The following is a 57,671-nucleotide window of genomic DNA, read 5'->3' as shown; positions in this document are numbered from 1 at the left end:
AGTGCCGTTGTCATAGTCCTCATCTAATGCAATGTTTCCATTGAGCGCTTGTGTGACTAAGTTATAGACTAAGTGCATACCCAGGCCACTACCGCCCTCGCCGCGTTTAGTGGTTACAAAAGGGTCAAAAATTCGTTTGCGAATAGAGGTTGGTACTCCACTGCCATTATCAGTGTATAAAATGGATAGTTGGTTGCTCGAGCGTGAAATATTTATATCGATGTTATTATTTTCTACCCCTTTAAATGCATGGAGTAAAGAGTTTGAAATGAGTTGCTCGAACACTTGTTGTAGGGGGCCTGCTTTACTACTAACAGTTAACCCTTCGGCGCATTGGACGTCAATTTCAGGTTGTTTTACAGCAATGTCAGCTTTCATCGCTGTGATGATGTTTTCTAACAAATTAGTGATATTTACATCTGAACTAAGCTCTAAATCTTGACTGACGGCGACTCGTTTGAAGCTCGATATGAGATCTGCAGCGCGATTAAGGTTACGATATATTAAATCTAGATTTTCGATGCCGTCGCCAATAAATCGCTCCAGCTGCTTGGAGGTTAGACTTTTTTGCTCGAATGCTGTTTTAATATCTGAGAGTTTGTCACGCAATAACGTGGAGCCTGTTACGCCTAGGCCTATTGGGGTGTTAACTTCATGAGCCACACCAGCAACCATCTGGCCTAGTGAGGCCATTTTTTCGTTTTCTACAATCTGATTCTGGTACTGATGCATACGTTCAAGTGTATTGAGTAGCTCTTGGTTGGCTTCTCTGAGGGCAATAGTGCGTTGATTAACCTTTTCTTCTAAGCTTTGATTAAGTTGTTTTATTTCTTGTTTATCAGCCTTATGGCGCTCTAACTGATTTTGAGTTCGGGCCAGCATAAGGTTTAAATTAGTGGCAAGTATATTTATTTCTTCAATATTACTTCTGTCTGCTCTAGCGTTATAATTATGATTTTTAGAAACATCCTGTAATAATAGAGATAACGCTTCAATTGGTGTGGCAATTCTCTTTTGTATACCTCGGGCAACTAATAAAACCAACACCAAAACAAATAAGGTTAACATTATATCAACTATTATTTTTGTATTAATATACTTATTTAACCTTTCTAGCCCGCCTCTAATATATACGTAACCTTCTATTTTTCCTTCATAAACAACTGGTTTAACCAATTCAATATAATCTGCAGTGATTTTAGGTACTTTTAATTCATCTACACTATTAACTTTTAATGGTACAGGCGGAGTTTTACTGGCGTTATAACTGGTGAAAAAGACTGGTTTATTTGTCACATCATCAATATCATAAATGTGAATGTTTTTGACTAATCCAACTTTATTGAAGGATTTGAGGCGCTTTTCTTCTGTTTTTCTATCTTCAAAAATTAGCGTAATTTGTGCATTAAATGCGATGATCTCTGCGATCATATCTAACTTATTAATAATTAGTTGTTTTTGCTCTTTGACATCCAGGTAAGTAGAAATAGAGATAGACAACGACAAACATAGTGCAGTAACAAGCATTACTGCACTAACTAGAACCTTTCTTATACTTGTTTTTGGCGTCTGTTTAGCCATTACGGACCTTTATTCAACGTTTTAGAAGTTTGATCCAAATGTGTTGTGATGAGTGTACTGCGCTCGTAATTCGAACCTTAGGAACTAACCGTTCTCTAAATTAATACCACATCAATATTTGATTCAATGACTGTAAACTATTCTCAAGTGTAGCAAAGAGAACGGATAAAATAACAAAAAAAATCCCTGATCATTCAGTTATTTTATCCGTGAAGAAAAGCGGTAGAAACGCAGATTTAGCTTTTTTCAGCTTGATAGACAGTAAATTTGGTGTTTCTAGCAAGAGTAGTGTAAGTACCAAATTGTTGTTCAAGAATAGGGGGGTATTTCAAAAAGTTATTGGCAACGATTTGAACCTTTCCTTTCGATTTCAAAAAGGGTCTGCAATCACTCAAAAATCGGTCTGCTATACCATAGTCGGTGGCAATACCGGTATGAAAGGGCGGGTTACTAATTAGCAAGTTATATTGTCCTGCTAAATTATTAAGGCCATCACTGAGAGTAAGCTCCGCAGATAAACCATTTAGTTGTAGTGTTTGTTCTGTTGCGTATAAGGCAAGCGCACTGACATCTAAGCAATATAATTTCAAAGCCGCTTGTTTAGAACCCATGAAAGTAGCTATTAAACCCGCGCCACAGCCAAAGTCGAGCACCGAGCCTTTATAGGGCACCTCTATATTTTCTAATAGTAGCTTGGTTCCAACATCAAGCTTACCGTGATTGAATACACCAGGGACACTAATCGCGGTAAACTCAAGATCACCTATCTGTACATTAAATTCAGACTTGTATTGGCTTATATCAAACTCATCTACTAGATGTAGATCTGAAAACTCATAAAGTACACAGTGTTTCGCACTGTCTAGTTTACAAAAGCCTTCTGCATGAGGTTTGAGCTGCTTTTCAACTGATTTAACGCCACCTTTATTGTGTCCAACAACTAGCAAGCGAGTGTTACTTGTCGCAACCGCTCTAATATTGTCGAGCATCATCATCGCTTCAGGCTTAGACTTTGGATAAAAATAGATGATGAGATCTAAATTGTCTATGGTAGGTAGGCTATGATCAACCGAGCTTAAAACGCCGGTATGCTTTTCGGCTGCTTGATGGTCGGCAATATTATAGCTGAACGCGTGAATATCACTATTTGGATTTAATTGCTTTAGCTGCGATAGGAAACCGTCCCTATTTGCGTTAATTACTAAAACATTGTTTGCTTGTAATTCTTCATCATTGCGCATTAGCAATAAACTAGGGTTCGATAACTGACTCATAAGATCTCTAAAGTTAGAAAGGGCATATGCCCTTTGTTAATTGCTGCGCTTAAACATTAAATCCCAAACACCATGTCCTAGGCGGTGGCCACGTTGCTCAAACTTGGTAAGCGGGCGGTTATCTGGACGAGGCATGTAATCAGCGGTTGTTGATAAGTTTTCATAACCAGGTGCCGCGTTCATTACTTCAAGCATATGCTCAGCATAATTTTCCCAATCGGTTGCCATGTGAAATACACCACCAATTTTTAGTTTACTGCGCAAGCTTTCAACAAACTCGAGTTGTACTATACGGCGTTTATGATGACGCTTTTTGTGCCAAGGGTCTGGGAAAAACAGCTGCATGGTGGTTAAGCTTGCGTCTTTGATACAATCGTCCAGTACTTCTACGGCATCGTGCTCAAATACACGTAAGTTAGTAATGCCTGCTTCATCGGCTTCCATAAGACATGCCCCTACGCCAGGTTTATGTACTTCAATACCAATAAAATTGAGGTGAGGTGCATTTTTTGCCATCTCAACTAAAGACTTACCCATGCCAAAGCCAATTTCTAGTACGACATCATTGTCGTTGCCAAAGACTTCTGATAAATCAAGTAAACCTTGGCTATGCTCTAGGCCCATGGTTGGCCAGCATTTTTCAATTGCAGCAGCTTGGCCCTTCGTTAAGCGACCTTCGCGCTTTACAAAGCTGCGTATTCTACGGATATATTTGCCTTCTTGCTGAGCTTGCTCAAGCCTAGTTTTACTCGAATCGTTCATAGTCATTCTGCACAGTGAAAAGTGGGCGCATATTATCCCTGTTCGACAGCATAAGTACAATAGCTTGACTGTTTTTAAAAGCACCTTACACTGGCGGCCAAGTAGAATTAGTAAAGTTGCACCGTCAATGCAAGTATCAAATAGTCAGGCAGCATGGTTTGCTGAGCAAGTTGTTAGTTGGTATCACCTTCATGGTAGAAAAACACTCCCTTGGCAATTAGAGAAAACGCCATATAAAGTATGGGTATCAGAAGTGATGTTGCAACAAACTCAGGTAGTGACGGTGATCCCTTATTTTAATCGTTTTATGCAACGCTTTCCGACCATTCTTGATTTAGCTGATGCACCAGAAGATGAGGTGCTGCACCATTGGACTGGGCTAGGGTATTATGCGAGAGCTCGAAACTTACATAAAACGGCTAAAATTGTCCGTGATGAATATAATGGTCTGTTTCCTCAGACAATGGAGAAAGTTGTTGCTTTACCCGGAATAGGCCGCTCTACAGCAGGCGCAATTTTGTCACTTGCGTTAGGTCAACATCACCCTATTCTTGATGGTAATGTAAAGCGAGTGCTGGCGAGGTTTTTTATGGTAGAGGGCTGGTATGGCGTGAAGAAGGTAGAAAATACGCTTTGGGCCTTGAGTGAAAAAATTACACCTCAAGGTAATGTAACTGAGTTTAACCAAGCTATGATGGACTTAGGTGCTAGTTTGTGCTCTCGGGCCAACTTCGATTGTGAGGCGTGTCCACTAGTGACTGACTGCTTAGCGTACCAACATGACCAAGTTAAAGCTTTCCCTAACTCAAAGCCAAAAAAAGATAAGCCTAAAAAGTCAGCATATCATTTGATCATGAAAGCAGAAAATAAACTATTGATGGAGAAAAGGCCTAGCTCAGGTATTTGGGGGGGGTTATTTGGTTTTTTTGAATTCGAAACTTTAGAGCAAGCGGAACAATTTATAGCGCAGCAGGGGATTGACGGTAAGGTGCAATCTTTGACGCCTTTTGTGCATATATTCACGCACTTTGAGCTGACAATTACTCCAATAATACTTCACATAGATAAAGTACCAGATTGTGTACATGAGCTGCCATTGTTATGGTATGACTTGAATGATCATGCGCAAGTTGGCTTAGCTGCACCGACTAAAAAGTTAGTTAAAGTCATAAGCGCAATGAGTTAAACTATAACCATCTTCCTAAATTAGGCAATGAATTATGGCTCGTACAGTATTTTGTCAAAAGTTACAAAAAGATGCACCAGGTTTAGACTTTCAATTTTATCCAGGTGAGTTAGGTGAAAAAATATTTAATAACATTTCCAAAGAAGTTTGGCAGCAATGGCAACACAAACAAACTATGCTGATTAATGAAAAGCATTTAAATATGATGGATCCAGCACATAGAGAGTTGCTTGAAGAGCAAATGGTCGGCTTTTTGTTTGAGAATAAAGAAGTAGAAATTGAAGGGTATAGACCTCCAGAGCAAAAGTAGTTACCTCGCATTAAAAAAGCCGCTATTAGCGGCTTTTTCGAAATAGATTATGTCTTGTCCTGAAATGTGTTCACACTGCCGTATTTAGTGATCTCGTGATACCGATAGCTCAGCGAGTGCAACCAGCGCTTTTTTATAGTCTGATTCAGGTAGGATTTGCAACATTTCAATGGCTTTATTAGCTTCACCCTTTGCTTTTTCCATAGCAAAGTCTAATGCTTTTGTTTCGCGCAATGTAACAAGTATATCATCTAAATACTCCATCCCATTACCTTGCTCTATTGCGGCGCGGATCTGAGTTACTTGTTCAGCTTTACCATGGCGCATTGCGTATATAAGGGGGAGTGTTGGTTTACCTTCAGCTAAATCATCACCTAAATTTTTGCCCATTTGCTCAGCATTTGCACTGTAATCTAGCACATCGTCAACAAGCTGAAATGCAGTACCAAGGTGCATGCCATAATACTTTAACGCGTCTTGTATTTCCTTTGGTTGTTCAAGAACAACAGCGGGAAGCAATGTAGCCGCTTCGAATAGCTTAGCCGTTTTACTATATATAACCTGCATATAGCTTTCTTCAGTCGTGTCTGGGTCATTGCAGTTCATGAGCTGCAACACTTCGCCTTCGGCGATGATGTTGGTTGCATCAGCTAAAATTTGCATTACTTGCATATTTTGTAAACCAACCATCAACTGAAATGAGCGGGTGTATATAAAGTCACCCACCAAAACGCTTGCCGCATTACCAAACTCAGCATTGGCTGTTGGTTCGCCACGACGTAATGCTGATTCATCTACTACATCATCGTGTAGTAAAGTTGCAGTATGAATAAACTCAACAATTGTCGCCAAAGTAACATGTTTATCACCTTGATGTGCGAGCGCCTTTGCTGCCAGTAACGTCAGCATAGGTCTAATGCGTTTGCCACCACTGTTAACAATGTACAGACCAAGCTGGTTAACTAGTGCAACGTCAGATTGCATTTGTTCGTGTATTAGTTCATTGACGTTTTGCATATCGGTTTCGATCAACGTCTGGATCGTTTTGATATCCATTGTACTCCAAGCCAGGTTAAAATAGATAAACGTGGCGAGTGTACTACACTTTTTCGCCAAGCTCGATATTTTGTCAAATAACAGTAAAAAAAAACACCATAGGTTGCCATGCTGTTGAATATATAGCCAAATAAAGGTGTTTTTTTGACTTGTTAGGCATAGTCGTAAAAGTGTAAAAAAGCGCTTTGGTTTATGCGCTTTTTTGGATAAACTAGCAAAAAATAATGATTCGCTCTCTTAGCCGCTATTTTTTATTCAGTTTAAATAAAATTGGGCTTGCACGTAGATTCGCATTAGCGTAAACTTCGCGCCCTATTGAAGAATATTAAGTTGCGTCGATTTGAGGGCGCACAAGCGGAGTTAATTATGTACGCGGTTTTCCAAAGTGGTGGTAAACAGCACCGTGTGACTGAAGGTCAAACGATTCGTCTAGAAAAACTAGACGTTGAGACTGGTGCAGCAGTTGAATTCGATTCAGTACTTCTAGTTGCTGATGGTGAGAAAATCGAGATCGGTGCCCCGTTCGTAAACGGTGGTAAAGTGACAGCTGAGGTTGTTTCACACGGTCGCGGTGAGAAGATTAAGGTCGTTAAATTTAGACGTCGTAAGCATTCTCGTAAGCAGATGGGCCATCGTCAATGGTTCACTGAAGTTAAAATCACTGGCATTAGCGCTTAATTTAGAGGTACAGAGAGATGGCACATAAGAAGGCAGCTGGTAGTACTCGTAACGGTCGCGATTCAGAAAGTAAACGCTTAGGTGTGAAACGTTTTGGTGGCGAATCAGTTTTAGCGGGTAACATCATCGTACGTCAACGTGGTACTCGTTTCCACGCTGGTTCTAACGCAGGTATCGGTAAAGACCATACAATTTTTGCAAAAGCAGACGGTAAAGTTGTTTTTGAACAAAAAGGTCCTTTAAACCGTAAATACGTTAGCATCGTTGCTGAGTAATCGGTAAAGATTAAAAAAAACCCCGCTACGGCGGGGTTTTTTGTTTTTATAGAACCCCCCAGCGAAGTAATTAGCAGTGTAAGTTAAGCAAACTGCAATAATGACTAAAGATTTTGTCTTATTAGTATTATACTTCGGGATCAGAACCCCCCAGTCAAAAGAGAGTAACCATGAAGTTTGTCGATGAAGTTGAAATTCGTGCAGAAGCGGGCGATGGCGGGAGTGGCATTGTGTCATTTCGTCGTGAGAAATATGTCCCTGATGGCGGCCCTGATGGCGGTGACGGTGGTGATGGCGCAAGTGTATACTTACTAGCAGACGAAAACTGGAATACGTTAGTTGATTATCAATTTGAACGTTTCCACCGTGCTGAACGTGGCACAAATGGTCAGTCGCGTAATTGTACAGGTAAGAAAGGGGTAGACCTTTACTTAAAAGTGCCAGTCGGTACACGTGTGAGTGATGTAGATACAGAAGAGTCACTAGGTGATCTAACGCAGCATGGACAAAAGCTACTTGTAGCGAAAGGGGGATTTCATGGTTTGGGGAACGCACGTTTTAAATCAAGTGTTAACCGTGCCCCTAGGCAAAAAACGTTAGGGACAAAAGGTGAGGTTCGTAATTTAAAACTAGAACTATTACTTCTTGCTGATGTGGGTTTACTTGGTTTGCCGAATGCCGGTAAGTCGACCTTTATCCGAAGCGTATCTGCGGCTAAGCCAAAAGTAGCCGATTACCCATTTACGACGCTTATCCCTAATTTGGGCGTTGTTCGCCCAGAAGCGAGTAAGTCATTTGTTATCGCCGATATTCCAGGTCTGATTGAAGGTGCATCAGATGGCGCAGGCTTAGGTATTCGCTTTTTGAAACACTTAGAGCGTTGTCGTGTGTTATTACATATTATCGATGTGATGCCAGTTGATGGCACAGATCCGGTTGATAATGCATTCTCTATCATTAATGAGCTACATCAGTATAGCCCTAAGCTTGCAGAGAAGCCTCGTTGGTTAGTGTTGAATAAGATTGACTTATTACCTGAAGATGAAGCTGAGGCTATTTGTGAGCGTATTGCACAGGAGCTTGATGCAGAAAAAGTGTATCAAGTCTCGGCGATTAACAAGCTAAACACACAGCCTCTATGCTACGATATTATGACACTGCTCGATAGTATGCCTAAAGATAAATTTGAGGTAGAACAAGAGCAAGAAGAAGTCGAATTTAAGTGGGATACATACCACCGTAAAGCAGCTCAAGAAGCACAAGATGATGACGACTGGGATGATGACTGGGACGAAGATGACTATGATGTAGAGGTTGTCTACGAGCGGTAGTAACAGTTAATGATAAAGGGCTTTCGGGCCCTTTTTTAATAAGAAAAAATGATAGGAGTACATGTGATAATTTCAATGATCGCAGCAATGGCACACAACCGTGTAATTGGGCAAGACAATAAAATGCCTTGGCACTTACCCGCTGATCTGCAGCACTTTAAGCGCGTTACTTTGAATAAACCTGTGATCATGGGTAGAAAAACTTTTGAATCAATTGGTCGGCCGTTACCTAGTAGGCGTAACATCATCATTAGTCGCAATGAAAGTTATCATGCTGATGGCATTGAAGTAGTAACTTCGGCTGATGCTGCACTAGAACTTGTTTCTGGTTCTGAAGAGGTAATGATTATTGGTGGAGGGTTAGTCTATGAGCAATTTCTTCCACTGTGCGATAGACTGTATTTAACTTTTATTGATTTACATGCTTTGGGCGACACATGCTTTCCTGATTATGAAAAAGTGGCTGATTGGACAGAAGTTGAAGTACAAAGCCATGAACCTAATGACAAAAATAAATATAGTCATAAATTCGTAACCTTGCAGAAAAAATTATGAGTTTGTTGCTAACAATTATATTGATTGCTACAATTATATAAGTATTTGTATACGAATAAAGTATTATTAAAGGGTTTAAAATGAAATTAACTACCGTGCTTGTATCAGCTTCTTTGTGTATAGCTTCTTTGTCTTTCAGTCACAATGCCAATGCTGATGCACAACTTGCCGCATCTTTGTGTGAATATGTTGCAGCAGACGACAAAGGTCGTTTACGTAAAAAATTAAAAAGCTCGCGAGTGAAAATTCGTAATATTTATGATGCAATTCAATGTAATGGAAATAACCTATTACGTCACGCAATTGCTAGTAATGCGGCAGGTGCAGGAGAGTACATCGTTAAAAACCTACCGAAAAGCGCGTTAAAAGACGGTGCTGACATTTCATGGGCTGAGGGCAATGGTCATAGTGGTTCACCATTGATTGCCGTTATTAAAGCGCGTGCAGGCCTTTAGCGTGTAGATATACATAAGGGCGCAATATAATCCCTATGTGTATATCTGATAAATAAAGCCTTGGTAAAACCGAGGTTTTTTTTGGAAAAGTTAGTTCCCTTTATTAATACTTTTGTTCCTGTAAAATTATCACTATGCCAAAGGATATTGGCTAGATGATAAGCTCTTCGACCTTTATCCATTGCTTTTACGCTAAATAATTTCAAGTTTACATTGCCACCCTGATATTTATACATCTCTTTAAATTGACTAAAAAAAGCTAATGTAGTCTGTGGTTGGTGCAGCGTGTTTTAATGCCTGCAGTGCATAATCATCAGTTCGAGTCACGTTTCACTAATTCAGCATGGTTTACTACTTTAGTAAGTAAGTAAGTAAGTAAGTAAGTAAGTAAGTAAGTAAGTAGTGGCAAGTGGCTAGATCTACTTCAGCCACCCGAACTGTTTAGTTGGTTTTAACTGCTGCAATGATAGAAACCTCAACGAGCAGCTCAGGCCTGGCCATTGCTGCCTGAACGCATGCTCTTGCTGGTGCATGACCTTCTGCTACCCAGGCATCCCATACATCATTCATTGCTTTAAAGTTTGCCATATCACTGATGTAAACGGTTGCACTTAGTACGTGCTCTTTATCACTGTTTGCTTCCAGTAGTAACCCATCAACCTTATCAAGCATAGTTTGAGTTTGCTCTGTAATATCTTTTGTTGCATCACTACATACTTGACCACACAAGTAGACGGTATTGTTATGCGTGACAATACGGCTCATTCTTTGGTTAGTATGCTTACGTTCGATACTCATAAGTGTTCCTTTCATTTTACTAAATATACTCTATTGCAATATTGTACCGTAAGGTATTTAGAAGGGGTAATAATTGTCATACCTTACGGTGAAAAATACATGTATAAAAATAGTTCGTCCTTTAACGAAGTACCATGCAAAACAATCCTGTACACTTTAGCAATGTAAATTTTATGAGTAAGTAAGGAAGTTAAGTGGACGTTGCTAGCAGAGAAAATGATACGACAGAGGCCACACTGGTTACCGTACTTATTTTGGCTATGCTGATATGGGGTACTAGCTGGGTTTCGGGGAAAATAATTTCAGATATGGCACCAGCCAAAGTGACCACCTTTTATCGCTTAGCCATTGCAACTATTAGCATGTTACCTATTTTATTTATCATGCATCTATTTAAATGGGTTCAATTGAGGATTACGCCTCGAGCGGTAATGTGGTCTTTGCCGGCTGGTTTGCTGCTGGCTGCATATAATCAGTTATTCTTTTTAGGGCTTAATGATGGATTACCAGGTAAAGGAGGGATGTTGGTGACGACGCTCAATCCCTTATTTACCTGTTTATTAACTGTCATCGTATTTAAACAGAAATTAAGCAAATTGCAGATAGCAGGCTTAACGCTTGGACTGATCGGTGGATTAATGATGATTGAAATATGGTACTTCGACCTTGATCAGCTAATGGTGTCGGGAAATCTGTATTTTATTTTAGCTGCACTGACTTGGGCTATTCTCACTTTGGTGAGTCAGGTTGGAGGCCGATATGCTGACTTTTTACTGTTTAGTACCTTGATGTATGGGAGCGCCAGTATGATTAGTTATGGGTTGGCATTTGAATATGCCCCGTTGACGTCAATAACGAGCTATCCAATTGAGTATTGGCAACATATGTTATTTTTATCAACTGTTGTAGTGAGTATCGCAACCAGTGTGTTTTTTTTAGCGACTCAAAAGTTAGGGTCAAGTCGTTCTAGTTCGTTTGTATTGATAGTACCTGTATCTGCAATGGGCCTGTCTGCTTGGTATTTCGGTGAATCGTTATCACTGATTGTGGGGAGCGGCGGAGTATTAGCATTGTCGGCGGTTTACCTTTTGAACTATAAAACTCAGAAGATAAAATAAGGATATTTTAGCAAAACTTGTACTATTTAAATAACCAAAAAAAGCGCTGCCAGTAGGCTGCGCTTTTTATTATTTGGTTCTGTACTAGATAACTTATAATCCAGCGGCAGCTCTTAAAGCCTCTGCTTTATCAGTTGCTTCCCACGGGAACTCTTCACGTCCGAAGTGTCCGTATGCCGCTGTAGGCTGGTAAATAGGACGTTCTAAATCGAGCATAGTAAGAAGGCCATATGGACGCAGATCAAAGTGCTCACGCACTAATTCAACTAAACGAGACTCTTCCAGTTTACCTGTGCCAAAAGTTTCGATGCTAATAGATGTTGGCTCTGCAACACCAATCGCATAAGATACCTGCAATTCACATTTATCAGCAAGACCAGCTGCTACAATGTTTTTAGCAACGTAACGTGCAGCATAGGCTGCTGAACGGTCAACTTTTGATGGATCTTTACCAGAGAATGCGCCACCACCGTGACGTGCCATGCCACCATAAGTATCTACGATGATCTTACGACCAGTTAAACCACAGTCACCCATTGGGCCACCAATCACAAAACGACCAGTCGGGTTGATGAAGAATTTAGTTGCTTTAGAAATAAGCTCCGCTGGTAATACTGGCTTGATGATCGTTTCCATCACGGCTTCAACTAAGTCATCTTGTGAAACAGAGTCGCAATGCTGAGTTGAAAGAACCACAGCATCAATACCCACTGCTTTACCATTTTGATAGGCAAATGTTACTTGTGACTTTGCATCTGGACGCAACCAACTAAGCTCTCCGCTTTTACGTACTTGCGCTTGGCGTTGTACTAAACGATGAGAGTAAGTGATTGGTGCAGGCATTAATACGTCTGTTTCATTACATGCATAACCAAACATTAAACCTTGGTCGCCAGCGCCTTGTTCTTCAGCTCTAGCACGGTCTACACCTTGGTTGATATCTGGAGATTGTTTACCTATGGTATTTAAAATCGCACATGAATCGGCGTCAAAGCCCATGTCAGAATGTGTATAACCGATATCACGTACAGTTTTACGTGTTAACTCTTCGATGTCTACCCAAGCGCTAGTGGTTACTTCACCACCAACCATAACCATACCTGTTTTAACATATGTTTCACATGCTACACGCGCTTTTGGATCTTGTTCTAGGATTGCATCAAGTACAGCATCTGAAATTTGATCCGCGATTTTATCCGGATGGCCTTCAGAAACAGACTCAGAAGTAAATAAATGTTTTGCCATTGTATGTATGCTCACAAATATGCGCTTCACAAACAAACAGGATAGCGCAGGAATGAAAAAAGTATAAGGAACATTCTAACCAAAACGAACAGCTCTGCATAGTTTTTTTACGCCTAGACGTCTAAATAGCTTTTATAATTTGAGCTGGAATATAAAATCCTGCTTGTACCTGTTTTTTCTATGGAATATCGTTGCAGTCAAGCATTGAAATGAGTAAGAATGGGGTACTTTAACTTACTATACGCGAATTTTAAGGTAGGAGAATTCATGCCATCTCGCAAAGAACTAGCAAATGCAATCCGCGCTCTGTCAATGGACGCTGTACAACAGGCAAAATCAGGTCACCCCGGTGCCCCTATGGGTATGGCGGATATCGCCGAGGTATTGTGGCGTGATTATTTAAAACATAATCCAAGCAACCCTGAATGGGCTGATCGTGACCGCTTTGTGCTGTCGAATGGTCATGGCTCAATGCTGATTTATTCTTTGCTACATTTAAGTGGTTATGAGTTATCAATTGACGATTTGAAAAATTTCCGTCAAATGCACTCTAAAACACCTGGGCACCCTGAATATGGCTATGCGCCTGGTATTGAAACGACCACAGGACCATTGGGCCAAGGTATTACTAATGCAGTTGGTATGGCGATAGCTGAAAAGTCACTTGCTGCTCAGTTTAACCGCGACGAGCATGATATTGTAAACCACTTTACTTATGCGTTCTTAGGTGATGGTTGCTTGATGGAAGGTATTTCTCATGAAGCATGTTCATTAGCTGGCACACTTGGCTTAGGCAAGTTGGTTGCATTTTGGGATGATAATGGCATTTCAATCGATGGTGAAGTAGAAGGGTGGTTCAGTGATGATACGCCTAAACGCTTTGAAGCATATGGTTGGCATGTCATTGCAGATGTCGATGGTCACGATAGTGAAGCGATTAAAGCTGCGATAGATGCTGCGCGTGCTGAAACGAATAAACCAACCTTAATTTGTTGTAAAACAGTGATTGGCTACGGCTCACCAAATAAATCAGGTAGTCATGATTGTCACGGTGCACCACTGGGTGATGAAGAGATTAAAGCGGCACGTGAGTTCCTTGGTTGGAAGCATGACGCGTTTGAAGTGCCAGACGAAATATATGCCAAGTGGGATGCGTCAGCACGCGGCCAACAAGCGCAAAGTCACTGGTTGATTAAGTTTACTGAGTATCAAATTGAATACCCAGAGCTGGCTGCTGAATTTGAGCGCCGTATGAAAGGTGAATTGCCAGATACATGGGCTGAGCAATCTGAAGCTTATATCGCGCAATTACAAGCAAACCCTGCGAGCCCAGCTACACGTAAAGCATCACAAAATGCATTAAATACTTATGGTCCTTTATTACCGGAATTTATGGGTGGCTCTGCTGATTTAGCAGGTTCAAACTTAACTATTTGGGATGGCTCAAAAGGGCTAACCGCAGATGACGCCTCTGGCAACTATATTTATTATGGTGTTCGCGAGTTTGGTATGTCAGCAATTATGAACGGCATTGTGTTGCACAAAGGCTTTATTCCTTACGGCGCCACATTTTTGATGTTCATGGAATATGCTCGTAATGCTGTGCGCATGGCTGCATTAATGAAGCAACCTAGTATTTTTGTTTATACGCATGACTCAATTGGCCTGGGCGAAGATGGCCCAACACACCAACCAGTAGAACAAATAGCAAGCATGCGTTTGACGCCTAATTTAGTTAATTGGCGTCCTTGTGACCAAGTTGAATCAGCTGTTGCATGGCAACAAGCGGTTGAGCGTAAAGATGGTCCTACTTCTCTTATCTTTACGCGTCAAGGTTTAGAGCAGCAAAGCCGTGATGATGTGCAAGTACAAGCAATCAAGCAAGGTGGCTACGTACTAAGCTGTGATGGCAATCCAGAGTTAATAATTATAGCAACTGGTTCTGAAGTACAGTTAGCCATTGATTCTGCGAAAGCATTGCGTTTAGACGGTAAGAAAGTACGCGTTGTCTCTATGCCATCAACCGACGTATTCGATGCCCAGTCAGCTGAATATAAAGAAAGCGTTTTACCAGCATCCGTGACTCGTCGTGTTGCAGTAGAGGCTGGAATTGCTGATTATTGGTATAAGTATGTTGGCTTAAATGGTGTTGTTGTAGGTATGACGACCTTTGGTGAGTCAGCGCCTGCAAGTGAACTGTTTGAGCACTTTGGTTTCACAGTTGACAATATTGTGAGCAAGGCAAAATCATTATTCTAAATGAATTAGTGTAAAACATAAAAAGCCTGCATTTGCAGGCTTTTTTTATGCTCAAATAGTCGTACTGGTCATGATATATCCCGATAGACCGGCTAACCTCTTAGCCGGTAATTTAAGAAACTATACCTTAAACTGTTCAACCGATAAACGAAGCTCTTCAGCCAACTTTGCAACCTCTGTACTTGAAATTGAGGTTTGATTTGCGCCTTCAGCTGTTTGCTCGGCGATAGACACAATTGACTCTAAACGTTCACTGATCTCTTGAGAAACTTGTTGTTGTTCATTTGCAGCAGTCGAAATCTCTTCACTCACATCATGTGCTTGCGATACAGCTTGGGTGATGCTATTTAGCGCCTCGTTAGCTAAATCACTTTTATCAACACATGATTCTGCTTGCTGCTTACCTTTTGACATAGCGGTTACGGCTTCTTCAGCACCCGCTTGCAAAGATTCAATCATAGACTGTATTTCTTGAGTTGACTCCTGAGTTTTACTTGCCAGTGATCTAACTTCATCTGCTACTACTGCAAAACCTCGACCTTGCTCACCCGCTCGGGCAGCCTCAATGGCTGCATTTAATGCGAGTAGATTCGTCTGTTCAGCAATACCACGAATAACATCTAATATTCCACCAATTGACGCACTGTCTTGATGTAACTTATTAATAACGCGAGATGCCTCATCAACCTCACGAGCAAGTTGCTCAATAGTGTGCTTATTATCATGAGAAATACCTTTCACACGTTCAGCTTCTTTATCCGCGTTTTTAATTTCAAGTAACGCTTGGTTTGCACTATTACTGACGCCATGAGAAGTACTACTCATTTCAGTGGTTGCCGTTGCGGCTTGTTCGACTTGTGCTTGCTGATTACGAATAGCTTGGCTTGACTCTGTCGTAATTGTAGATGTTTGCTCAGATGCTGCTGCAAGCTGTGTAGAGCGAGAAACAATGCCTGTGATCAGCTCACGTAAACTACTAATTAATGCGTTACAACTGCGAGACAGCTCACCGAATTCATCCTGTGCTGTATCATCCAAACGCTGCGTCATGTCGCCACGAGCAACGATTGTGAGTACACGATTAACTTCTGCAAGAGGTTTGGTAATTAGGTTTACGGTAACAAAAGCGACGACGATAGCAATAAGTGTGGCGATGACCATCCCAATCCACGTCCATAAGTTTGCTGCACTTACATCTTGGCTCACACCCTTTTGTAAGTCGAATGCAACTTTACTTGCTTCATCTAATAGCTGATCTAGCTGCTTTAAAGCGGCCTTGGTTGCTTGTTCGGCTTCTGCAAGTTCTGTTTTTGTCAGGTTAATCGCATTGATCAGGCGCTTTTTATTTTCTGATAAACTTTGAGTGCCAGTGGTATCTTGTTTTAATGCATCAAAATAAGACTCTAGATCAGCAAATAAGTCACTATCGAGTGCTATCACAGGACCTTTCATTAGCCCTATATTTCGCTCAAGCTCTTCAAGTAAATATATTTGATCTTTTTTTACGATATCGAGTGTATTTAAGTTTTCAACAGTCAGCATGTCGGCGCTGTTAGTCACTATACTGGAAAAATTGTTTTCCATACTATTTGCAGCTTGATACGCGCGATTACTCGACTCTTTTAGCCCATCTAAGTCAATAATATCGAGCACGACGGTTGTTGCATCTTCGGCATTTAGCTCAATATCTTCTAGCTGAGTCGCAGTTGTCTTTCTTAATTTTAACTCTAGCGCCTTATCCTTTAATAAGTTACTAACTGAATTTACGAAGTCTTTATATGTATTACCTACATCTTGTGCACTACGCGATAAACTTTGGTTACTGCTTACTACATTCTCGAGTGCAGCATGTGAATTGCTAAAAATATTTTGTCGCTGATTAAACTCAGCTTTAAGTGCATTTAGCTCCGCAGGGGTTTGTGCATAGAAGCTGCCTTGGGCAACTTTACTCATTAATGAAAACTCAACTTGTAGTTCTGAGCTTTTATCAAGCGCAGGAAGGGATAAGCTATTCACTTGTTGTGTCGAGCTATTTATATTTGCAATCCTTAGCAAAGAGTTTCCACCTATCATTAGGAGCAGTAAGGTGATAAGAATAAAACCACCCCAAATTCGTTGGCTTACAGTCAAGTTCATACAATTTCCATCAATTTTACTAGCAGGATTCAGTACTTATCGGTTTTATTGCGGATAAGTTAAGTATTTTATAGCAGATGTGACTAAAAAATTCAGTAAAAAGGGGCGAGAATAGATTATTTGCTTGAAAATTGTTCTTTCGTTGCAATATTCATCATAGTCATCGGTCCACCCCAGACACATCCTGTGTCTAATGCAATGACGTTTTGCATTTTTGTTACGCCTTTTAGCGCTGCCCAATGTCCAAATATAAAGGAAGCGTTTGACTTTTGAAAGCGTTCGCGATGAAACCAAGGTGTTAGTTCACAACCTTCACTTATGCCACTTTTATTGATTAAGTCTAGTTCATCGTTGGCTTTTAGATATCGCATCCGTGTAAAAACATTAACAATGGCTCTAAATTTCTCTAGGTCGTTAAGCTGTTTTATGTGACCTGTGGGGTGTGTTAAATACATTGCGTCGAAAAAATCTTTGGCATTTATACTACGATAACAGCGTTCGACAAACTGAGCATAGACGAGTGCTGCATCGATGCTCCATGTCGGGTAAATACCCGCATGAGAAATAAATGCATGATGTTCAGGTAGAGAAACGGCGAGCGGTTGTTGTTTTAATAACGCTAAAAACTTAGAGAAGTGTGGGCTTTGAAACACCGCTTCCAATTTATCTTTTGGGTTTGGTAAACGGTTTAATTCGGCACAGGCAAGTAAATGCAGATCGTGATTACCGAGCGTAATTGTAATTGCATCTTGATGCCTTAGTAACCAGTTTAAGCATGCAAGGGAGTCAGGCCCCCTTGCAACAACGTCACCGACTAAATAGAGGTGATCTTTACTCGGGTTAAAGTTCACCATATTTAATAATCGGTTTAAAGGCTTAAAGCACCCTTGTAAATCACCAACTGCGTACTGCGCCATATGTCTTTAATGTAAAGTGGTTAAGCTAGTCAAACTAAATACAGGGATAGGTGCTTCAAACTCAGTGCCAAACTCATTACGCATGATGTAATGGCCTTGCATTGTGCCTAACGGCGTATCTAGAACCGCCCCACTGGTATATTTGTAACTTTCACCCGGTGCTATTGATGGTTTTTCACCAATGACTCCCTCACCTTCGATTTCAGATTCTTTCCCATTTGCATCAGTGATGAGCCAATAACGGCTCTCTAACTTGGCGCTACATAAACTGTGGTTTTTAATTGTCACAGTGTAAGCAAATACATATTTGTCTTTTTCTGGCTGAGATTGCGCTTCTACATAAAAAGTTTCAACAGAGACTTTTATTGGAGAGCCAATATTACTGCTTATTGTCATAAATCCAGTTTGCTATATCAATGAATTGAGAAAGAGAAAGGTTTTCGGCACGTTTTGTCGCATCAATACCAATCTCAGCCATTTCCTCACTTGTTAACAAGTTAGAAAGACTATTACGGAGTGTTTTGCGGCGTTGATTAAAGGCCTCTAAACATACTGTGTTTAGTATTTTGGTACTTTTTGCAGAACGCTGTTCGGGCTTTTTTGGGATCAAGCGGATAACTGCTGAATCTACTTTTGGAGCGGGCTTAAAGCACTCGGGCGGTACATCAATCACTGGCATCGCATTACAATAGTATTGTGTCATTACACTTAAGCGACCAAATGCTTTTGAGTCAGGACTCGCGACCATGCGTTTTACAACTTCTTTTTGTAGCATAAAGTGCATGTGTTCAACATGATCAGCAAATTCAAAAAGGTGAAATAGCAGAGGTGTTGATACGTTATAGGGCAAATTTCCAAAGATTTTTAGTTTTTCGCCATCTTTGATTAAAGATGCGAAATCAAATTTCATTGCATCACCCTGATGCACTGTCAGCTTTGGACCCATAAAAGGGTGCTTGATCAGTCGTTCCGCTAAGTCTTTATCAAGCTCTACAACCGTTAATTTTTCACTTAGATCAACTACAGGTTCTGTGATAGCCCCTAAGCCTGGCCCAATTTCCACAAGGTTATCAGCTGGTTTTGGATCAATAGCAGTCACAATTTTATCGATGATCATGTCATCATTTAGAAAGTTTTGGCCAAAACGTTTTCGGGCACGGTGCCCTAAGTGTACTTTATCAGTCATTAATTCAGTGCTTTTTTGTTGGCGAGCTTTATTGCTTCGCGGATAGCTAAGTCAAAACTACCTACCTCAATATTTCCCGTAGCCGCTAAATCTAACGCAGTGCCATGGTCAACAGAGGTTCTTATAAAGGGTAGCCCAAGGGTAATATTTACCGAATTACCAAATCCTTTATATTTTAACACAGGTAGGCCTTGATCGTGATACATTGCAAGCACGGCATCTGCATTATCTAAATACTTTGCTTGAAATAAGGTATCTGCGGGCAATGGACCAACTAGGTTCATGCCTTGTGCATTTAATCTTTCAAGTGCTGGTGTGATGGTCTCAATCTCTTCTGTGCCTAGGTGACCGTCTTCACCTGCATGAGGATTCAATCCACAAACGAGTACGCGAGGCTTTTCAATCCCAAATTTACTTTTTAAGTCATCATGTAGAATATTTGCGACTTTAGTTAACCGTTCGGTAGTAACAGCTCGTGAAACATAGGCGAGGGGGATATGAGTGGTTACAAGTGCAACTCTCAGCCCCTCAGTCGCGAGCATCATAACCACATCTGAAGTATTAGATTGCAGCGCAAAATATTCAGTGTGACCACTGAATGAAATACCGGCACGGTTAATTATGCCCTTGTGTACAGGGCCTGTCACTACAGCGTCAAATGTGCCATCCATATTTTTTTCAGATGCGATACGCAGTGTCTCAAGTACATATTCACCATTTTTTTCATCAAGCTGTCCGGCCTTTACATTAGTGCCTTTATCAACTTGCATATAGTACAAGCATCCAGCTGGCGCTGGCTTTGCATCAATATGTGCATCAAATGGCAGTAAAGTGATGGACTCACCTAACTCGGCCGCGCGTTCTTCAATAATGGTGCGGTCAACCACTGCGACTAACTGTGAAGACCACACTTTTTGTGCCAATTTAATAACGAGATCTGGGCCGATGCCAGCAGGCTCACCCGGGGTAATTGCTATTCTTAGACACATGTTAGATCCATTTATTCTGTTGGGAAAATGTCAATATGGGCTTGTTCACGGATCTCACGTTGCCATTTGAAGCTTTCTTCTTTGAACTTACGGTTGAATAGGAGTCCGTGAGCACGGTTTATTTTTGCTTGATCCGTTTTGTCAGCTGTTCGCTTATCTAATAACTGCACAATATGCCAACCGAATGTACTTCTAAATGGTTCACTGATCTCATTTTGCTCTAAAGACAACAAGGTATTTTTAAACGCAGGTACATAGGTTGTTGGATCAGTCCAGTCATATTCTCCGCCTTTAAGTGCAGAGCCTGGGTCCTCTGAATGCTCTTTTGCCAACTCTGCAAAGTCAGCTTCTCCAGTACGCAGGTCTTTCGCGAAACCCGCTAACATATCTCGTGCTTTTTCTTCACTCAGAATGATTGAAGGTTTGATGAGAATATGGCGAGAACGTACCTCGGTCGTTTCTACTACTTGGCGGCCACGAATATCTTGTATTTTTAATATATGAAATCCGGCACCTGAACGAACTGGACCTACAATGTTGTCTTTTTTCTTACCTTTAACAGCTTCAGCAAATAATGACGGCATTTCATTGATACTCATCCAGCCTAATTGGCCGCCCTCTAAGGCTTTAGAGCCACTTGAAGAGGCAATAGCAATACGCTTAAACTCTTTGCCATCATTTAAAAAATCAATGACATTATCTGCGCGCTCTCTCGCATCTTGAATCTCTTGGGGTGATGCTTTGCTCGGGATCTTGATTAGGATATGACCAATATCATATTCTTCAGGATTGCCCGTTTGCTGTTCTAATATCTTTTGTAAATTAGCAACTTCTTGCGTACTAATATAAACGCGACGATCAACACTGGCACGTCGTACTTGGCTAATGGTGATTTCTTTACGGATCTCTTCGCGATAGGCTTGGTAACTTTCACCGCTAGATTCAACAGAACGCCTTAGATCGGCAATCGTCATGTTTTGATCTTTAGCAATATTAGCAATGGTTTGATCTAATTGAGAATCAGAAATCTCCATACCCATACGCTCGGCAAGTTGAAGTACTAAGGACTGATCCACTAAACGATCAATTGCTTGCACTCTGAGCGTTTTGTCTGACGGTAATTCGGTACTTTGTTGCTTTGCTTGCTCTTTAACACGTGTAATAATTTGTTCAACTTCACTTTGCAGAACCACACCTTCATTGACGGTGGCGACAATTTTATCTATCTGCACTCGTTCGGCGTGTACTACTTGACTAACACTTAATCCCAAAAGGGTGGCTAATAATAACTTTTTAAAATTCATAGTATTCTAATATTTATTAATTATTTAAAAAATAAGGTCGACGGTAGCCGAAGATACCTTGTTGCAATAGTTGGCTAGCACCATTGTTCGATTTACCACCTAACCCTTTAAATACAAAGTTAACACCAATACTGGTATCAAACTGTGCATTATCATGATTAATGGTTTGGTTTAAATCCGTTTCTATGTGTCTACCACCGGTTATTTGAACCGCCCAACAACAGCTGTCGTATTGAATACCGGCAAAAACTTCCACGCTTCGTGAGGTATTTAAATCTCTGTGGTATCTCGCAACAAGCTGCCAATTTTGGTTAATAGGTAGACTGCTAAAAATACCTATTTGGTCAATTTCATATCCTGAGACACTATTTGCGTAGCGATGGTTCAATTGCACGAGTTTATTATTGTCTCCTCTGTAATTCAGGGTGGTATGAGACTGTATCAACTCTTTTGAATCGGCATCATATTGCATTCCGGCAGAAAAGTACCAACGTCGATGCCAATGTACCATGGTTTCAGCCGCAAACAATGCATTGTAATTAGTTTCTACATTTGCTTCTTGTGCACTAGGCTTTACATCATCACTTAAGTAAATGATTTGCCCTATGCTAAAGTTAAAGCGCTCGGTGCTGTCATTATCAAAAACACGCGTTGTGGCACCTAGTGTAAATTGGTTTGCTTGTGCAATCCTATCTACACCAGAAAAACGTTGCTCTCTGAACAAGCCGGCAAAGTCATCTTGTAATCTTGTCGTATCATACAACCCAATGTTGTTTTGTTCTCTTTTAGGGGCATATAAATACTGTATTTGCGGCTCTAAAGTTTGGATGCCAGAGTGGTTAAATATTTTTGTTTCTCGTTCAAAATTAAGTTGTGAATGTATTCTTAATTTAGGCATTGTTCTTGAAACAGTTTTTTCGTACGACGTATTACTGAAGTCACCGTCTTGTTCGTAGTGGGTATGTAATAAGCTCGTTTCAGCAAGGAAAGACCAAGCATAATTCTCAATTGAAAAGTTAACACTTGGCTCAATGTGTAATCGGGACGCTTCTTTAATGATCAAGTTATCGTTACGGAAGTGACTTAAGTCGCCTAACACGGAGAAAGAAAGGTTTTGCCATTGATAGGGAGTACGATTGCGCCAAGTGATCTGTGGTAGCGCGGCATAAGACTCTGTATGGTCACCTAATACTTCAAAATTCTGTAGTTTTATGTCGGTGAGCCAATCATCACCAAGGTAACTTAATATGCCAGTTCTATTTAATTGAGTCTCAGTTTGATTGCCATACTTTGAATCTAAATCGGTTAAGTATGCATCATCACTGACATTGGTAACATCAATGCTTAAGCGCCATTGTTCGTTAAAGTAACTTTGCTGCTGCCAATGCACAAGATAGCGACTATCTAACTGCGGTTCAGCATCATCTTTATTCAAATATTCTACGCCAATGAGACCTTGGTGCTGCTCTGTTAGGTAGCGAAATTCAGAAACGAGCTGCAGTCCTTTTTTCGACATATACCTAGGGGTAATTGTTGCATCATAGTTTGGCGCAATATTCCAATAAAAAGGCAGGGCCATACCAAAGCCATATTTACTGCTTGAGCTTGAAAGAACCGGGGCTAGCAATCCTGACTTTCTTCTGTCATCTATGGGGAATGTAAAGTACGGAATATAAATAATAGGTGTATCAAGGACTTTGAGTACGGCATTGTACGACTCTCCCCAACCATCCTGTTTTGACAAGGTAATGGTACTGGCTTCAAGTTGCCAAAAAGGGGCTTCGACAGGACAGGTTGTAAAACTAGAGTTATACAAGCTAATTTCTTTTTCCGATGCATATAGCTTTTCTGCACCACCGCGACCAACTTGTTGGGTGAGTTGATAGTCAGCGCCGAGTAAGCTGATATCATTATTATTTAAATCAGCATACAGACCACTACTATTTACTAAGGTAAAGGCATCTTGGTATGTTAAGGGGCCTGTTGCATTGAGTAAACCTCTTTCCTTATCGATTAAGGCGGAGCTAGCAGAAAGGCGCATTTTCGTGGTGTTAATGTCGACATTACCAGAAAATTCAGCACTGGCTGTCCCTTGCATTTCAACGTCATCTGCTTGAATATCTATGGCGTTTTCTTGCAACGATCTGAGAGGTAGCCAGTTTTTCGGTTGAAAATACTGACTGCACTGCATTGGTGTAGACTCTGATGCGGCTAGTGCTGGTGCGCTACTGAGTGTCAGAAAGACGACCCCCCAAGTTTTACTCATTTAATAACCTTGTTAGCCTAGTATATTTATCTAAGCACGACATAATAAAGTAAAACTCAGTTAAATACAGTAATTAAGAATGGATTTTTGTGACAAATAATACAGAAAGGAAAACCTACATCGATAGGTTTTTAACACAGTTTTTTAGAGGGCGACCATATCAGGTCGAAGTTGTGACGGGGGATGCGAGTTTTCGTCGTTATTTGAGGGTCCACAAAGAGAGCGAGAGTTACATTTTAATGGACTCAGACCCGAGTAAAGTAAACAACGACCCTTTTGTTGAGCTTAATGCGAGTTTTAGTCAGGTCGGCTTGAGAGTACCTGAAATAATAGCAACAGATATGACGCATGGCTTGTTGCTATTAAATGACTTGGGTTGTGAGCACCTGGCTGATTTGTTGCAAAGTCCGGATAGGCTTAAATATTACAAATCAGTTTTAGCGCTGATCCCATCTATCGCAAAAGTTGCTTACTCACCCTATATGAAGCCATATGATAGTGCCTTCATACAACAAGAGATTGAAATATTTGAGCAGTGGTTACTGGCTGGTTGGCTGGACTATGAGCTGGACGACTATCAAAATGCACAGTGGCAACTTTGTAAACATCAGTTAGTAGAAAATATGCTGTCACAACCTCAAACTACCATGCATCGAGATTTTCATAGTCGTAATATTATGCGAGATGAATACCATTGGGTGTTAATTGATTATCAAGATGCGGTGCAAGGGCCAGTCACATATGATGTGGTGTCGCTACTACGAGATTGTTACTTTAGATTACCTGATGACGAATTCTCTCTTTTACACAATGAGAGTTATCACATACTCACAAGTGCAGGTTTACTTAACGGTATGTCTTATACCGATTACCAGCGGTATTTTGATTTAACCGGCTTGCAGCGGCATTTGAAAGCAGCAGGGATATTTATTCGATTGTTATTGCGAGATAATAAGGGCGGTTATTTAAATAACATTATACCGACTTTAGAATATGTAATTGAAGTTGCAGAACGTTATGAATGTTTCCAATGGCTTGCAACTTGGTTAGCGAATGAGATAATGCCATTAATTGATAACAAATTGAATACAGCAAAATGAAAGCAATGATCCTCGCTGCTGGACGTGGCAAACGCATGATGCCACTGACAGAAAAGTTACCAAAGCCGATGCTAAAAGTGAATGGTCAGCCCTTATTGACATATCATATTGAGCGCTTAAAGGCTGCGGGAATAACCGATATTGTGGTCAATTTGGCTTGGTGTGGAGATAAAATTGTCGAGTATTTTGCTGATGGCCAGGAATTTGGTGTTCATATTCAATATTGCCATGAACAAGAAGGTGGATTGGAAACGGCGGGTGGTATCATAAATGCACTGCCGTATTTAACTGAGCACCATGAAGATTTTATTGTGATCAATGGTGATATTTTTACTGATTACGATGTACATGCACTCAAGCAACTTCAGCTTAATGTTGGAGAGGCGCATATCGTGTTAGTTGAAAACCCCCCGCATAATGAAAATGGTGATTTTTGCCTTGCTCATCAAGTTGTGAACACTCAAAAATATACATTCTCGGGTATTGGTTTGTATAATAAAGCATTCTTCGATCAACAAAGTACTGGGTTTGCCGCCTTGGGGCCTTTATTGAGACAAGGGCTAAGTGCTGGTGATGTCTCCACAGAGTTATACCTAGGGCAGTGGTCAGATATTGGTACGCCGCAGCGGTTATTAGATGTCAATGCGCAGCAGGAGTTGAACAATGTGGGGTAAGTTACTAGGTGTATGCTTCGGGTTTATGTTTGGGCGATGGCTGGGGGCAATTTTTGGTTTTTGGTTAGGCCACTTATTTGATCGAAGCTTAAAGCAAGACTTTGATAAAGTGGGGGGGTTCCAGGGGTTTTTCAAAGGAGATGATTTACACCAGCGTCAAGCGTTATTCTTCTCGAGTTGTTTTGCGGTTATGGGCCATATTGCAAAATCTAATGGTCGAGTCAGTGAAACACATATTAAAGCAGCCTCATTATTTATGGATGAGATGGGACTGCATGCAGAGGATCGTCAAGAAGCCCAAAATGCATTTAGGGCCGGTAAAGAAAGCGACTTTGAATTAAAACAAGCAGTTCAGGATTTCAAAGAAGTTTTTTCTCGCCGTTATGATTTATTGCAGCTCTTTTTAGAAATTCAAATTCAGATGGCGTTTTCAGACGGTCATTTAGCACCCCAGGAAGTACAGCTGTTAAAAAAAGTAAGCCAGTTATTAGGCGTGTCTAATACACATTTTTCGTTTATTTTAAAACGCTACCAAGCGGAATTTAAGTTTCGTCAGCAACGGGCACAGCAAGGTGAGCAACAGCAGTATCGAGCTCCACAGCCTACTTCTGAAATATCACGGGGGCAAGCATTGGCGGTATTAGGATTATCTGAGCCGGCAAATGAGAAAGACGTAAAGCGGGCATATCGAAAATTAATGGCGCAGCATCACCCTGATAAGTTAGTTTCGCAAGGACTTCCACAGCATATGATGGAAGTGGCTAAAAAGAAAAGTCAGGATATTCAAGCAGCTTACGAGTTTTTAAAATAATGCACTTAAGTCTTTTAATAGCCTCAATGAGATTGTTCATTTATTGAGTTCGTTAAGGCCAATGCTGGTTTTATGAGCATGGGTACGCGGCTACAGTTGCCTTAAGAAACCATCAACTTCTTTACGTAGTCTTTGATGTTGGCGCATTTCAGTTGTTAATCCGAATAATTGGCGCTGACGGTAATCGAACTTACTATTACGTTTTACCCAGCGTATTCTCTCGGCCATATTTCGGGTCACCAATGGACTGTCATTACTATAAAAAACATCCAGTAAAGGGGGGCTCACTAGCGAGAAGTTGGCGGGCAAATGTCGCTGTCTTTCGCTGTGTGGTAACTGTGCACTGATGGCAATAAATGCATCGAGTTTTATGTTGGGTAATTCTGCTAAATACTCTCCAAAAATACCCGCACTGGTACCTTGTGCAATCACAACTAATTTTTCTTGTTGCCGCATGGTGAGCTGAGAATACAATGCTTTAAATATAGCAACCACTTGTGTTTTGTAGTCATCAAGCTGGGCCTCTGGGAGGCCAATTACAACAGTCTTAGATGCTTGATTAACTTTATTATCCATTGATTCAATAGCGTCTGTTTCGCTTTTATTCGGTACCTCTTTACTCTCATCAGTATTATTTTGCTCTGCGTATATGATGTCAGGTATTTGAAGAGCGTAGGTGTCAAACCCGTCATCTGTCAGGGCTTGGTATAGGTAGTTAAATCCATTGTAAGACAGCGGTGAATGGCCTATATCTGGAATAAGAATCACCACACCACGCTTTTGTGATGCCATATATTGAGAAAAAACGGCGAAGCTTTTTCCCCCTTCGGTTTCAATATCGATGAGTGCTTCACTATTAAAGTATTTAGATAAATCTCGCTTCTCTATTTCCAGTCGTGATTCAGGCAGAACAAAGTCTGCAGCTACTAAAAATGAACTAAATAGTAGGGTACACGTAAATAAAAGGAAGGAAAAAATTCTCATAATTTTACAGTTCTCATATGGCCTAACTATAGATATCGGCAGAAGTAACTGATTATTTACCCATATGTGTATAAAAATAACCACATGACTCATTGTATCTGTATAGCTTGTGTGTTTCTATTAGCGGGTCTAAGATATGGTATGCACTCCCTGTCTATTTCCGTACTGTGAGAGAGTTACTCTATGTTACCTGGCCATATTAAGCCACTGAAAATGAATTACCGACAAGAGCTATTTATACTGTTAATAGTGAACTTAGTCTGTTTTATGGTTTTCTCTAAATATGACACTTTGGAGTGGATATATCACTTTTCTCGGTCTCATGAACACTATGAGTTAGATGAGCTCGTGCCATTACTATTTTCATTGACGATTACTTTTGCTTTATTTTCTTTTCGACGTTGGAAAGAGGCGCAGCTATTTTATACAGAAGTAGAGTATCTATCGTTTCACGATAGCATGACTGGGTTGCTCAATCGCAGGGGAGCACAGTTAAAAATGGCACATTTACCTCATGTATACGCTGAGTCGGCTGTTGTTTTTATTGATTTTGATAACTTCAAGCAAGTAAACCAGTTATATGGCTATGAAGTGGGAGATGAGATTTTAAAACGAGCCTCTACCGAACTACTTAGTGAATACAAACAGTGCTTATTATCACGATGGGCTGGTGAGGAGCTAATGGTAATTGTGCCAAGTATTAACAGGCAAATGCTACCAAGCTTTGTCGACGATTTATATAAACGTATTGCCGCGAGCATTGAGCTATCAGCACACGCAGTGACCATCAGCATAGGAGCTGTATGGGGGGATGCACAAGCGAATCATCAACAGCTACTGGTGTTAGTCGATGAAGCATTATCTCATGCAAAGCAGCGTGGAGGCGCTCAGGTCAAAATTTTTGACCATTAATATCTGTGTGAGCTGTCATCCATTTCGAGTTTGTTTTGACCCTTTGCTTACTTAAGGCTTAAAGCGCTGTATAAATGGCAAAAGTGCCTTGCATCTTCTGATTCTGTAGTTGAGTATCTTTATGAGATCTAAGACAATCAAACTTTCTTGGGTAAACTCGCCTTTCACGTGATATGGAGTACTATTTGTGACGCATAAGTCTGATTCAATAAAAGACTATATATTTTTATTTCTTAAAGGTGCAGGCATGGGAGCTGCAGATGTTGTCCCTGGGGTTTCAGGTGGCACCATCGCGTTTATTACCGGTATTTACGCGCGTTTCTTAGCCGCAATTAAAAGTGTTAATCTAGAAGCACTGCAATTATTACGAAAAGAGGGTTACAAAGCGAGCTGGCAATATATCGACGGCACTTTTTTATTTACGGTATTCGCCGGACTGATAACCAGTGCGGCTTCTTTAGCCAAAGTTATTACATACTTACTAGCTCATCATCAATTATTGGTTTGGTCGTTCTTCTTTGGTTTAATTTTGGCATCATTTATTTATATTGCGAAACAAATAGACCAGTGGCGATCGAGCGCGATAGCTAGCTGTACAGTGGGAGCCGTGATTGCTTATGCAATTACTTCATTAGCACCTGTAGAGGCTCAACCTCACACTTGGTTATATTTTGTTTCAGGCGCGGTCGCTGTTTGTGCAATGATCCTCCCCGGGATCTCTGGGAGCTTCATTTTGTTATTGTTGGGCATGTATGGTCATGTTTTATCAGCGATTACGAATAAAGAACTGTCATTAATTGCATTGTTTTTATTAGGTTGTGTCGTTGGATTAATGCTGTTTTCTCGCTTTCTTTCATGGCTGCTAAATCAATATCAACAAATAACATTTGCATTGTTAGCAGGCTTTTTACTTGGCTCATTGAACTTACTATGGCCATGGAAATCAGTGGTTTCAACTTATATCAACTCTAGTGGTGTAGAGAAGCCATTAATGCAAAAAAATATCTTTCCAACTGAGTATGTAAATTTGGTAGGCCATGACCCACAAACATGGCTTTGTATTGGACTCGCTTTATGTGGCTTACTGCTTATTTTAGGTATTGAAAAACTGAGCGATAAATAGTTTGAGCGGGCTTTGAGTTAGCCCGCAATGTTAATACTCACCCCATTTTTATCGTCATAAACAGTCAAATTTAGACTTGTGTACAATTGGCGAGTTCAAAATTTATGCTATCTTCTTGTTTCCAAAATTTAACATATTTTCAATATTAATATAATGGGTACATAGATGGGGATTTGGGGATTTAAACTCGGTATTATACTTGCTGTCAGTTTGGGGCTGTGTAGCTCAGCTTTGGCAGCAGATGGAAGAATTGATTTAACGACTTCGAATATTGGTATCGTGTGTATTGTCATTTTTGTGGCGGCATATACGTTAGTCATGCTAGAAGAGAAGTTACATTTACGTAAGTCAAAGCCTGTGTTGGTTGCAGCTGGCTTAATTTGGATTTTAATTGGTGCATTTTATGTAAATCAAGGAAGTCCATATATTACAGAACAAGCGTTTCGTCATAACTTACTTGAATTTGCCGAGTTGATGCTCTTTTTGTTAGTTGCTATGACCTATATAAATGCACTGGAGGAACGCAGAGTATTTGATGCTTTGCGTGCATGGATGATCCGCAAAGGTTTTAGCTATAAGAATCTATTTTGGATATCTGGCTTTTTAGCATTTTTTATATCGCCGATTGCCGATAACTTAACAACAGCTTTGTTGATGTGTGCTGTTGTTATGAAAGTGGCTGAAGGTGACAAGCGTTTTATTAATTTAAGCTGTATTAATATTGTCATAGCGGCTAATGCTGGCGGTGCATTCAGCCCATTTGGTGATATTACAACGTTAATGGTTTGGCAAGCGGGTCTAGTGCAGTTTAATGAGTTTTTAGTCTTATTTTTCCCATCATTGGTCAATTACATTGTGCCTGCGGCAATCATGAGCTTTTACGTTGAAAATAAGCAGCCAAATGCTGTGTATGAAGAGATCGAGCTCAAGCGCGGAGCATTGCGCATTTTAACGTTATTTCTATTAACGGTCGCAACCGCAGTGGCGTGTCACACGTTTATACATCTTCCTCCTGTTTTGGGCATGATGATGGGGCTTGGGTATTTACAATTCTTTGGCTACTTTTTACGCGTGACATTACCTGGCTCTTTGGCGCGAAAGAAGGCAATTGCTGAACAAGTTGGTGATAAAGAACGTTTGGTTAGATTAGGCAGTGTTGTTCCATTTGATGTGTTCAGTAAAGTGTCTCGGGCTGAATGGGATACTCTGTTATTTTTCTACGGTATTGTTATGTGTGTGGGCGGTTTAGGCTTTTTAGGTTACTTGAGCCTTATGTCTGAGGTACTGTATGGCGGTTGGTCAGCAACTGCAGCCAATATATTTCTCGGGGTGATTTCAGCTGTAATAGATAATATTCCCGTGATGTTCGCTGTTTTATCGATGCAGCCAGACATGTCTCATGGGCAGTGGTTGCTAATTACCCTCACAGCAGGTGTTGGAGGGAGTTTACTTTCAATCGGTTCAGCGGCGGGGGTTGCATTGATGGGGCAGGCAAAAGGGTATTACACCTTTTTTGGTCACTTGAAGTGGGCGCCGGTCATTGCACTTGGTTATGCCGCGAGCATTGCTATGCATTTATGGTTAAACGCAGAACTTTTTTAATCTAATACACAAGGGGCGATATGCCCCTTGTGTATTAGGTTGCTTGATATTTCCCTTTCATAAATTTATTAGTTATTCGTTTACCCTGTTAATTGGGCCAGTGATCTTATGCCTTAAAAATATAGTGCATAAGTATCATTTGAAATGAAACAGTCATTTAGACGGTTAATACTTAACGTACGTTTAAAAATAACGCATTTAGACTGATCTTTTTATCCGAATATTTGCGTACTTTAGTCGTTAGCTAAACTGAATGAGTCGGAGAGTATGGGGATTGCGAATTTACAATATCAGGAAGACTGCGCATATGAGGAAGCGATAAGTAATGCGCCTAAAGTGTTACTGACAGATGATATAGAGGTGACACCACAACACTTTTTTAAATACCATCACACCCTTGAGAGTGTGCGCGAGCTATTAGCTGACATAGAGTTCGAAACTAGTTATCGGCTGGTAGCAAGTGAACATAACGGTTTACTGCGTATGCAAGTAGCCATGCTGAGTGCTGATAACTATCAATCAGGCAGTAAAAAACTGTTATTTGGTCGAAGCTGGCCAATCGAGGTCAATTTGCCTACTTCAGAGTTACTACAAACCGCATTACTTGCATTGTATGTTGCTCGTGAACATGAGATCCGTGAGCGCTACACACTTAGCGTTGACGGGGCGATCACGACACCGTTGAACAACCATCAAGATTTCCCTCTTATCGTCAAAGTCCCGCATTTACTATCAGGGAGTGCCAATCAATTAACGAAAAGCGGCGTTGAGCGGATATTGAAACAAGTACGTTTTTTAGATCAGGAATTTAGCTTGGAAAGGTACGTTGAAGTGGATGGCGATAATGTGCTGATAAGCGTGTTATTGTTAAGCGGTGATGATGAGCTGCCAGAGTTTAGGAGCACGTCATTGCATCTTGTGTGCTCATTAAAAGATGAAAATGCTTTTTACTATGAGCTTATGGAAGGGCTTTTAAAAATTTCGAAGCAATATGTTGCTGAGAACTTTAAATTCAGAGGCGTTGCGCGCTTTAGTAAAAACCATTGTGTTGTTGGTCTTGCACGGCTAAATCGTGATGTAAGAGACCCTAGTAAATTGGCGATGTGTGAGCTTTCCAGTTTGCAGGCGGCACAATTAAACTACGAAGTGGATGCAACACGCATGCCTAACGGGTGTGAACAATTAATGGCGAATTTTATAAAAGAAAATGGCGAGATAGATATAGCCAATCGGCATTTATACCCGTTTTGAAAATGGCCCTCGCAATAAATGCGAGGGAAACCACGACGTTATAAAATTTGGCTTAAGGTTGAGCCATCTTTTGTAACGCTTCTTTTTGAGCTGTTGGTAAATTATCTACCACAATATCGTATGAGGTATTTATCATGCGAATTATTTCGATTTCAGGAACTGACCCATCAAGAATAATGGTATTCCAAAGTCGTTTATTCATGTGATAACCCGGTACAATTGAAGAGTATTGCTCGCGAAGCACTAATGCTTCATCTGGATCGCACTTTAGGTTTAACCACCAAATTGGCTCACCACTCTCATTGACTTGCCCTTCTTTCCCTTCCGAAAGTGTTGCAAACATCTTGTGCTGTACTTTGTAGACATCGACATCTTGCGCAAACGGCTGGGTAATAAAAGTTGCAGGCTTATCCTGCAAGTATTTATGTACGCTCTTTTGATCCATAGCTCGTGTCCTTGAAGTAACTAATATTTTAAAAACTACATGGCTTAATTTTAGCAGCTATTGTGATAATACTGTAATTCAGTATCGGTAAAAACTATCAGATAGTTTAGACCAATATGTACTAAAGCAAATAAATGTCTTCTATCTAGAGTATTGAATTTAAGATATTTCAATGAGCGTAACCGCTTTTACTCTATTGGACCGATAAGGGGTTCAATTTACTTTAGTTCTTTATTACAAAATTTAATCATATTGCTGTAGAGCAGGTAATACCTACTCTGCAGGTAAATTTTACTACTAAAACTTAAAAAGTATGACCTTTCAAACCATAACTATTGCTTCAATTAAACCTGTAAAATTTTACATGTTGACAATTACTTTAATGTTTTCATGGCGTTAACATAAAAATTAAGCAGTTGGAACAATCGCTCCTGTTTAATTGAGGTGCTATTAAATTAAATAATGCCATATTTTGCAACAATTAAAGTTTTTTTTGTACAAAAAAATACCTGAAGCGCACTCAGTGATCGTAATAATGTAGGGCGTTATGTGGCTTATCGTGGTGTTATTGATGGGAGCTTGTACAATGTTTTTTGAAACGGTACGTTCAGGCGCGCCTATATGGCGCTGGACATTCCTAGGTGGGGTTTTTATGCTGTTTATACGCGTTTATTACAGAGTCGCTATACGGCGCGTTATGCAGCAGCCTATGTGTTTTTGGGGGGCGTAATTTAGCCGTGGGTTAATTTACGACTTTTAAATTGGGTTGGTCGCTTCTTTCTCGTTGCTTCTGTGCCTTTAGAAATTCACTAAATTCTTCTGGTGATAATGGCTTAGAATAGTAATAGCCTTGAACTGTCTCACAGTTTAATTCTTCAAGCATTACTAACTGCTCAGCCTGTTCAACCCCTTCGGCGACGACATGTAAATCAAGGTTATGAGCGATGGTGACAATTGAGTCGACCATATTTCGGCCTCTTTCAGTGTTCATATCGTCAACAAAGGCTTTATCTACTTTTAATGTGTTAAGTGGGAATTGCTTTAAGTATGCTAAAGACGAATATCCGGTACCGAAGTCATCAATGGCGAGGTGGATCCCTCGAGCACTGAGGGAGCGCATGATAGAAATCGCTTCTTTTGGATCATCCATCACAGTACCTTCCGTTATTTCTAGTTCAAGAAAATAAGAAGGAAGTTGATTTTTCTGCAAGATCACATCAATCCGAGTGGTCAGATCTGGGAGACTAAACTGTTTAGCTGATAAATTTACCGCGACACGACCATTAAATAAATCTTGGTCAATCCAGTTTTTTACGTCTTTACAGGCTTTATCTAGAACGACCTCACCTATTTCAATGATTTGCCCTGTTTCTTCAGCAATGGGAATGAACACACCTGGACTGATGATCCCTTTCTTTGGTGTGATAAAGCGCACGAGGGCTTCCATACCGACAAGTTTACCTGTTTTTATATCCATTTTTGGCTGATAGTACACAACAAAGTGATCTTCTTTAAGTCCGTAGCGCATTAGATTTTCAATTTGGAGGCGCTTAACGGCTTGCTCGTTCATTGAGTCATTAAAGAATAAGTAGTGATTCCCTTTTTGTTTGGCATGATACATCGCAGTATCTGCGTTTTTTAATAATATTTCTGGGGTGGCTCCATCCTCAGGAAAGAGCACGATACCTACAGAAGAGGTAATCACTAACTCATGATTGGCCATCTTGAATGGGGTCGCAATGGCGGCAAGAAACTGTTTTGCGGTGCGAGTTATTGTATGAATGTCATTAGTACCAGACATAACGAGCGCAAATTCATCACCGCCTAGACGATAAAATGTGTCTTGTTGACGTGCTAGCTTATTAAGCCGCATAGCGAGTTTAGCCAGCAGGCTGTCACCGAGCTGGTGGCCCAGTGAGTCATTAATTTTCTTAAAATTGTCTAAATCGAATACTAACAGGGCGTGATGAGTGTTTTGCTGCGCTAGCTTTTTGAGGTTTGTAAAAAACAAGTTTCGATTCGGCAATCCCGTTGTGCGATCTCGATTAGAGAGATTATGTAGTTGAGATTCCGCCTTTTTACGTTCTGTTAAGTCTGAAAATACCACAACGTAATTAGTTATTTGACCTTGATTATTCTTTATTTCGTCAATGGTAATTTCAATAGGAAGTAAAATATCTTTATGATTACGTAGTTTAAGCTCTTCTTGCCAATGTTCAGTGTCTTTTAGGCATGCTTTTATCTCGCTCATGTAGCGGTTATCGTAACCTGATAGTGTAAATGGTCTCCCAATATACTGTACCCGTACGCCACCAAATAGCTTCAAATAGCTTGGATTTAAATCTACTAAATTGAAGTTTCGATCATAAATGGCAATCGCGTCAGTTAGCGACTCAACACACTTTGCAAATAAATTAAGCCGCTCTTCTGTACTTTTTAGATGACTGATATCCCTGACGGTTCCCGTCATTCTAAGAGGGTTAAGGTTGTTATCTTTCTCTATTATTTTTCCTCTATCCAAGACCCAGTGATATTGATCTAAACTATCTTTTATTCTGTAGCTGGCTTCAAAAAAAGCCGTTTTTTCACCAATGTGCTGCTTGAGGAGTCGGTCAACTAAAGCGATGTCTTGGGGGTGAATACGATTTGCGTTAGGAATAAATTCTCCCGCGGCACTTTTATGCATCATATACTTGTCATTGATGCGGATTATTTCACCTGTAGCTATGTTCCAATCCCACAAGGTATCACCGCTGCCTTCCACGGTGCTTTTTAAGCGATGTTCAGACAATGACAGCGTTTGATGGGCGCGCTTGAGTTTTTTATTGTAAAGGTATTGTGCGAGGGTAATAAAAAAAAACACAACAAAAGCTCCAGCCATCAAGGGACTAAAGGTGTTGTTGAGCTCATCGAAGTTTAATGCAAAAACCGGCTGACTATACACGGTATTTAACAGCATCATGACTACGGATATTTTTTTTATTTGTTTTATCATAGATGCATTAATTATTATCACCCTGCTAATCTATAAGAAGCGAGCGGTAGAGTCAAAAATATCGTATAAATCACCTAGCACGAGTGCAATTTTTGTTAGTTACAGCGCAATTTAACTCGCGGGTAGTTATGTGCAAAAATACGCTGAGTGAATGCCATAAAGTCTTGTTTTTCTAAATTATCAAGCTCGCTGATGAGCCGTTTCTGCATACTAAACTTAAAGTCATCATTGGTGATAGCAATCCAAAACCGCTGCGCCCTTAAACGAAGGTTTTTGTCTTTTTCCGCAATTTGCAATCTGAGTGCTTTCTTTGCTTCAAGCCACTGAGTATCCGTCAATTCTTTTATACTAATGGTAAAAGACTGAATAAACTCATGATGGTGTTTGTCTAATACATCAGGCTTATTATTTGGGGACTGTATATAAAATGCTACACCTGCGCGGGTGTTAAAAGGAGCATAGCCACAGCCTACAAGGTAACCTAGCTGTAATTCGGTACGTAGTTTGTCAAAGTAGTCTTGACTGATCATTTGGTTCAGCATCATTAAAGATACTTTCTCAGTCACACTGTCATTGAGTGCTTGAATATACTCAACTATGGCGTGGTCTGCATCAGGTTGTGTGATGTTTATTTGCTCAGCAGCGCTGAGCACATTTAATGGCCGTTTTAAGTCTTCTAATATTTCACTTTGGCTAAATAATGTTCTGATTTCTTTTTGCATCGACAAGGCGTGTTGCTTCTGCCAGTTACCGTGTAAAAATGCTTTAATATAAATTGAGTTGAAGAATGCTTCCTTAAAGTGTCGAAACTCATTGAAGCACGTTGTTTTAAGTGCTGACGCTAGTGCGGTTGGGTCTGGATTCCAAGGCATAAGGTGTGCGCCAAGTAAGCCAAAAAGCTCACTCACCGGTTTATTTTGGTTATGATTTTTCCAGTGTCGGATCAGTTGTTTTTTGTATTCAGCGAAGCGGGTTGCGCTAATAGGTTGTTTTAGTATCGCAGTGAGTAATTCCATTGCGAGGACCAGCTGGTTGCCTGAGAGGCCCGCAGTGTGTAACGTTAGTCCCCCTTGATGAGAGCTAATATGGTAATTTAATCCAGCCAGTTCTGCTGGGTAAAACTGTTCAGCCATACCATCCATAAGAAGGTCGGCAAATAGGCGAGTTAATGCCATACTTTTGGTGCTTTTCACTGCTACCGGCGAATCAATTTCTATATAAAAATGCCCTTTGGTAACACGGAAGGTTGCATCTTGTTTAAACCAAAATGAAAACCCTGGTTTGTCTTTCAAGAGCTCAGGTTTATGAGTCGCCGGTTCAATATCGAATAATGTGTTTTCAACCTGCAAATAAGGATTGACTGTGGGCAACAGCATTTCTGGTAATGCAGAGTCAATTTGTGCTAATGCGTTTAGCCAATCACGGGCTAGTTTCTCCACTTTATATGGCGTGTTATACCACCTAGCGGTATGTTCCGGTGTTACCTGAGGATGGATCAACACGAGGCGCATATTGTGTGGGGATAGAAAGTTACATAGCTGCTCAAATATAGTTGGGTTGAATTCCGACATGATATAGTCACCATACAAGTAATCTTGTGGCTCATAATGGTGCATGTTCACGCTGACGCTACTGGCCCAGTCAAGTAACCTACAAGGCTCTTGATTATTAAATGCGATATCAAGCAAGGTTTTTTTATCTTTATATAGTATAGCAAGGTTATGCAATTGAGATTTTATGAGTGCGATATACTCAAAAGCCATTTCAACAACGTCTTCGTAGTAATTTATGCCCTCATCGGTAAGTGCAAAGCTAATATTAAAATCTTTGAAGTTACTACCACTGACTCCTCCGCCTGCGGAGAGTGCATTTATCCAACCTTGTGCCTTTAAAATTGAATAGAGAGATCCTTCACCTTCGTAACCTAATAAATGAGCAAGAAAGCTCATACTTTTATGCTTATACAGCCCTTTGATACACGGCATCGCGAAACTAATGATCAGCTTCTGCATATGTTTTCTTGGTGTTATTTGTAACAGTAACCCTAAATCTTGGCTGCGGTATAAAGGTGCGGTTAGTGGTGGCTTTGGCTTAGCATTTCCTTTTATTTGAGAAAATAGATTTTCCGCCCACATTTTTAGTTCATCGAGAGGTTGAGGACCTACAATAACAAGCGTCATCCATTGAGCGAGATAATTATGAGTAAAGAAAGCCCTAACTTCTTCAGCAATGCAATGATCTTTATTGGCTAATGTATCTTGGTTCCCCACTGAAAACTTGGTAAATGGATGTTGGGGGTTCGTGGTTTCTTTGTGGACTTGGTAAATGCGCCTGCCATCATCTTTTATCTTCATTTTAAATTCGGCATCAATGGCATTACGCTCATTTTCTGTTTGTGACGCGTCTAGCAAAGGGGCAATAAAAAAGTCACTAAACAATTCCAATGCTTTGAAAAAGTGGTGCTGGTGGCAATCAAAAAAGTAGCAGCTATGCTCCGTGCCTGTCCATGCATTACTCTGGCCGCCTGCTTGATTTATAAATTGTGAAAAATAACCGGGCTTTGGCATGTTTTCAGTGCCTAAAAAGAGCATATGTTCTAGAAAGTGCGCCATACCTTGCCGATCTTTAGGGTCGTCAAAATGACCGGTGTTTACCGTTAATGATGCGGCCGCTTTATCGCTGCTCATATCATTGGCTAACAAAACTTTTAGACCATTGTTTAATGTCAGGCTTTTATATGTACGATTATCATTGCTGCTTATTTTCAAGTGTATGCCGCCAAGGTAATAATAAGTAAAGTTCAAACATAGCCATTTTGAACTCGAATTCATTTCAAGTTTATCTTATGTTTGTTTTAATATAGCGAACAAACGAGGTATTTAGCTACTACGTCGTAAGACAAATTTTAATGTGTAACCCAGGAGTGTCATGAAAACGATATTGATAATGCGACATGGGGAAGCTGTACCAATGCAAGCAAAGGATGAAATGCGTGCATTAACCCTAAAAGGAATAGACCAAGCGAATGAAATGGCATGGTGGTTAAAAAGTCATTACACGCCTGATGCGCTGCTAGTAAGCCCTTATCTGCGAGCTCAACAAACCGCCGATCAAGTTTTGGCTTTAAACCCTGTGGACTTTAATGAAACTTGTAAAGATATCATTCCCAGTGGCGATGCGGCATTTGCTGTTGATTACTTGGAAACGTTAATTAGTTTACACCCACAATATAAGACGTGGTTAGTCGTCGCTCATATGCCAATAGTTAGTTACTTGGTTGATCAGTTAAGCCCAGGTAAAATGCCGATATTCAATACTGCAGCAGTTGCTGTGATTGAGTATGATGAAGTGACTCATAGGGGTTGTTTTTTAAAAATGCAATCACCCTCAAAGTAAAAACCTAAAATGCGGACAGGTGTCCGCTCTTATTTAAAGTCGCTAATGTTATACTGCGAGTTAGGTACTATGTATTGTTCTCAAAAAAGAGAATTTTTATAGACTCGCACGGCGCTCTCAAAACTGAGTAATATGTTAATTGTTCCTGTTTAGTCTAAAAAACGGGATTGTCCACCATACCCTCTCGTTTATTGTAAGGACATATGTCCTCATTTTTGGTCTTTTTGTTGCTAAATGCTTCTAACGTCTGTATCTGTGTTGCGATAATTGCAAAAAAAACTTCTATTATATTGATGTAAATTACAGCAATGTTGTAAATTGATGTTATAATTATGCTCGTCGCATTCAGCCTCATACACCCGCTTTGCACTCTCGGATTTGAGGTCCGCGTATAATATTAAATCGCGAAAAATTGAATGCACCACGCCACCGTGATACGGCGCCCATACAAACCGTTGAACAATAAGAGTGCATATTTAAAGGTTAAAACCCAACATGAAAGCAATGAAAAGATCTACGTTAGCTACCCTGATTAATGCAACGTTGTTCTCTGCTGTAGCAGGTACTTCATTTTCTTCTATCGCAGCTGAAAACGATACTGGTGCGAAAAGTAATCAATTAGAAGTTATTCAAATCACTGCGCGTAAGCGTGTTGAAAATGCACAAGAAGTGCCTGTATCTGTTTCTGCCTTACAAGGTGATAACTTAGATGCTTACAGCTCTGCGGGTATGGATATTCGTTTTATGAATGCAAAGATCCCGAGTTTATCGGTTGAATCTTCATTCGGCCGTACATTCCCACGTTTTTATGTTCGTGGTTTAGGTAATACAGATTTCGATCTAAATGCCTCACAGCCTGTATCTTTGGTTGTTGATGATGTTGTACAAGAAAACCCAATTTTAAAAGGCTTTCCTGTTTTTGATATCGAACGTGTTGAAGTTCTAAGAGGGCCTCAAGGCACGCTTTTTGGTCGTAATACACCTGCAGGCCTAGTTAAGTTTGATTCTGTAAAACCGAGTCAAGAATTTGATGCATATGGTGCATTATCATACGGTAGTAAAGGCTCTACAGACTTTGAAGGTGCATTCGGCACTGGATTAACAGATCGCATTTCAACGCGTGTGTCAGTGTTGTGGCAAGACAAAGAAGATTACATCGATGTTAAAGCACCAGGGTTTGAAAAAGAAAACTCGTTAGGTGGTTACAGCGAAAAAGCTGCGCGTGTACAGTTTTTATATGAAGGCGATGACTTCACTGGTTTACTTAACTACCACGTCCGTGATTTAGACGGTCGTCCGATTGCGTTCCGCGCTAATTTAATTGAAGCGGGTACGAATAACATTAACCCACTGTATGATAACGATGTGGTTTATCATGATGCAGCTTCTCGTGCGACGCAACAAGTAGACACACAAGGCCTGAGTTTAAAGCTTGAGTGGGACTTAAAAGAGCATACAGTAACGTCTATTACAGCATGGGAAAGTGCTGAGATTTATTCTAGAGCAGATGTTGATGGTGGTTACGGTAATGCATTTGCACCGTCAATGGGACCAGGTGTTATTCCATTTTCATCAGAAACTGCAGATGTTATTCCTGATCATGATCAGTTAACGCAAGAACTTCGCTTATCAAGTAACTTCTCAGGTGATGTGAATTACCAGGTTGGTGTTTTCTTATTTGATGAAGACCTAACTATTGAAAGCTATAGCTTTGATACTGCTGCTTACGATGCTGCTAATAGTAACTTTGGTTTACAAAACGGCTATGCAGTACAAGATCAAAGCACTTCGGCATGGGCTGTGTTTGGTTCTTTAGATTACACATTAACAGATGATCTAAAAATTACGGCTGGTCTTCGTTATTCAGATGATGACAAAGAGTTTTACGCGAAGCGTACCAAAACACCAGTACCATTTACTGGCGCGTCAGATTTTAAAGAAGGCAGTGCTAACCCAAGCGATAGCCATGTAAGCTGGGACTTAAGTGCAGCGTACAAGTACAGTGATGACATTAATTTGTTTGCACGTATTGCTAATGGCTTCCGTGCACCAAGTGTACAGGGTCGTATTTTGTTTGGTGATGAAGTAACGGTCGCTGAGTCTGAAACAATTAACTCGATTGAAGCCGGTATTAAGTCTGACGTATTAGATGGCCAAGGTCGTGTTAATGCAACAGTGTTTTATTTCCAAATGGAAGATCAGCAATTAACGGCTGTTGGTGGTGGTGCGAACTTTAACCGTTTAATCAATGCGGATAAAACCACAGGCTATGGTTTTGAACTTGATACTGAGTGGGTGTTAACGGATGAACTAAATGCGACATTTAACTTGAGCTACAATAACACTGAATTAAGCGATAATGATTTAGCTGTTGCGGTTTGTAACCAATGTACCGTAACAGATCCGACTTATATGGTACAAGGTCCTAATGGCCCTGAGCCACGTGCAATTCTTGATGGCAATAGTTTACCGCATGCACCAGAGTGGATTACGAATGCAACACTACGTTATTCAAAAGAGTTAGAAGGTGGTGAGTTCTTCGTATACGGTGATGTATCATACCGCAGCGAAATCAACTTTTTCTTATATGAGTCAGTAGAGTTCAAAGGTGACGCTTTATTTGAAACCGGTGTTCGTGCAGGCTATGCATGGGCTGAAGGTGATAATGAATACGAAGCTTCTGTGTTTGTTCGTAACCTATTTGATGAGCAAACTGTGATTGGCGGTGTTGATTTCAACAACAACACAGGCATGCTAAATGAAGAGCGCTTTGTTGGTGCTGAATTTAAGGTACGTTTTTTCTAAACAGCCTACTTATTTAAGTATTTGATAATTAAAACCTGCACATAGTGCGGGTTTTTTATTATCTGTAATGAAAAAAGGGTGAAGAGCTGCTAAAGTCGCTAGCATTGTAATATAGAGAGAATTATTATGGCTGGTTTTTGGAATTATCGGGTGATTTTTTGTGATACAACTAAAGATGAACCTGCGTTATATCAAATTCACGAAGTTGAATATAACTTAAATGGTAAAGTAAGTAATTGGTCAGAAACAGGCGCAGCGCCTTTTGGTCGTTCTATGGATGAACTCCAAGCGGATGCGGAGCGATTAAAATCAGCGTTTGATAAGCCTGTTCTAAAGGTTGCGCGCAAAGAGCGTGGCTATGAACTTGTCGAAGTTGAAACGGGCTTGCCAGCCAGTGCAGAGCCACCAGCGGGCTTGAGCCAGTAAAATATTAACCCAAATGATGCAAGGAGCATGAATGGATATTAAAGCACTACTATTTGATTTTGACGGAACCTTAGTTAATTCTGAAGCGTTGCATTATAGAAGTTGGCTGAAAGTTCTTGCACCATTTGGAGTCAGTTATAGCGAGAGCGCATTTTGTGACGAGTTTTCTGGTGTACCGACCTTGCATTCGGCTGCGGTATTAAAAGAACGCCATAGTATTACGCAAAGTGCAGCTTCTCTTGCTGATAGTAAAAATCGTTATTTTGTTGATACTGCGGCGACAACCATTCCTCCATTAATGCCTTTTGCCCAAGAAGTGTTGCACTTAGCCAGTACTCAATTTCAATTAGCATTAGTTACTGGTAGTACGCGTGCAGAGGCTTTACCTGTGCTGCGCCATTACGACTTATTAAAATATTTTTCGGTCGTTGTATGTAAAGACGATATTACCCAGCCAAAACCTCACCCTGAGCCATACACACACGCGCTGTCTTTGATTGAAAAAACACCTCAGCAGGCAGTAGCTATTGAAGATACGTATACAGGGTTATGCTCGGCATGTGCTGCAGGCGTGCAAACTATTCTGGTGCCGAATGTGCATTCAAAAGATCAAAATTTTGATAGTGCGAGTTTCATCGCTCAAGATTTAAAAGTTGCCTGGCATCACATTACACAATTAATTTCAAATTAAGCTACACTTCAGTTTCAATTGTATTCTCATTAAGCGCAAGGAGCCAAACATGAGTATTAGATGGATTTTATGGGCAACATTTGTATTTTCATTGATGAATGTTGCGGTAGCAGAAACTGCATCTTATTCGGCCCAGTTGGCCAAGCGTTATCAAGCAGAACTCCCCGTTAGCTTTTATCATGTAAGTGAAAAGTATGATGGCGTTAGGGCTATTTGGGATGGAAAGCAGCTTAAGACCCGCACGGGGAATGTGATCCATGCACCGACGTGGTTTATTGAGAATTTACCCAAAAAGTGGCTAGATGGTGAATTATGGGCGGGGTACAACAACTTTGCCTATGTAAGTTCATTGGCACGTCGTAGGGTCCCTAATAGTAAGAATTGGCAGCAAGTAAGCTATATGGTATTTGATGCGCCGGATAGCACCCAACCTTTTAGTCAAAGATATCTACAATATGATCATATTTTAAAAACCACAGACCTCGCCCATGTAAAACCGGTTATTCAACACCGCTTTGAAAACCCCCGACAACTAGAGCGCTTTTTTAATAACGTGGTTAAAAAAGGAGGGGAGGGGGTGATGCTGCATTTAAGCAGTGCAAAGCATACCGGTGGGCGAACAAAGAATTTGCTTAAATATAAGCCCTATCAGGATGCTGAGGCAAAAGTCATTGCACATTTACCTGGTAAAGGACGTTACATTGGCAAAACGGGTGCTTTACTCGTGAAAAGTGAATCAGGTATTGAATTTAAAATTGGTTCAGGGCTCAGTGATAAAGAGCGTGATTCCCCGCCGGAAATAGGCTCTATTGTGTCTTTTCGTCATCAAGGGTTTACTAAATATGGTAAGCCTCGATTTGCGGTTTTTTTAAGGCCAAAAGCGACATTTTAATCCTCAGCTAAGTATGGTACTCTGCGCGACCTTTTTTTGTGCCGTGAGGTCGTATGATAGTTGGTTTTGATTATGGAAGTTCTAATTGTGCAATGGGCATCATGGATGATCAGGCTGTAAAATTAGTTAACTTAGAAGCAGATCGTACTTACTTGCCCTCAACATTATACGCGCAACACAGTGCCTTGGTTGTTGATTATGTTGCTAAGCAATTGCAAAGCCGTACAGCCTCAGAAGCTACCCGGTATTGTGAGGAGCGCGCTAGCACTTTGAACTCGGTACCGGCGATCCGCCGGGATTTGGGGTTGAGTAAAGCCGAGTCAGGGATCGCCATTGGCTCCGCTGCCATTTCTGAGTATATTGATTTTCCCGAAGAGGGTTATTTTGTTAAATCTCCTAAATCTTTCTTTGGTGCAGTTGGTTTAAAAGCTCAACAAATTGCCTTTTTCGAAGATATAGCCACGGCAATGATAATGCAAATTAAGCAACGTGCTGAACAACAAATAGGGCAGGCTTTAACGCATACCGTAATAGGCCGTCCTGTTAATTTTCAGGCTATTGGCGGCGAACAAAGTAATCAACAAGCGACTAATATCTTGACGGTCGCTGCAAAGCGCGCTGGTTTTTTGGAAGTTGACTTTTTATTTGAGCCTCTTGCCGCTGGTATTGATTATGAAACATCCCTGATTGAAGATAAAAAAGTACTTGTTGTGGACATTGGTGGAGGAACCAGTGATTGTTCATTTGTACAAATGGGGCCTAGTTACCGAGGTAACAGTGTTAGAGATCAAGACTTTTTGTCGCATAGTGGTAAGCGTATTGGTGGAAATGACTTAGACATTGCACTGTCGTATCATAAATTAATGCCATTGTGCGGGTTAGGCAGTAGATTGAAATCCGGTTTACCCATGCCAAACCAACCTTTTTGGCAAGCATGTAAAATTAATGACTTACATTTACAAACCGACTTCTACAGCAGCCTGAATACCAGAGCGCTAGAATCGATGTTAAGGGATGTTGGAGAGCCGCAGAAGTTAGCGCGTCTGATCACTGTACAACAGCAAAAGCTGGGCCACCAAATCGTTAGACAAGGGGAGCTCGGTAAAATCGCGCTATCTGAACATGCTCAGTTTGATGCGAATTTGAGCTTTATTGAGAAGGGCTTGAGTCAAACGTTGGCCGTAAATGAACTCGCAGAGTCAATAGACGATAGTCTATTACAAATATGTGCTTTAGCAAAACAAGCCATTAGTGATGCCAACACCCAACCTGATGTGATTTATTTAACAGGCGGAAGCGCTCAGTCTCCCTTACTAAAAGCTAAATTAAAGCAAGCTTTAGGTGATATTCCAATGCTTAATGGCGATAACTTTGGCAGTGTCACTGCTGGTTTAACTAAGTGGGCAGAACAGATATTTCGTTAATCACGTCATTTGAACATTGCCGCTCATAATTAAAGCGTAATGAGCGGCACCCCTTCTTTACTCATACTTTTATTTACAGTAGTAAGTTAATAGCTAACGCTATAAAAATGAGCCCAGAAATACGGTCTATCCATAATGGTGCTTTAGGGTGTCTGCGGAAATAACTTGCAATTTTGTCACCTGCATAAATATACGTACAATCAATTGGAAAGGCCAGAATAGGGTAGAGCAAGCCGAAGATGGCCAATTGTATTGTTGCAGATGATAGCGTTGGATCAACAAACTGAGGAATAAACGCGATAAAGAACAGGGCAACTTTTGGATTCAGCACTTCAGTCATCATTGCTTGAAAAAACACATTCTCTGTTTTTTTCGTACTTATATGTGGCTTATCGTCGACTTGAGCATGTTTCTTGAAGCTAGATCTTATGGTCATAATACCCAAATAGCACAGATATGCGGCGCCCAAGTATTGTACTGTCGAATATGCCACAGGCGAGGCTTTCAATAATGCTGAAAGCCCAATAACGGCAAAGAGTGTATGTATTACTCCCCCCATGGCAAACCCGAGTGCGCTTTGCATACCTGCAGTACGGCCGTTGGTAAAGGTTTGTGCCATCAAAAATGCATTTGATGGCCCTGGGGCTACCGCAATGATGCTGCTAGCAACGATAAATGACAGTAAAAAATCAGGGTTGATCATGAGTATGTCTAATTGTTATTTTTAATCGGCTAGTATAATAACTTGCATTAATAAATACAGTAACTAATGCAATAAGTACAAGGGAGCAGTCAACAAAAGCGGGCATAGCGCCCGCTCATAATTAGGTTGGGTGGGACACGATCAGAGCTGAGCGAATGTAAATCAGGTTGCGATTATAAATATGCACATATCTATATCTGTCATAAGCTATTAAACAGTAGGACTATGACATTTGTATGACTGATGGGCACAATCATTAACTGCTACTACTGTGTACAAGGTGTTTTGATTTACTCAGTAATACGATTAAAAAAGGCACTGATAAGAGTAAATGCATGGCCAATTGCGTCGGGGCTGCAAGGGATAATTGCTGAGTGCATAGAGCGAGAAAACCAGCGCCACTCATTTGCATCACACCAATTAGTGCAGAGGCAGTCCCCGCTTGTTTAGGGAAGCCTGATAGCGCTTTCCCTGCAGCAGAGCCCAATGTAAAGGCAAACCCGATTGAAGCAATATACATAGGTAGCATAATTGCACCTGGATGGCGAATGTCTGCGCATACAAGCATCAATAATGCACCAATGGTAAATAAACATAACCCTATAGTTAGCGCCTTTTGAGAATTACGCTTGATAAATTGAGGGGCAATAAAGCAAGCGGCGATGCTGATAACAGCATTAACCGTAAACCATAGCGTAAAGGTACTTACAGAGCCATTTAATTCATTCATGATCCACCCAGGGGTGGTGGTAACAAACACTAACATGGCTGCCATTGCGACCATGGTAAGTGCTGCATTAAACATAAATTCAGTGTTTTTAAGCATGGGCACAAAACGTCTTAAATCTAGAATGTGCCCTTTATATAACGTATCTTTTGGCTTTGTTTCACGAAATAGCAGCTGTGTGAGCAGCAGTCCAAATATTGCAAAAGCGGTTAAAAAAACAAAATTACTACGCCAGCCAAATTCAACGGTTAGCCAAGCCCCTAAAAGGGGGGCAAGCGCGGGTATAAAGCAGACTATACCATTTAAATAGGTGATCATTTGCCCACTTCCTTTGTGACCAAAGCTGTCTCTGACAATCGCAAATGCAGCGACGAATGTGGCACAAGCACCAAACCCTTGTAATGCGCGTGCGAGCATGATCACCTCCCAATTCGGTGAATATACTGCGATAGCAGCGCCTAACGTGAACAGTAGTATTCCTGACATCGCGATTGGCTTGCGACCAAACCGATCTGCCAGTGGTCCAGCAATGAGTTGCCCTAAACCAACCGTGAGCATATATACACTAATAGTTTGCTGAATATGCCCTTCAGAAACATTCAAACCTTGCTGCATAGCAACAAATGCGGGCAAATAGATATCAATCCCTAATGGACAAAAAATAACGAGTAAGGCGAGTATAAATATAAGAGATTTACTGCGTGGCTGAGTCATGATCACTTCTTTTGGGAGTCCGTTACCGCGCTATTTTAATCATCGTAGTGAAAAAGAACAGGACATAACGCCGATCTAATGAAATATTTTATTCTATTAAACGTAGCGGTTGTTTTATCATCTGGTCTGATGTGTTAGTTTGGGAGTATGAATTTGCGAAGGAATATGAGATGACAGCACCACTTCTAAAAATATATAAAAAAATGAGATGGTTACCATTTGGCCAGTGGCTTTTTAGCAAAGCCGTATGTAGAAAAGCGCCGTATTTTGGTTCAATTAAGCCGTCTATAACTCACTTAGAGCCTGGGATCTGCCGTGCAACTGTACCGAAGCGTAAAGCGGTGTTTAACCATATTGGGACCATTCATGCCATTGCACAATGTAATTTAGCTGAGCTGTGTGCGGGTGTGATGGTTGATGCGACGGTGCCCCATAAAACGCACCGTTGGATCCCTAAAGGTATGACGGTACAATATTTAAAAAAAGCTGAAACAGATATTCGTGCTGAAGCAAAAATTACGTTGCCTCGACAGTGGCAAGATAAAGAGGATTTAATTGTGCCTGTAGAAGTGTTTGATCTGCATGGTACAAAAGTGTTTCATGCAGACATTAATATGTATATTACACAGCGTTAATTATTGTGCGCTGGAGTGCTCAGAAATCGGGGTGATATTGGTCACCTCAGTTTTATGAGCCAGTTTACCCTCAATGAGTGCACCCGCTTCAATACTCAACGTGTCGTGCAGTACATCACCATGTACTTTAGCTGTTTCTTCTAGCATGACCTGGTCTGCATCAATACAGCCATCGACAGTGCCTTTTATAAGCACCTGATGTGCTTTAATACTCCCTACGATAACCCCCTGCTGACCAACAATGAGTACGTTGACCATCAGGTCTCCTGTCACTTTACCATCAATCTGTAACTCTCCTTCACAGGTAATATTACCTTCTACATGCGTGTTAGGAGAGATTAAGGCTGGGATCCCGGCTGTTGTTTCAAGCGGCTTTTTTTTACTTTTACTGAACACGATTAATCACCTTGGCGAGCTTTACTGGGTTGATCTGCTTATTATTTTGCAGTACTTCGTAGTGTAGATGAGTACTGGTACTGCGTCCAGTACTGCCCATAAGTGCGATAGTGTCTGATTTTTTTACCGCTTGGCCTTTAGTTACTTTAATTGTGTGGAGGTGGCCAAAGCGGGTGGTGATGCCGTTTTTGTGTTGTATTTCTATGAATTTTCCATAGCCGCCATTCGTGCCAGCGCGCAATACGGTACCAGCTGCCGGCGCGACAATGGCCGTTTTATGCCAGCCTGCAAGGTCAACCCCTTTATGAAAAGCACGTCTCCCTGTCATTGGGTCTTTACGAAAGCCAAATGGACTGGAAATATAATAATCGTCTTTTGCAACCGGCATTTCTGAAGGCAAGTGATGAATGAGTTGCTCTAGCTCACTGAGTTCAACTAATTTATCAATGGTGTTGATATAATGGGTGGGTAACTGCTCAAGGACTAAGGAGTGATACGGTCCGCCTTGTGCCAAAGTGTCATTGCTGCGAAATACTACGCCAGCTTCATCTAATAATTTATTAATGGAAAGTGTCCGAGACTCAATTGTATGATTAAGCGCGGAAATGAGCTGTTCTTGAAGTTGATGCACGTGTTGGCTTTTTACTTGGAATGATGCCTGAGGTGCGCTTTCTTCTTGCTCTGTGTTTATGTTGTTATCGTCACGTGCGGGGGGCAGAGCTTCAATTAAACTTTGTAGTGCAAGCTGTTTTTCGGTTAAATCGCTGAGTTTTTGCTGTTGTGCCTGCAGCTGTTGCTGAAGTTGTTTCTTTTCTTGGAGCCATTGATATTGTTGTGCTTCGTTGGCTACATTTAAAGTCGTGATGACGTTCTTCTGGGCAAAAAAAGCTTTACTGACAATAATTAGCCATACAATCAACGCCACTAAGCTTATCACTGCGGTTAACTGTAACCAGCTAGAAAGCGTGATCATACCGACTTCACCATTTTGGCGAAGCAGCAGCTGGCGCTTTTGAAATAACTGGTTAAATAGGGTGGTTATCGAGTTCAGCATACACATATAAAATAAAAATTAACGTCTCACTTTAACAATTTTTATACAAAAAGCCAGTGCAAAAACCCAAAAAAAGGCGTACTTATGCACGCCTTTGATTTTTATAAGCTTTTAATTCGGATTATTTTGCAGGCAAAATAGTCCCTTCAACAGAACCAAACCCGATACGGTTGAAGCCTTCAGCTTCACACCAACCACGCATGATCACGGTGTCACCGTCTTCTAGGAACTTACGCTCTTCACCATTAGCTAGGGTAATACTTTCTTTACCACCACGAGATAGCTCAAGTAATGAACCCGCTTCTTCGTGATCAGGACCAGATTGTGTGCCAGATCCTAGCATGTCACCTGGTAAGAAGTTACAGCCATTTACAGTGTGATGAGTGACCATTTGTGCCACCGTCCAGTAGCTATGCTTAAAGCTAGACTCAGATACTTTGCTTGGTGCCTGATTCTCAGCACGCATCTTTTGTGTTTCAATAGCAACGTCCATTTGAATGTCGAATGAACCTGATTCACGGTTTTGCGCTGACTCTAAATACTCAAGCGGTTGAGGATCGTTTTCATCACGTGTCCATTGTGTACGATACGGCGCTAGAGCCTCGGTTGTTACAATCCAAGGTGAAACGGTTGATGCAAAGTTTTTGGCTAAGAATGGGCCTAAAGGTTGGTATTCCCAAGCCTGTAAGTCACGCGCTGACCAGTCATTAAATAGGCAGAAACCAAATACATGGTTTTCTGCGTTTTCAATAGCAATGTGCTCACCGAGCTCATTACCTTTACCTAGGTAAATACCTAATTCTAATTCGTAATCTAAACGCTTACATGGACCAAAAGACGGTGCATCAGCGTCAGGCGCTTTAGTCTGTCCTTTTGGACGAGGGAACGCTTGACCAGATACATCAATAGATGATGAGCGGCCGTGATAACCGATTGGTACCCATTTGTAGTTAGGCAAAAGGGGGTTATCAGGACGGAACAAGCTACCAACAGCGGTTGCGTGATAAATTGACGTGTAGAAGTCAGTATAGTCGCCAATATGACATGGCATTGAGTACTCAACGTCAGATTGTGGAACTAAAGCACCTTCAAGTGCACTTTTGTGCTCAGAGCCTTCACGTAGTGCACGAGACAATGCTAAACGAAGTGCAGACCAATATGACTGACCCATACCCATAAATTCATTTAAAGCTGCTGCGTTAGCTGCTGTAACTGCACTGTGTGCTTCACCTGAGAAAATACCGGCTTCTGCAACAACGGCTAAATCTAAAACTTGGTCGCCAATGGCAACACCACCACGGAACTCTTCGCTGCTATTAGTGCGGCGAAAAATGGCAAAAGGTAAGTTTTGAATAGGGAAATCGGTACCTGCTTGGTTTGCGCTCGCAACCCAGCTAGTTAAGCTATTATCGTGTGTTTCGTTAATAAAAGACATCATCTTTCCTGTTTAACTAAAGTTAAGGCTATTTTGCCTTAACTTAAATAGAAAAGCAGCTTACTTAGAAATAAGTAAACTGCTTGTACATAGTTGCTTATAAGCGAGCGTTAAAGTACGCCGCGACGCTCTTGATCACGTTCAATTGATTCGAATAGCGCTTGGAAGTTACCTTCACCAAAGCCACCATCATCAACACGTTGGATCATTTCAATGAAGATTGGGCCGAAGAGATTTTTTGAGAAAATCTGTAGTAAGTAGCAGTTTTCACTTTGGCTATCTACTAAAATCTGGTGCTCACGGATTTTTTCTTTGTCTTCTTTTACCCAAGGTACACGATCGAAAATTGTATCGTAATATTCAGGGATGATATCTAGTGTTGCAATGGTAGATTGATCAAGTTGATCAAGTGAGCCTACTAGGTCATCAGTTAAGAATGCAAGGTGCTGTACACCAGGACCATTGTATTCATTTAGGTATTCATCGATTTGGTTATTATCGTTGCCTTTACCTTCATTAATTGGGATCGAGAAAGTGCCACAAGGCGACTTAAGTGCATATGAGATAAGCGCTGTTTTTTGGCCTTTGATATCGAAGTAACGTACTTCAGTGAAACCAAATACGTCTTTATAGAAGTTAGCCCATGTTTCCATCGTGCCTTTATAAACATTGTTAGTAAGGTGATCGATTCGGATGAACCCTTTATCTTTAACAATGCGTTGCTCTTCTAAATCAACAAAGTCGTTGTTGTAAATAGACCCTTTATCACCAAATACATCGATGAAGTAAATAAGGCTGTCACCAATACCGTAAATTGCTGGGTAAGGTAAGTTTTTGTGCGTTGAATCAGTCGCAGGTTTTGCACCACGCTCAACAGCAACTTCAAATGCTTTTTGTGCGTCTTTTACTCTCCAACCCATAGAGCATATCGCTGGGCCGTGGCTTTTAGCAAATTCAGCAGAGAACCCTTCACGCTCATTATTCAGTAAAAAGTGAATGTCGTTTTGGTTATAGTAAGTGATATCTTGATCTTTAAATGTCTTTAGTTTTGAGAAACCAAAGTCAGTAAAGACTTTATCCATATAATCAGCGTCAGGTGTTGCGTATTCAGTAAACTCAATACCAACCAAATCTAGAGGGTTATTTTCTTCACTCATTGTCTTGCTCCAGCAATTAAGCACGTTAGATTGCTTGTTAGATTTATTCTCGTTGAGTGGATAATTAATCAAAATGAGACAAAGGGGAAGGTTTAGGCATGATTTCGCTGTGATGCTCTTTGTAAATTTACTTGCACAAAGCCACTTTAAAGCGATAGTGATTCTGACACATTGAATGAATGAAATTAAAAGTCGCGTGACTTTTTACTTTTTGAGTTAGTGAATAGCTTGTACTCTGGTTTGAGTTTCTTTTTAGTTGTTGTTAATTAAGAGGTTTTTAATTTTCAGATATTATGCGATTCGAAAAGTCAATTATGGATAAAGTGTGACAGATAGGGCGGTTGCCATGTTTGCGTGTAAATAATTCGATACACTTTGATAGTGATAGGTTCGTATAGACAAAAAACCACGCCAATAGGGCGTGGTTTTGTTGATGTATAAAGTATCGAATTACTGCTTAGTGGCAGAGATCTCTAGCTCTTCAGCTAATATATGTTCTTGTGTATGTGGTTCGTGGTTACCTTCAGCACCATGCATCCATTCAACGAGACGGTCACTCAGCATATACATTGCAGCAGCTGAAATTAGCGCTGTCGCGCCTAACCCAATGAAGATGCTCATGGCATTATTCATTGCTTCTTGGCCTTCACCTAAGAATGAGCCAACGAACCCTGCAATTTTGTTTGCAATCGCTGTACATAAGAACCAAATACCCATAAGCAGAGATGCTAAACGTAGCGGTGCCAACTTACTTACCATAGACAACCCTATTGGAGATAGGCATAGCTCACCAAGTGTATGGAATAAATAAAACAGGACTAACCACATCATGCTGATCTGCAGTGACCCTTCTCCAGACCCTTCAGTGATCAATGCTAGCATCATGGTTAAGAAGCCTAGCGCTAGAAAAACCAAAGCCATGGCAAATTTTACAGGGGAGTTTGGCTCACGCTTATCTAGCTTGAGCCAAATCATCGCAACGAGTGGTGCAAAGATAATGATAAATAATGAATTTAAAGACTGGAACCAAGATGCTGGAATTTCAAAGCCCATCAGCATACGATCAGTATAGTCATTAGCGAATAAGTTCATCAAACCACCCGCTTGTTCAAAGCCCATCCAAAAGATGATACTGAATACACTCATAGTGAAAATAACTTTAATTCTGTCTTTTTCAATGCGTGTAAGAGGCTCTTTAGTTCCTGTTGCTGATTGTGCTTGAGAAAGCTTAGCGGCAGGTACAACTCCAATATCGCCTAAGTATTTTTTACTTAATAGCATCTGCATGATCACGGAGATAACCATACCAACACCTGCAGCAATAAAGCCAGCTTGCCAATTCACCACGGCAGCAACGTAGCCTGCAACTAGTGGACCTAGCGCGCCACCAATGTTGATACCCATATAGAAGATAGTAAATGCACCGTCACGACGCTTATCACCTTCATTATATAAATCACCAACCATGGTTGAGATGTTTGGCTTGAATAGACCATTACCTAAACACAGTAGTGCAAGGCCAAGATAAAATACATTTTCTTGCATACCGGCAACTGCGCTGTGTGGTATACCCATAATGAAGTGACCAAGCGCCATTAAGATACCGCCAATAATAATAGCTTTACGCTGACCTAATACGTTATCTGCTAACCAGCCACCAAACAGTGGGGTTAAGTATACGGCCATGGTAAAAGTACCATATAGGCTAAGGGCATCGGCGTTTGACCAGCCAAACCCGCCATCTTTGGTCATTGCTACGAGGTATAAAACCAATATGGCACGCATACCATAATAGCCAAAACGTTCCCACATCTCTGTGCCGAATAGCAGGAACAAGCCTTTAGGGTGCCCTAAAAACTCACCTGCTTTAGGTAATGAACTCATAAATACTTCCTAATTAAATCAAATGTGTTGTGTGGCCTTATAATTATCATGACGCAAATATACGTACTTGAACGGGTGGCCTAGTTTTTATGTATTTCCGCTAGTTATGACGAACATAACGACTAACTATGCAAAAAAGGTGCGTTAGTATAACGAGCAGCTTGCATTTGGGGAAGACTTTAGAGGCTTTGTACCTCTAAATAGGCAATAAAAAAGCCAGTCAATTGACTGGCTTTAAGATAAGTAAAGACTAACAAAGCTTAATTACAGTAATCATCCACAAACGTTAAATCATTAACGTGTGATGCAGCATCCATTAAGTAAGTTGCCACTGCAGTCGCTGGATTTACTGAGTAAATTTTTGCATTTTCGCCCGCATTACGACCAGAAACATACAAGGTCCCATCGTCGCCTATGGCTAAACCTGCTGCCCAGTTAATGCCGTGGTCGCCAATTTTATCAAGGCTCATGTCACCGTCATCAATCGTATAAAGCGATTGGCCAGTTAAAACATATAATGTGTTGTTGTCAGCAGAGTAGGCAATGTCACCATGTTTAAAGTCATCACCAGAAAAGCTCATTTTACCTAAAACTGTTTTCGCACCCGTTTGCAAATTAAAGTCGTACATGTACGTTTTACTGGTTGAACGCAGTGACTGACCGTCAGGCGTCACAGCAGAACGATAAATTGGGTACGAGGTTGCGTCGGCTGCTTCACTTTCGGTGTTGCTCGCTAAATCAAGCGTCCAGAGTTTTGACGCTTTCGTGCTTTTATCTTGCTGTTCCATGAAATACAACACGCCATCTTTACTGGCAATGTTAGATGCAGTGTGAGAAACACCCGTTAATTTGCTGTACGTGCCGTTACTCACATCAAAGAAATATACGTAGCCTTCTTGGTCCGAACCAAAGTCGTTAATACCAAACAACCCAGTTAAGCAGGCACGGTTTGCAATTCCAGTAACAGATACATTATCGATGAAACCACCATAGGAGTCAGACGTGCCTGTTCCTGTAAATTTGAGTTCGGTAGCCGCTGAACTTGCTGTAACGCTTACTGAAATGTGCTGCCAGCCTCTAGATGTACCGTTTAAGCTTGCCACTTCAGCCCCGTCCCAATAGACTTTTGCTTGGTTGGTGTCACTGTTGTTATCGACGCGTGGCGAGTAGTAAAAGCTTAAAGTATAGGTTTGGTTAGCTTGCGTAGAGAGGGTTTGCTTTACGCTATAGTTTGCCGTTGAATCGAGTTCTATGTATTGGCTGCCTTCTTGTGGTGTAATGATCCCCAGGGTATTGGTTTGAATCTCAAACCGAGCACCATCACGTTGCCAGCCTGTCATATTATCAAGCAGGGTCCATGTCTTGGAAACAACATCCTGTTCAAATGAACCATTGGTCACCAAATTATTCGCAAAAGCTGAATTAAGCGAAACAAGTGATGCCAAGCTCAAAGTAAGAAAAGATAGTTTCATATAAGACTCCAAAAGCAAGAAACTGTAAGATATAAAGCGTACAAGTATAAATTTCTAATCTTATTGTCGTATTTTTTTATGTCGTGGTCAATTAAACGACAAAAAAACGCACGATGATATTATTCCTCACCTATGGAATAAACTATTTCTAATCCTTTTTGATTATTTTTCTTTTGGTAATGATAACCAGCCCGGTTTCTGTCCCCGGTTTAGCTTGGCTAAAACTGAAATTGCTTTTTCAATAGTGATACGTTGTTGAGCAATATCTACATAGACCTGCTGTGCTGTTTTTTTTCTTTTTACTGCGGCGCCAGCATCTAAAAATGACTCAATCACCTGCAGAACAAAATTGAGTAGCTTTGAACGGCGTGCTGTGTGTGCATCATTGTTGATCACCGTATGTGCATGGGTTAGCTTTTCCTTTATATGGGTTATTTCAGCTTGGCTAAATTCATTTTGTGCATGTGACAATGCCGCGATGCTAATTAGCGCGTTATCAAGGTAGTCGGTTTCTAACACACTGAATCTGTCCTGTTGGGCAAACTGCATCAAGAGGTCGCGAAACTCAGCCTGATTTATTTGTTTGTTTAAAAGCTTTTTACATAGCTGGTGAGTTTTTTGATATTTCTGCCATGCATAAACATAGTTTAATCCGGCCCCTTTAATGTTTTGCATACCGACAATAAGTTGGTGTTGATTGTGACAAGCTAGCTGGCTTATTTTTATGGTGAGTGCATCAGGTGTGATGTGTGGATTATCAATCATGACACAACGCTGGCTAAACAGTGTGATAAGCGGTTTCAGATCTGGGATGGTGATGGTCTGAGCTTTTAACTCCCTTAAGGGCTGTAATAGTGTAAAGTGGGCAAAGCTGAGCGTTAAGAGATCAATTTGTCTTTGATCATTATCTAGCTTATTCGCCAACGCAGTTTTTAACGCCTCACTGCTTTTTAAATCATCATGAGAGAGCGGATCATCAGGAAAGGCCACATTGGCTTTGTCTAGCCAGTCGGGTATATCGGTTGCGATATTAAATTGTTGTATGAAACGCTTTAAATCAGCATCGTCTTGGTTGCTAATAATACGCGCTATTCGTGCTTCAAGTGCTTGCTCTAAATAAGCATAAAAACCATCGACATTGCTGCCGACGACTACGACATAATCAAAGCTTAAATCTTCAATGACGATTTGCGCAAACACTTTAGAACGAGCTACTCTGTCATTGCGGTTGTTAATTAGGGCAATGGTTTGAATATGGGGGAGGTCATTCATATCAAACAAACCCAAACGTCGCCAATTTTCTAATGTGGCTAAGCGTTCATTGGCAGACATACTATTAACGAATGATTGTTTTATAGTGCCAATTGGCGCGGCATCAAAATGTTGTAATACGCCAATATCAGGAACAATACGCTCAGCAGTTTCTTTAAAGACAAAGTCTTTTTCAATGCCAATATATTGTGCCATTTTTACCACGAGCGCGATATTATCAGGGTGTTCATCATATGGATAAAGCGCTCGTATATCGGGGGTGATTTGAAAACCATCGCCCCAATGTACTTGAATTAATGTGGTGTCATTTTTTGTCGCCGCTTCATTGAGGATGGGCATCATCGTTTGCTCAGACGTAAACACCTGCGTATTTTCGCCAATGAATGCTGACATTTCACGCGCCACATCTATACCTGTTGGGCCGAGTATGTCTTCGTGATCTGGATACGCATTAGTGATGGTCGCAAAGTTGTCTTGCATCCAGCGTCGCAAAATTTTCACATATCTGGGTGTTAACCCCATACACTCCCATAAAAACACATCTGCTTTTACTGAGGTTGCAAACGCAAGTACATCACTTTGCTCCCATATACTGGCTTTGTCAAAAGGCCTAAATAGTGGGATCTCACATTGTTCACCAGAGCTTTTTGAGTAAATCATCATGGCTTCGCAGCCGGTGGTTTTGGTAATAACCCGCAGTGCTAGGCTACTAAATAGCGCCGCTTTTAAGCGTTCCGTACCTGATTTCCCCCTGGTGCCCCAGCCACCAATACTGACCGGGATATGTTTGCGATTGTTCATGATTTTACGGCTAATAAAAATGTGGCGCCCCCAGAAGTAGCCAATAAAGCCAACCACAAAGAACACCAGTTGAGAGAGGGTATTTTGATAAATCGAATACAGATATTCTTTAAAACTAAGCCAAATATTGAGTAATGGGGCAGACAAAGCGAGTCGTTCGAATAGCTTTTTTATACCAGGCTCAACAGGGAAGCTGGCGCCTTCTAAGT

General features: G+C 40.8%; 49 protein-coding genes (2 of these 49 only partly in view). 23 read left to right on the top strand and 26 right to left on the bottom strand.

Annotated features, from left to right (window positions below; all coding sequences use genetic code 11):
- The 3 genes from PCIT_RS02380 to trmB form a co-directional block, all read right to left on the bottom strand.
- Window positions 1–1,581 carry the 5' portion of an ATP-binding protein gene (locus PCIT_RS02380; RefSeq protein ID WP_010361508.1) on the bottom strand. The gene continues 39 nt to the left of window position 1, outside the view, so 1,581 of the gene's 1,620 nt are visible here — the first part of the coding sequence; it begins with the start codon at window positions 1,579–1,581; its stop codon lies beyond the left edge, outside the window.
- A gap of 236 nt (window positions 1,582–1,817) precedes the next feature.
- Window positions 1,818–2,855 (bottom strand): methyltransferase, encoded by a 1,038-nt coding sequence (locus PCIT_RS02375; RefSeq protein WP_010361509.1) that lies wholly within the window; start codon window positions 2,853–2,855, stop codon window positions 1,818–1,820.
- Between the two features lie 36 nt (window positions 2,856–2,891).
- Window positions 2,892–3,617 (bottom strand): tRNA (guanosine(46)-N7)-methyltransferase TrmB, encoded by a 726-nt coding sequence (trmB, locus tag PCIT_RS02370; RefSeq protein ID WP_010361510.1) that lies wholly within the window; start codon window positions 3,615–3,617, stop codon window positions 2,892–2,894.
- Between the two features lie 127 nt (window positions 3,618–3,744).
- Here trmB and mutY point away from each other — a divergent pair, with 127 nt between their 5' ends.
- Together mutY and PCIT_RS02360 are read left to right on the top strand one after the other, a co-directional pair.
- Complete coding sequence (mutY, locus tag PCIT_RS02365; RefSeq protein ID WP_010361511.1) at window positions 3,745–4,803, top strand: A/G-specific adenine glycosylase; 1,059 nt, start codon at window positions 3,745–3,747, stop codon at window positions 4,801–4,803.
- 34 nt (window positions 4,804–4,837) lie between these two features.
- Window positions 4,838–5,113, top strand: a complete 276-nt coding sequence (locus PCIT_RS02360; protein WP_010361512.1) for an oxidative damage protection protein — start codon at window positions 4,838–4,840, stop codon at window positions 5,111–5,113.
- Between the two features lie 84 nt (window positions 5,114–5,197).
- Here PCIT_RS02360 and ispB read toward each other — a convergent pair whose 3' ends face one another.
- Entirely contained in the window at window positions 5,198–6,169 is a 972-nt protein-coding gene (gene ispB, locus PCIT_RS02355) for an octaprenyl diphosphate synthase (protein ID WP_010361514.1), read from the bottom strand.
- A gap of 366 nt (window positions 6,170–6,535) precedes the next feature.
- On the opposite strand from ispB, the gene rplU reads away from it, so the two are divergent.
- From rplU to PCIT_RS02330, 5 genes are all read left to right on the top strand, one after another.
- Entirely contained in the window at window positions 6,536–6,847 is a 312-nt protein-coding gene (gene rplU, locus PCIT_RS02350; protein ID WP_010361515.1) for a 50S ribosomal protein L21, read from the top strand.
- Window positions 6,848–6,864: 17 nt separating this feature from the next.
- On the top strand, window positions 6,865–7,122 hold the full coding sequence (gene rpmA / locus PCIT_RS02345; protein ID WP_010361516.1) for a 50S ribosomal protein L27: 258 nt from the start codon (window positions 6,865–6,867) through the stop codon (window positions 7,120–7,122).
- A 170-nt stretch (window positions 7,123–7,292) separates the two neighbouring features.
- On the top strand, window positions 7,293–8,453 hold the full coding sequence (gene cgtA / locus PCIT_RS02340) for an Obg family GTPase CgtA (protein WP_010361517.1): 1,161 nt from the start codon (window positions 7,293–7,295) through the stop codon (window positions 8,451–8,453).
- A 63-nt stretch (window positions 8,454–8,516) separates the two neighbouring features.
- A complete protein-coding gene (gene folA / locus PCIT_RS02335) occupies window positions 8,517–9,008 on the top strand; it encodes a type 3 dihydrofolate reductase (protein WP_192992758.1) in 492 nt (163 codons plus the stop codon).
- An 80-nt stretch (window positions 9,009–9,088) separates the two neighbouring features.
- Window positions 9,089–9,463, top strand: a complete 375-nt coding sequence (locus tag PCIT_RS02330) for a DUF3718 domain-containing protein (RefSeq protein WP_010361520.1) — start codon at window positions 9,089–9,091, stop codon at window positions 9,461–9,463.
- A 441-nt stretch (window positions 9,464–9,904) separates the two neighbouring features.
- On the opposite strand, the gene PCIT_RS02325 is transcribed toward PCIT_RS02330, so the two are convergent.
- The gene (locus tag PCIT_RS02325; protein ID WP_010361521.1) at window positions 9,905–10,261 is read right to left on the bottom strand and encodes a RidA family protein; all 357 of its coding nucleotides are present in this window, start codon (window positions 10,259–10,261) and stop codon (window positions 9,905–9,907) included.
- Between the two features lie 194 nt (window positions 10,262–10,455).
- Between PCIT_RS02325 and PCIT_RS02320 the strand changes: the two genes are divergently transcribed.
- Complete coding sequence (locus PCIT_RS02320) at window positions 10,456–11,379, top strand: DMT family transporter (protein ID WP_010361522.1); 924 nt, start codon at window positions 10,456–10,458, stop codon at window positions 11,377–11,379.
- A gap of 93 nt (window positions 11,380–11,472) precedes the next feature.
- On the opposite strand, the gene metK is transcribed toward PCIT_RS02320, so the two are convergent.
- Window positions 11,473–12,624, bottom strand: a complete 1,152-nt coding sequence (metK, locus tag PCIT_RS02315; protein ID WP_010361523.1) for a methionine adenosyltransferase — start codon at window positions 12,622–12,624, stop codon at window positions 11,473–11,475.
- Window positions 12,625–12,891: 267 nt separating this feature from the next.
- Here metK and tkt point away from each other — a divergent pair, with 267 nt between their 5' ends.
- Window positions 12,892–14,883 carry a transketolase gene (gene tkt / locus PCIT_RS02310; protein WP_010361524.1) on the top strand — a complete coding sequence of 664 codons (1,992 nt, stop codon included), beginning with the start codon at window positions 12,892–12,894 and terminating at the stop codon, window positions 14,881–14,883.
- A gap of 120 nt (window positions 14,884–15,003) precedes the next feature.
- Here tkt and PCIT_RS02305 read toward each other — a convergent pair whose 3' ends face one another.
- The 7 genes from PCIT_RS02305 to lptD form a co-directional block, all read right to left on the bottom strand.
- The gene (locus PCIT_RS02305) at window positions 15,004–17,019 is read right to left on the bottom strand and encodes a methyl-accepting chemotaxis protein (RefSeq protein WP_021032338.1); all 2,016 of its coding nucleotides are present in this window, start codon (window positions 17,017–17,019) and stop codon (window positions 15,004–15,006) included.
- Window positions 17,020–17,135: 116 nt separating this feature from the next.
- The gene (locus tag PCIT_RS02300) at window positions 17,136–17,936 is read right to left on the bottom strand and encodes a symmetrical bis(5'-nucleosyl)-tetraphosphatase (RefSeq protein WP_010361526.1); all 801 of its coding nucleotides are present in this window, start codon (window positions 17,934–17,936) and stop codon (window positions 17,136–17,138) included.
- A gap of 6 nt (window positions 17,937–17,942) precedes the next feature.
- Complete coding sequence (gene apaG / locus PCIT_RS02295) at window positions 17,943–18,332, bottom strand: Co2+/Mg2+ efflux protein ApaG (protein ID WP_010361527.1); 390 nt, start codon at window positions 18,330–18,332, stop codon at window positions 17,943–17,945.
- Window positions 18,316–19,122: a 16S rRNA (adenine(1518)-N(6)/adenine(1519)-N(6))-dimethyltransferase RsmA gene (gene rsmA / locus PCIT_RS02290; RefSeq protein ID WP_010361528.1), complete on the bottom strand. Its 807-nt coding sequence runs from the start codon at window positions 19,120–19,122 to the stop codon at window positions 18,316–18,318. Before rsmA ends, apaG begins: the two co-directional genes overlap by 17 nt.
- Window positions 19,122–20,111 (bottom strand): 4-hydroxythreonine-4-phosphate dehydrogenase PdxA, encoded by a 990-nt coding sequence (gene pdxA / locus PCIT_RS02285; protein ID WP_010361529.1) that lies wholly within the window; start codon window positions 20,109–20,111, stop codon window positions 19,122–19,124. Before pdxA ends, rsmA begins: the two co-directional genes overlap by 1 nt.
- A gap of 11 nt (window positions 20,112–20,122) precedes the next feature.
- The gene (gene surA, locus PCIT_RS02280) at window positions 20,123–21,415 is read right to left on the bottom strand and encodes a peptidylprolyl isomerase SurA (protein ID WP_010361530.1); all 1,293 of its coding nucleotides are present in this window, start codon (window positions 21,413–21,415) and stop codon (window positions 20,123–20,125) included.
- 16 nt (window positions 21,416–21,431) lie between these two features.
- On the bottom strand, window positions 21,432–23,681 hold the full coding sequence (gene lptD / locus PCIT_RS02275) for an LPS assembly protein LptD (RefSeq protein ID WP_010361531.1): 2,250 nt from the start codon (window positions 23,679–23,681) through the stop codon (window positions 21,432–21,434).
- Window positions 23,682–23,770: 89 nt separating this feature from the next.
- On the opposite strand from lptD, the gene PCIT_RS02270 reads away from it, so the two are divergent.
- From PCIT_RS02270 to djlA, 3 genes are read left to right on the top strand one after another with little or no spacing between them, the layout of a single operon-like run.
- Window positions 23,771–24,781, top strand: a complete 1,011-nt coding sequence (locus tag PCIT_RS02270; RefSeq protein WP_162144424.1) for an aminoglycoside phosphotransferase family protein — start codon at window positions 23,771–23,773, stop codon at window positions 24,779–24,781.
- A complete protein-coding gene (gene murU, locus PCIT_RS02265) occupies window positions 24,778–25,455 on the top strand; it encodes an N-acetylmuramate alpha-1-phosphate uridylyltransferase MurU (RefSeq protein WP_010361533.1) in 678 nt (225 codons plus the stop codon). The genes PCIT_RS02270 and murU overlap by 4 nt, the downstream gene beginning before the upstream one ends.
- A complete protein-coding gene (gene djlA, locus PCIT_RS02260) occupies window positions 25,445–26,266 on the top strand; it encodes a co-chaperone DjlA (protein WP_010361534.1) in 822 nt (273 codons plus the stop codon). Before murU ends, djlA begins: the two co-directional genes overlap by 11 nt.
- 90 nt (window positions 26,267–26,356) lie before the next feature.
- Here djlA and PCIT_RS02255 read toward each other — a convergent pair whose 3' ends face one another.
- Window positions 26,357–27,250 carry a DUF3530 family protein gene (locus tag PCIT_RS02255; protein ID WP_010361535.1) on the bottom strand — a complete coding sequence of 298 codons (894 nt, stop codon included), beginning with the start codon at window positions 27,248–27,250 and terminating at the stop codon, window positions 26,357–26,359.
- Window positions 27,251–27,433: 183 nt separating this feature from the next.
- Between PCIT_RS02255 and PCIT_RS02250 the strand changes: the two genes are divergently transcribed.
- The 4 genes from PCIT_RS02250 (at window position 27,434) to PCIT_RS02235 (ending at window position 32,138) form a co-directional block, all read left to right on the top strand.
- Entirely contained in the window at window positions 27,434–28,162 is a 729-nt protein-coding gene (locus PCIT_RS02250) for a GGDEF domain-containing protein (RefSeq protein ID WP_010361537.1), read from the top strand.
- Window positions 28,163–28,349: 187 nt separating this feature from the next.
- Entirely contained in the window at window positions 28,350–29,285 is a 936-nt protein-coding gene (locus PCIT_RS02245) for a polyprenyl-phosphate transporter (RefSeq protein ID WP_010361538.1), read from the top strand.
- Window positions 29,286–29,450: 165 nt separating this feature from the next.
- A complete protein-coding gene (nhaD, locus tag PCIT_RS02240; protein WP_010361540.1) occupies window positions 29,451–30,887 on the top strand; it encodes a sodium:proton antiporter NhaD in 1,437 nt (478 codons plus the stop codon).
- Window positions 30,888–31,154: 267 nt separating this feature from the next.
- A complete protein-coding gene (locus PCIT_RS02235) occupies window positions 31,155–32,138 on the top strand; it encodes a hypothetical protein (RefSeq protein ID WP_010361541.1) in 984 nt (327 codons plus the stop codon).
- Window positions 32,139–32,190: 52 nt separating this feature from the next.
- On the opposite strand, the gene PCIT_RS02230 is transcribed toward PCIT_RS02235, so the two are convergent.
- The 3 genes from PCIT_RS02230 to PCIT_RS02220 all read right to left on the bottom strand — a co-directional run bounded on the left by PCIT_RS02230 (window position 32,191) and on the right by PCIT_RS02220 (window position 38,346).
- The gene (locus PCIT_RS02230) at window positions 32,191–32,583 is read right to left on the bottom strand and encodes an MmcQ/YjbR family DNA-binding protein (protein ID WP_010361542.1); all 393 of its coding nucleotides are present in this window, start codon (window positions 32,581–32,583) and stop codon (window positions 32,191–32,193) included.
- 742 nt (window positions 32,584–33,325) lie between these two features.
- The gene (locus tag PCIT_RS02225; RefSeq protein WP_420492143.1) at window positions 33,326–35,464 is read right to left on the bottom strand and encodes a putative bifunctional diguanylate cyclase/phosphodiesterase; all 2,139 of its coding nucleotides are present in this window, start codon (window positions 35,462–35,464) and stop codon (window positions 33,326–33,328) included.
- Window positions 35,465–35,673: 209 nt separating this feature from the next.
- Window positions 35,674–38,346 carry an insulinase family protein gene (locus tag PCIT_RS02220; RefSeq protein ID WP_040698000.1) on the bottom strand — a complete coding sequence of 891 codons (2,673 nt, stop codon included), beginning with the start codon at window positions 38,344–38,346 and terminating at the stop codon, window positions 35,674–35,676.
- Window positions 38,347–38,506: 160 nt separating this feature from the next.
- Between PCIT_RS02220 and sixA the strand changes: the two genes are divergently transcribed.
- The 6 genes from sixA to yegD all read left to right on the top strand — a co-directional run bounded on the left by sixA (window position 38,507) and on the right by yegD (window position 45,212).
- Window positions 38,507–38,974 (top strand): phosphohistidine phosphatase SixA, encoded by a 468-nt coding sequence (gene sixA, locus PCIT_RS02215; RefSeq protein WP_010361547.1) that lies wholly within the window; start codon window positions 38,507–38,509, stop codon window positions 38,972–38,974.
- Between the two features lie 495 nt (window positions 38,975–39,469).
- Window positions 39,470–41,779 (top strand): TonB-dependent receptor, encoded by a 2,310-nt coding sequence (locus tag PCIT_RS02210; RefSeq protein ID WP_010361549.1) that lies wholly within the window; start codon window positions 39,470–39,472, stop codon window positions 41,777–41,779.
- 126 nt (window positions 41,780–41,905) lie between these two features.
- Window positions 41,906–42,205, top strand: coding sequence for a hypothetical protein (locus PCIT_RS02205; RefSeq protein ID WP_010361550.1), 300 nt, complete (start codon window positions 41,906–41,908; stop codon window positions 42,203–42,205).
- A gap of 31 nt (window positions 42,206–42,236) precedes the next feature.
- The gene (locus tag PCIT_RS02200) at window positions 42,237–42,896 is read left to right on the top strand and encodes an HAD family hydrolase (RefSeq protein ID WP_010361551.1); all 660 of its coding nucleotides are present in this window, start codon (window positions 42,237–42,239) and stop codon (window positions 42,894–42,896) included.
- A 49-nt stretch (window positions 42,897–42,945) separates the two neighbouring features.
- On the top strand, window positions 42,946–43,788 hold the full coding sequence (locus tag PCIT_RS02195) for a DNA ligase (protein ID WP_010361552.1): 843 nt from the start codon (window positions 42,946–42,948) through the stop codon (window positions 43,786–43,788).
- 53 nt (window positions 43,789–43,841) lie between these two features.
- Window positions 43,842–45,212, top strand: coding sequence for a molecular chaperone (gene yegD, locus PCIT_RS02190; protein WP_010361553.1), 1,371 nt, complete (start codon window positions 43,842–43,844; stop codon window positions 45,210–45,212).
- A gap of 73 nt (window positions 45,213–45,285) precedes the next feature.
- Here the strand turns inward: yegD and PCIT_RS02185 are convergent, their stop codons facing one another.
- Both PCIT_RS02185 and PCIT_RS02180 read right to left on the bottom strand, forming a co-directional pair.
- A complete protein-coding gene (locus PCIT_RS02185; RefSeq protein ID WP_010361554.1) occupies window positions 45,286–45,915 on the bottom strand; it encodes a LysE family translocator in 630 nt (209 codons plus the stop codon).
- Between the two features lie 256 nt (window positions 45,916–46,171).
- The gene (locus tag PCIT_RS02180; protein ID WP_010361555.1) at window positions 46,172–47,356 is read right to left on the bottom strand and encodes a multidrug effflux MFS transporter; all 1,185 of its coding nucleotides are present in this window, start codon (window positions 47,354–47,356) and stop codon (window positions 46,172–46,174) included.
- A 170-nt stretch (window positions 47,357–47,526) separates the two neighbouring features.
- Between PCIT_RS02180 and PCIT_RS02175 the strand changes: the two genes are divergently transcribed.
- The gene (locus PCIT_RS02175) at window positions 47,527–47,991 is read left to right on the top strand and encodes a hotdog fold domain-containing protein (RefSeq protein WP_010361556.1); all 465 of its coding nucleotides are present in this window, start codon (window positions 47,527–47,529) and stop codon (window positions 47,989–47,991) included.
- Here the strand turns inward: PCIT_RS02175 and PCIT_RS02170 are convergent, their stop codons facing one another.
- From PCIT_RS02170 to PCIT_RS02140, 7 genes are all read right to left on the bottom strand, one after another.
- Window positions 47,992–48,387, bottom strand: a complete 396-nt coding sequence (locus PCIT_RS02170) for a bactofilin family protein (RefSeq protein ID WP_010361557.1) — start codon at window positions 48,385–48,387, stop codon at window positions 47,992–47,994.
- The gene (locus PCIT_RS02165) at window positions 48,377–49,441 is read right to left on the bottom strand and encodes a M23 family metallopeptidase (protein WP_040697963.1); all 1,065 of its coding nucleotides are present in this window, start codon (window positions 49,439–49,441) and stop codon (window positions 48,377–48,379) included. Before PCIT_RS02165 ends, PCIT_RS02170 begins: the two co-directional genes overlap by 11 nt.
- A 121-nt stretch (window positions 49,442–49,562) precedes the next feature.
- Window positions 49,563–50,876: a fumarylacetoacetase gene (gene fahA / locus PCIT_RS02160; protein WP_010361560.1), complete on the bottom strand. Its 1,314-nt coding sequence runs from the start codon at window positions 50,874–50,876 to the stop codon at window positions 49,563–49,565.
- Window positions 50,877–50,986: 110 nt separating this feature from the next.
- The gene (gene hppD / locus PCIT_RS02155; RefSeq protein WP_010361562.1) at window positions 50,987–52,033 is read right to left on the bottom strand and encodes a 4-hydroxyphenylpyruvate dioxygenase; all 1,047 of its coding nucleotides are present in this window, start codon (window positions 52,031–52,033) and stop codon (window positions 50,987–50,989) included.
- A 450-nt stretch (window positions 52,034–52,483) separates the two neighbouring features.
- Window positions 52,484–53,917 carry a peptide MFS transporter gene (locus PCIT_RS02150; RefSeq protein WP_010361563.1) on the bottom strand — a complete coding sequence of 478 codons (1,434 nt, stop codon included), beginning with the start codon at window positions 53,915–53,917 and terminating at the stop codon, window positions 52,484–52,486.
- Window positions 53,918–54,177: 260 nt separating this feature from the next.
- On the bottom strand, window positions 54,178–55,389 hold the full coding sequence (locus tag PCIT_RS02145) for a DUF642 domain-containing protein (RefSeq protein WP_010361564.1): 1,212 nt from the start codon (window positions 55,387–55,389) through the stop codon (window positions 54,178–54,180).
- A 162-nt stretch (window positions 55,390–55,551) separates the two neighbouring features.
- On the bottom strand, window positions 55,552–57,671 hold the 3' portion of the coding sequence (locus PCIT_RS02140) for a capsular polysaccharide biosynthesis protein CapB (RefSeq protein ID WP_010361565.1). 1,957 nt of this gene lie beyond the right edge of the window; the window shows 2,120 of its 4,077 coding nt (coding positions 1,958–4,077); its start codon lies off the right edge, out of view; it ends in the stop codon at window positions 55,552–55,554.

Origin of the sequence: Pseudoalteromonas citrea (genome assembly GCF_000238375.3) — a bacterium.
GTDB lineage: Bacteria > Pseudomonadota > Gammaproteobacteria > Enterobacterales > Alteromonadaceae > Pseudoalteromonas > Pseudoalteromonas citrea.
Note: the sequence above shows the minus strand (reverse complement) of the source record. Positions and strands in the feature narration are given on the sequence as shown.

Bases quoted from the DNA above. Each gene is read 5' to 3' on its own strand.
- PCIT_RS02375 (WP_010361509.1), bottom strand. From the start codon at position 2,855: ATGAGTCAGTTATCGAACCCTAGTTTATTGCTAATGCGCAATGATGAA.
- trmB (WP_010361510.1), bottom strand. From the start codon at position 3,617: ATGAACGATTCGAGTAAAACTAGGCTTGAGCAAGCTCAGCAAGAAGGC.
- mutY (WP_010361511.1), top strand. From the start codon at position 3,745: ATGCAAGTATCAAATAGTCAGGCAGCATGGTTTGCTGAGCAAGTTGTT.
- PCIT_RS02360 (WP_010361512.1), top strand. From the start codon at position 4,838: ATGGCTCGTACAGTATTTTGTCAAAAGTTACAAAAAGATGCACCAGGT.
- ispB (WP_010361514.1), bottom strand. From the start codon at position 6,169: ATGGATATCAAAACGATCCAGACGTTGATCGAAACCGATATGCAAAAC.
- rplU (WP_010361515.1), top strand. From the start codon at position 6,536: ATGTACGCGGTTTTCCAAAGTGGTGGTAAACAGCACCGTGTGACTGAA.
- rpmA (WP_010361516.1), top strand. From the start codon at position 6,865: ATGGCACATAAGAAGGCAGCTGGTAGTACTCGTAACGGTCGCGATTCA.
- cgtA (WP_010361517.1), top strand. From the start codon at position 7,293: ATGAAGTTTGTCGATGAAGTTGAAATTCGTGCAGAAGCGGGCGATGGC.
- PCIT_RS02330 (WP_010361520.1), top strand. From the start codon at position 9,089: ATGAAATTAACTACCGTGCTTGTATCAGCTTCTTTGTGTATAGCTTCT.
- PCIT_RS02325 (WP_010361521.1), bottom strand. From the start codon at position 10,261: ATGAGTATCGAACGTAAGCATACTAACCAAAGAATGAGCCGTATTGTC.
- metK (WP_010361523.1), bottom strand. From the start codon at position 12,624: ATGGCAAAACATTTATTTACTTCTGAGTCTGTTTCTGAAGGCCATCCG.
- tkt (WP_010361524.1), top strand. From the start codon at position 12,892: ATGCCATCTCGCAAAGAACTAGCAAATGCAATCCGCGCTCTGTCAATG.
- PCIT_RS02305 (WP_021032338.1), bottom strand. From the start codon at position 17,019: ATGAACTTGACTGTAAGCCAACGAATTTGGGGTGGTTTTATTCTTATC.
- PCIT_RS02300 (WP_010361526.1), bottom strand. From the start codon at position 17,936: ATGGCGCAGTACGCAGTTGGTGATTTACAAGGGTGCTTTAAGCCTTTA.
- apaG (WP_010361527.1), bottom strand. From the start codon at position 18,332: ATGACAATAAGCAGTAATATTGGCTCTCCAATAAAAGTCTCTGTTGAA.
- rsmA (WP_010361528.1), bottom strand. From the start codon at position 19,122: ATGACTGATAAAGTACACTTAGGGCACCGTGCCCGAAAACGTTTTGGC.
- pdxA (WP_010361529.1), bottom strand. From the start codon at position 20,111: ATGTGTCTAAGAATAGCAATTACCCCGGGTGAGCCTGCTGGCATCGGC.
- surA (WP_010361530.1), bottom strand. From the start codon at position 21,415: ATGAATTTTAAAAAGTTATTATTAGCCACCCTTTTGGGATTAAGTGTT.
- lptD (WP_010361531.1), bottom strand. From the start codon at position 23,681: ATGAGTAAAACTTGGGGGGTCGTCTTTCTGACACTCAGTAGCGCACCA.
- murU (WP_010361533.1), top strand. From the start codon at position 24,778: ATGAAAGCAATGATCCTCGCTGCTGGACGTGGCAAACGCATGATGCCA.
- djlA (WP_010361534.1), top strand. From the start codon at position 25,445: ATGTGGGGTAAGTTACTAGGTGTATGCTTCGGGTTTATGTTTGGGCGA.
- PCIT_RS02255 (WP_010361535.1), bottom strand. From the start codon at position 27,250: ATGAGAATTTTTTCCTTCCTTTTATTTACGTGTACCCTACTATTTAGT.
- PCIT_RS02250 (WP_010361537.1), top strand. From the start codon at position 27,434: ATGTTACCTGGCCATATTAAGCCACTGAAAATGAATTACCGACAAGAG.
- nhaD (WP_010361540.1), top strand. From the start codon at position 29,451: ATGGGGATTTGGGGATTTAAACTCGGTATTATACTTGCTGTCAGTTTG.
- PCIT_RS02235 (WP_010361541.1), top strand. From the start codon at position 31,155: ATGGGGATTGCGAATTTACAATATCAGGAAGACTGCGCATATGAGGAA.
- PCIT_RS02230 (WP_010361542.1), bottom strand. From the start codon at position 32,583: ATGGATCAAAAGAGCGTACATAAATACTTGCAGGATAAGCCTGCAACT.
- PCIT_RS02225 (WP_420492143.1), bottom strand. From the start codon at position 35,464: ATGGCTGGAGCTTTTGTTGTGTTTTTTTTTATTACCCTCGCACAATAC.
- sixA (WP_010361547.1), top strand. From the start codon at position 38,507: ATGAAAACGATATTGATAATGCGACATGGGGAAGCTGTACCAATGCAA.
- PCIT_RS02210 (WP_010361549.1), top strand. From the start codon at position 39,470: ATGAAAGCAATGAAAAGATCTACGTTAGCTACCCTGATTAATGCAACG.
- PCIT_RS02205 (WP_010361550.1), top strand. From the start codon at position 41,906: ATGGCTGGTTTTTGGAATTATCGGGTGATTTTTTGTGATACAACTAAA.
- PCIT_RS02200 (WP_010361551.1), top strand. From the start codon at position 42,237: ATGGATATTAAAGCACTACTATTTGATTTTGACGGAACCTTAGTTAAT.
- PCIT_RS02195 (WP_010361552.1), top strand. From the start codon at position 42,946: ATGAGTATTAGATGGATTTTATGGGCAACATTTGTATTTTCATTGATG.
- yegD (WP_010361553.1), top strand. From the start codon at position 43,842: ATGATAGTTGGTTTTGATTATGGAAGTTCTAATTGTGCAATGGGCATC.
- PCIT_RS02185 (WP_010361554.1), bottom strand. From the start codon at position 45,915: ATGATCAACCCTGATTTTTTACTGTCATTTATCGTTGCTAGCAGCATC.
- PCIT_RS02180 (WP_010361555.1), bottom strand. From the start codon at position 47,356: ATGACTCAGCCACGCAGTAAATCTCTTATATTTATACTCGCCTTACTC.
- PCIT_RS02175 (WP_010361556.1), top strand. From the start codon at position 47,527: ATGACAGCACCACTTCTAAAAATATATAAAAAAATGAGATGGTTACCA.
- PCIT_RS02165 (WP_040697963.1), bottom strand. From the start codon at position 49,441: ATGCTGAACTCGATAACCACCCTATTTAACCAGTTATTTCAAAAGCGC.
- fahA (WP_010361560.1), bottom strand. From the start codon at position 50,876: ATGTCTTTTATTAACGAAACACACGATAATAGCTTAACTAGCTGGGTT.
- hppD (WP_010361562.1), bottom strand. From the start codon at position 52,033: ATGAGTGAAGAAAATAACCCTCTAGATTTGGTTGGTATTGAGTTTACT.
- PCIT_RS02150 (WP_010361563.1), bottom strand. From the start codon at position 53,917: ATGAGTTCATTACCTAAAGCAGGTGAGTTTTTAGGGCACCCTAAAGGC.
- PCIT_RS02145 (WP_010361564.1), bottom strand. From the start codon at position 55,389: ATGAAACTATCTTTTCTTACTTTGAGCTTGGCATCACTTGTTTCGCTT.